The sequence below is a fragment of the Methylobacterium oryzae genome, assembly GCF_021398735.1.
Classification (GTDB): Bacteria; Pseudomonadota; Alphaproteobacteria; order Rhizobiales; family Beijerinckiaceae; genus Methylobacterium.
The window spans coordinates 1,169,962-1,224,242 of the sequence record NZ_CP090349.1; the positions used below are offsets into that span (position 1 = coordinate 1,169,962).

54 protein-coding genes and 1 tRNA gene are annotated in these 54,281 nt (G+C 72.2%); 29 read left to right on the top strand and 26 right to left on the bottom strand.

Annotated elements, in window-relative coordinates:
* Positions 1-73 precede the first annotated feature (73 nt).
* The gene (locus LXM90_RS05600) at positions 74-247 is read left to right on the top strand and encodes a metallothionein (RefSeq protein WP_020090747.1); all 174 of its coding nucleotides are present in this window, start codon (positions 74-76) and stop codon (positions 245-247) included.
* Positions 248-399: 152 nt separating this feature from the next.
* Here the strand turns inward: LXM90_RS05600 and LXM90_RS05605 are convergent, their stop codons facing one another.
* Both LXM90_RS05605 and LXM90_RS05610 read right to left on the bottom strand, forming a co-directional pair.
* Positions 400-687 (bottom strand): MTH1187 family thiamine-binding protein, encoded by a 288-nt coding sequence (locus LXM90_RS05605; RefSeq protein WP_020090746.1) that lies wholly within the window; start codon positions 685-687, stop codon positions 400-402.
* Positions 688-797: 110 nt separating this feature from the next.
* On the bottom strand, positions 798-1,700 hold the full coding sequence (locus tag LXM90_RS05610; RefSeq protein ID WP_020090745.1) for a LysR family transcriptional regulator: 903 nt from the start codon (positions 1,698-1,700) through the stop codon (positions 798-800).
* A 107-nt stretch (positions 1,701-1,807) separates the two neighbouring features.
* Between LXM90_RS05610 and kdgD the strand changes: the two genes are divergently transcribed.
* The 3 genes from kdgD to gudD all read left to right on the top strand — a co-directional run bounded on the left by kdgD (position 1,808) and on the right by gudD (position 5,618).
* On the top strand, positions 1,808-2,722 hold the full coding sequence (kdgD, locus tag LXM90_RS05615; protein ID WP_042673399.1) for a 5-dehydro-4-deoxyglucarate dehydratase: 915 nt from the start codon (positions 1,808-1,810) through the stop codon (positions 2,720-2,722).
* 97 nt (positions 2,723-2,819) lie between these two features.
* The gene (locus LXM90_RS05620; RefSeq protein WP_020090743.1) at positions 2,820-4,175 is read left to right on the top strand and encodes an MFS transporter; all 1,356 of its coding nucleotides are present in this window, start codon (positions 2,820-2,822) and stop codon (positions 4,173-4,175) included.
* 93 nt (positions 4,176-4,268) lie between these two features.
* Entirely contained in the window at positions 4,269-5,618 is a 1,350-nt protein-coding gene (gudD, locus tag LXM90_RS05625; protein WP_234081980.1) for a glucarate dehydratase, read from the top strand.
* A 22-nt stretch (positions 5,619-5,640) separates the two neighbouring features.
* On the opposite strand, the gene LXM90_RS05630 is transcribed toward gudD, so the two are convergent.
* The 7 genes from LXM90_RS05630 to LXM90_RS05660 form a co-directional block, all read right to left on the bottom strand.
* Positions 5,641-7,182: an amidohydrolase family protein gene (locus LXM90_RS05630; RefSeq protein WP_234081981.1), complete on the bottom strand. Its 1,542-nt coding sequence runs from the start codon at positions 7,180-7,182 to the stop codon at positions 5,641-5,643.
* 26 nt (positions 7,183-7,208) lie between these two features.
* Complete coding sequence (locus tag LXM90_RS05635) at positions 7,209-8,015, bottom strand: ABC transporter ATP-binding protein (RefSeq protein ID WP_234081982.1); 807 nt, start codon at positions 8,013-8,015, stop codon at positions 7,209-7,211.
* The gene (locus LXM90_RS05640) at positions 8,005-8,934 is read right to left on the bottom strand and encodes an ABC transporter permease (RefSeq protein WP_234081984.1); all 930 of its coding nucleotides are present in this window, start codon (positions 8,932-8,934) and stop codon (positions 8,005-8,007) included. The genes LXM90_RS05635 and LXM90_RS05640 overlap by 11 nt, the downstream gene beginning before the upstream one ends.
* A 4-nt stretch (positions 8,935-8,938) precedes the next feature.
* Positions 8,939-9,991: an ABC transporter substrate-binding protein gene (locus LXM90_RS05645; RefSeq protein WP_234081987.1), complete on the bottom strand. Its 1,053-nt coding sequence runs from the start codon at positions 9,989-9,991 to the stop codon at positions 8,939-8,941.
* Positions 9,992-10,527: 536 nt separating this feature from the next.
* Positions 10,528-11,421: a hypothetical protein gene (locus tag LXM90_RS05650; RefSeq protein WP_234081989.1), complete on the bottom strand. Its 894-nt coding sequence runs from the start codon at positions 11,419-11,421 to the stop codon at positions 10,528-10,530.
* 11 nt (positions 11,422-11,432) lie between these two features.
* A complete protein-coding gene (locus LXM90_RS05655; RefSeq protein WP_056531582.1) occupies positions 11,433-12,419 on the bottom strand; it encodes an SPFH domain-containing protein in 987 nt (328 codons plus the stop codon).
* A 73-nt stretch (positions 12,420-12,492) separates the two neighbouring features.
* Positions 12,493-13,224 (bottom strand): NUDIX hydrolase, encoded by a 732-nt coding sequence (locus LXM90_RS05660; RefSeq protein ID WP_020090735.1) that lies wholly within the window; start codon positions 13,222-13,224, stop codon positions 12,493-12,495.
* Between the two features lie 250 nt (positions 13,225-13,474).
* Between LXM90_RS05660 and LXM90_RS05665 the strand changes: the two genes are divergently transcribed.
* From LXM90_RS05665 to LXM90_RS05675, 3 genes are all read left to right on the top strand, one after another.
* Positions 13,475-15,664 (top strand): marine proteobacterial sortase target protein, encoded by a 2,190-nt coding sequence (locus LXM90_RS05665; RefSeq protein ID WP_234081992.1) that lies wholly within the window; start codon positions 13,475-13,477, stop codon positions 15,662-15,664.
* Positions 15,661-16,251: a class GN sortase gene (locus LXM90_RS05670; protein ID WP_020090733.1), complete on the top strand. Its 591-nt coding sequence runs from the start codon at positions 15,661-15,663 to the stop codon at positions 16,249-16,251. Before LXM90_RS05665 ends, LXM90_RS05670 begins: the two co-directional genes overlap by 4 nt.
* Before the next feature lie 92 nt (positions 16,252-16,343).
* Complete coding sequence (locus tag LXM90_RS05675; protein WP_020090732.1) at positions 16,344-17,096, top strand: helix-turn-helix domain-containing protein; 753 nt, start codon at positions 16,344-16,346, stop codon at positions 17,094-17,096.
* A gap of 44 nt (positions 17,097-17,140) precedes the next feature.
* On the opposite strand, the gene LXM90_RS05680 is transcribed toward LXM90_RS05675, so the two are convergent.
* From LXM90_RS05680 to LXM90_RS05690, 3 genes are all read right to left on the bottom strand, one after another.
* Positions 17,141-17,214, bottom strand: a tRNA-Gly gene (locus tag LXM90_RS05680).
* A gap of 98 nt (positions 17,215-17,312) precedes the next feature.
* Positions 17,313-17,834: a hypothetical protein gene (locus LXM90_RS05685; protein WP_020090731.1), complete on the bottom strand. Its 522-nt coding sequence runs from the start codon at positions 17,832-17,834 to the stop codon at positions 17,313-17,315.
* A gap of 49 nt (positions 17,835-17,883) precedes the next feature.
* The gene (locus tag LXM90_RS05690; protein ID WP_234081993.1) at positions 17,884-18,726 is read right to left on the bottom strand and encodes a 3-keto-5-aminohexanoate cleavage protein; all 843 of its coding nucleotides are present in this window, start codon (positions 18,724-18,726) and stop codon (positions 17,884-17,886) included.
* A gap of 175 nt (positions 18,727-18,901) precedes the next feature.
* Here LXM90_RS05690 and aroQ point away from each other — a divergent pair, with 175 nt between their 5' ends.
* The 11 genes from aroQ to LXM90_RS05745 all read left to right on the top strand — a co-directional run bounded on the left by aroQ (position 18,902) and on the right by LXM90_RS05745 (position 31,438).
* The gene (aroQ, locus tag LXM90_RS05695; RefSeq protein ID WP_020090729.1) at positions 18,902-19,351 is read left to right on the top strand and encodes a type II 3-dehydroquinate dehydratase; all 450 of its coding nucleotides are present in this window, start codon (positions 18,902-18,904) and stop codon (positions 19,349-19,351) included.
* Positions 19,352-19,494: 143 nt separating this feature from the next.
* The gene (locus tag LXM90_RS05700) at positions 19,495-20,196 is read left to right on the top strand and encodes an orotate phosphoribosyltransferase (RefSeq protein WP_020090728.1); all 702 of its coding nucleotides are present in this window, start codon (positions 19,495-19,497) and stop codon (positions 20,194-20,196) included.
* Between the two features lie 13 nt (positions 20,197-20,209).
* Positions 20,210-21,289: a dihydroorotase gene (gene pyrC / locus LXM90_RS05705; RefSeq protein ID WP_205833819.1), complete on the top strand. Its 1,080-nt coding sequence runs from the start codon at positions 20,210-20,212 to the stop codon at positions 21,287-21,289.
* A gap of 207 nt (positions 21,290-21,496) precedes the next feature.
* On the top strand, positions 21,497-22,942 hold the full coding sequence (locus LXM90_RS05710) for an amidase (protein ID WP_020090726.1): 1,446 nt from the start codon (positions 21,497-21,499) through the stop codon (positions 22,940-22,942).
* Positions 22,943-23,377: 435 nt separating this feature from the next.
* Complete coding sequence (locus LXM90_RS05715) at positions 23,378-25,153, top strand: acetolactate synthase 3 large subunit (protein ID WP_020090725.1); 1,776 nt, start codon at positions 23,378-23,380, stop codon at positions 25,151-25,153.
* A gap of 82 nt (positions 25,154-25,235) precedes the next feature.
* On the top strand, positions 25,236-25,778 hold the full coding sequence (gene ilvN / locus LXM90_RS05720) for an acetolactate synthase small subunit (RefSeq protein WP_020090724.1): 543 nt from the start codon (positions 25,236-25,238) through the stop codon (positions 25,776-25,778).
* 125 nt (positions 25,779-25,903) lie between these two features.
* Positions 25,904-26,548, top strand: a complete 645-nt coding sequence (locus LXM90_RS05725; RefSeq protein ID WP_042673010.1) for a glutathione S-transferase family protein — start codon at positions 25,904-25,906, stop codon at positions 26,546-26,548.
* Between the two features lie 82 nt (positions 26,549-26,630).
* Complete coding sequence (locus LXM90_RS05730) at positions 26,631-27,287, top strand: TetR/AcrR family transcriptional regulator C-terminal domain-containing protein (RefSeq protein WP_085986784.1); 657 nt, start codon at positions 26,631-26,633, stop codon at positions 27,285-27,287.
* Positions 27,288-27,299: 12 nt separating this feature from the next.
* Positions 27,300-28,319, top strand: a complete 1,020-nt coding sequence (gene ilvC, locus LXM90_RS05735) for a ketol-acid reductoisomerase (RefSeq protein WP_012322218.1) — start codon at positions 27,300-27,302, stop codon at positions 28,317-28,319.
* Positions 28,320-28,485: 166 nt separating this feature from the next.
* Positions 28,486-29,139, top strand: a complete 654-nt coding sequence (locus LXM90_RS05740; protein ID WP_020090721.1) for a pyridoxamine 5'-phosphate oxidase family protein — start codon at positions 28,486-28,488, stop codon at positions 29,137-29,139.
* A gap of 223 nt (positions 29,140-29,362) precedes the next feature.
* Positions 29,363-31,438 (top strand): methyl-accepting chemotaxis protein, encoded by a 2,076-nt coding sequence (locus LXM90_RS05745; RefSeq protein ID WP_234081994.1) that lies wholly within the window; start codon positions 29,363-29,365, stop codon positions 31,436-31,438.
* Positions 31,439-31,459: 21 nt separating this feature from the next.
* On the opposite strand, the gene tam is transcribed toward LXM90_RS05745, so the two are convergent.
* From tam to LXM90_RS05770, 5 genes are all read right to left on the bottom strand, one after another.
* The gene (gene tam / locus LXM90_RS05750) at positions 31,460-32,242 is read right to left on the bottom strand and encodes a trans-aconitate 2-methyltransferase (protein WP_234081995.1); all 783 of its coding nucleotides are present in this window, start codon (positions 32,240-32,242) and stop codon (positions 31,460-31,462) included.
* Between the two features lie 22 nt (positions 32,243-32,264).
* The gene (locus tag LXM90_RS05755; RefSeq protein ID WP_234081999.1) at positions 32,265-32,966 is read right to left on the bottom strand and encodes a haloacid dehalogenase type II; all 702 of its coding nucleotides are present in this window, start codon (positions 32,964-32,966) and stop codon (positions 32,265-32,267) included.
* Entirely contained in the window at positions 32,963-34,027 is a 1,065-nt protein-coding gene (gene trpS, locus LXM90_RS05760; RefSeq protein WP_020090717.1) for a tryptophan--tRNA ligase, read from the bottom strand. The genes LXM90_RS05755 and trpS overlap by 4 nt, the downstream gene beginning before the upstream one ends.
* A 93-nt stretch (positions 34,028-34,120) precedes the next feature.
* On the bottom strand, positions 34,121-34,882 hold the full coding sequence (locus tag LXM90_RS05765) for an endonuclease III domain-containing protein (protein WP_234082000.1): 762 nt from the start codon (positions 34,880-34,882) through the stop codon (positions 34,121-34,123).
* 161 nt (positions 34,883-35,043) lie between these two features.
* Positions 35,044-35,811 carry a GyrI-like domain-containing protein gene (locus LXM90_RS05770; RefSeq protein ID WP_234082001.1) on the bottom strand — a complete coding sequence of 256 codons (768 nt, stop codon included), beginning with the start codon at positions 35,809-35,811 and terminating at the stop codon, positions 35,044-35,046.
* A 195-nt stretch (positions 35,812-36,006) separates the two neighbouring features.
* On the opposite strand from LXM90_RS05770, the gene dapF reads away from it, so the two are divergent.
* Together dapF and mtaB are read left to right on the top strand one after the other, a co-directional pair.
* On the top strand, positions 36,007-36,894 hold the full coding sequence (gene dapF, locus LXM90_RS05775) for a diaminopimelate epimerase (RefSeq protein ID WP_234082002.1): 888 nt from the start codon (positions 36,007-36,009) through the stop codon (positions 36,892-36,894).
* The gene (gene mtaB / locus LXM90_RS05780) at positions 36,894-38,120 is read left to right on the top strand and encodes a tRNA (N(6)-L-threonylcarbamoyladenosine(37)-C(2))-methylthiotransferase MtaB (protein WP_234082005.1); all 1,227 of its coding nucleotides are present in this window, start codon (positions 36,894-36,896) and stop codon (positions 38,118-38,120) included. The genes dapF and mtaB overlap by 1 nt, the downstream gene beginning before the upstream one ends.
* 182 nt (positions 38,121-38,302) lie before the next feature.
* Here the strand turns inward: mtaB and LXM90_RS05785 are convergent, their stop codons facing one another.
* Positions 38,303-38,977 (bottom strand): RluA family pseudouridine synthase, encoded by a 675-nt coding sequence (locus LXM90_RS05785; protein ID WP_234082006.1) that lies wholly within the window; start codon positions 38,975-38,977, stop codon positions 38,303-38,305.
* A 57-nt stretch (positions 38,978-39,034) separates the two neighbouring features.
* Between LXM90_RS05785 and ftsY the strand changes: the two genes are divergently transcribed.
* Together ftsY and LXM90_RS05795 are read left to right on the top strand one after the other, a co-directional pair.
* A complete protein-coding gene (gene ftsY / locus LXM90_RS05790; protein ID WP_234082007.1) occupies positions 39,035-40,435 on the top strand; it encodes a signal recognition particle-docking protein FtsY in 1,401 nt (466 codons plus the stop codon).
* Positions 40,436-40,566: 131 nt separating this feature from the next.
* Positions 40,567-41,181 (top strand): septation protein A, encoded by a 615-nt coding sequence (locus LXM90_RS05795; RefSeq protein ID WP_091679240.1) that lies wholly within the window; start codon positions 40,567-40,569, stop codon positions 41,179-41,181.
* A 3-nt stretch (positions 41,182-41,184) separates the two neighbouring features.
* Here the strand turns inward: LXM90_RS05795 and LXM90_RS05800 are convergent, their stop codons facing one another.
* From LXM90_RS05800 to LXM90_RS05810, 3 genes are read right to left on the bottom strand one after another with little or no spacing between them, the layout of a single operon-like run.
* Complete coding sequence (locus LXM90_RS05800; protein WP_020090709.1) at positions 41,185-41,799, bottom strand: DsbE family thiol:disulfide interchange protein; 615 nt, start codon at positions 41,797-41,799, stop codon at positions 41,185-41,187.
* Entirely contained in the window at positions 41,796-41,939 is a 144-nt protein-coding gene (ccmD, locus tag LXM90_RS05805; protein ID WP_020090708.1) for a heme exporter protein CcmD, read from the bottom strand. The genes LXM90_RS05800 and ccmD overlap by 4 nt, the downstream gene beginning before the upstream one ends.
* Before the next feature lie 10 nt (positions 41,940-41,949).
* Complete coding sequence (locus LXM90_RS05810; RefSeq protein ID WP_100250638.1) at positions 41,950-42,747, bottom strand: heme ABC transporter permease; 798 nt, start codon at positions 42,745-42,747, stop codon at positions 41,950-41,952.
* A gap of 405 nt (positions 42,748-43,152) precedes the next feature.
* Here LXM90_RS05810 and LXM90_RS05815 point away from each other — a divergent pair, with 405 nt between their 5' ends.
* Positions 43,153-43,827, top strand: a complete 675-nt coding sequence (locus LXM90_RS05815; RefSeq protein WP_056531636.1) for a hypothetical protein — start codon at positions 43,153-43,155, stop codon at positions 43,825-43,827.
* A gap of 32 nt (positions 43,828-43,859) precedes the next feature.
* The gene (locus LXM90_RS05820; protein ID WP_056531638.1) at positions 43,860-44,171 is read left to right on the top strand and encodes a hypothetical protein; all 312 of its coding nucleotides are present in this window, start codon (positions 43,860-43,862) and stop codon (positions 44,169-44,171) included.
* Between the two features lie 9 nt (positions 44,172-44,180).
* Here LXM90_RS05820 and LXM90_RS05825 read toward each other — a convergent pair whose 3' ends face one another.
* On the bottom strand, positions 44,181-44,939 hold the full coding sequence (locus LXM90_RS05825; RefSeq protein ID WP_091679235.1) for a tRNA1(Val) (adenine(37)-N6)-methyltransferase: 759 nt from the start codon (positions 44,937-44,939) through the stop codon (positions 44,181-44,183).
* A complete protein-coding gene (locus LXM90_RS05830) occupies positions 44,936-45,160 on the bottom strand; it encodes a DUF2007 domain-containing protein (RefSeq protein ID WP_026604550.1) in 225 nt (74 codons plus the stop codon). The genes LXM90_RS05825 and LXM90_RS05830 overlap by 4 nt, the downstream gene beginning before the upstream one ends.
* A 168-nt stretch (positions 45,161-45,328) precedes the next feature.
* Here LXM90_RS05830 and LXM90_RS05835 point away from each other — a divergent pair, with 168 nt between their 5' ends.
* Positions 45,329-46,348, top strand: a complete 1,020-nt coding sequence (locus LXM90_RS05835; protein ID WP_020090702.1) for a polyprenyl synthetase family protein — start codon at positions 45,329-45,331, stop codon at positions 46,346-46,348.
* Positions 46,349-46,416: 68 nt separating this feature from the next.
* On the opposite strand, the gene LXM90_RS05840 is transcribed toward LXM90_RS05835, so the two are convergent.
* Entirely contained in the window at positions 46,417-46,845 is a 429-nt protein-coding gene (locus LXM90_RS05840) for a MarR family winged helix-turn-helix transcriptional regulator (RefSeq protein WP_234082008.1), read from the bottom strand.
* A gap of 136 nt (positions 46,846-46,981) precedes the next feature.
* On the opposite strand from LXM90_RS05840, the gene LXM90_RS05845 reads away from it, so the two are divergent.
* Together LXM90_RS05845 and LXM90_RS05850 are read left to right on the top strand one after the other, a co-directional pair.
* Positions 46,982-48,799 carry a chloride channel protein gene (locus LXM90_RS05845; RefSeq protein WP_234082011.1) on the top strand — a complete coding sequence of 606 codons (1,818 nt, stop codon included), beginning with the start codon at positions 46,982-46,984 and terminating at the stop codon, positions 48,797-48,799.
* Positions 48,796-49,275, top strand: coding sequence for a hypothetical protein (locus LXM90_RS05850; protein ID WP_234082012.1), 480 nt, complete (start codon positions 48,796-48,798; stop codon positions 49,273-49,275). Before LXM90_RS05845 ends, LXM90_RS05850 begins: the two co-directional genes overlap by 4 nt.
* A 19-nt stretch (positions 49,276-49,294) precedes the next feature.
* Here LXM90_RS05850 and LXM90_RS05855 read toward each other — a convergent pair whose 3' ends face one another.
* Entirely contained in the window at positions 49,295-50,167 is an 873-nt protein-coding gene (locus LXM90_RS05855; protein ID WP_020090698.1) for a 4-(cytidine 5'-diphospho)-2-C-methyl-D-erythritol kinase, read from the bottom strand.
* A gap of 344 nt (positions 50,168-50,511) precedes the next feature.
* On the opposite strand from LXM90_RS05855, the gene LXM90_RS05860 reads away from it, so the two are divergent.
* Together LXM90_RS05860 and LXM90_RS05865 are read left to right on the top strand one after the other, a co-directional pair.
* Complete coding sequence (locus LXM90_RS05860; protein ID WP_020090697.1) at positions 50,512-51,654, top strand: aminotransferase class V-fold PLP-dependent enzyme; 1,143 nt, start codon at positions 50,512-50,514, stop codon at positions 51,652-51,654.
* Positions 51,655-51,786: 132 nt separating this feature from the next.
* Positions 51,787-53,124 carry a hypothetical protein gene (locus LXM90_RS05865; protein ID WP_234082013.1) on the top strand — a complete coding sequence of 446 codons (1,338 nt, stop codon included), beginning with the start codon at positions 51,787-51,789 and terminating at the stop codon, positions 53,122-53,124.
* A 12-nt stretch (positions 53,125-53,136) separates the two neighbouring features.
* On the opposite strand, the gene LXM90_RS05870 is transcribed toward LXM90_RS05865, so the two are convergent.
* A complete protein-coding gene (locus LXM90_RS05870) occupies positions 53,137-54,135 on the bottom strand; it encodes a lipid II:glycine glycyltransferase FemX (RefSeq protein ID WP_020090695.1) in 999 nt (332 codons plus the stop codon).
* Positions 54,136-54,281 lie beyond the last annotated feature (146 nt).

Genomic DNA, 54,281 nt, shown 5'->3' on the forward strand with positions numbered 1-54,281 from the left:
CGGAGAAGGGTTTCCTCGCCGCCGCCGCGGCTCTAACGTCGACATGCGGACTGTCCCGCCGGAGGAGGAAATCATGGCCAGCGTCGACGTCGAGATGGTGAAGTGCGCCTGCCAGGACTGCGTCTGCGTGATCCCGGTCGCCAAGGCCGTGTCGCGGGACGGCAAGGCCTATTGCTGCGACGACTGCGCGAACGGCCACAAGGATCACGCCGGCTGCGAGCACGCCGGCTGCGCCTGCCACGGCTAGGGCTTTTCCCGGTCGCGTCGCGACGGTCCGGAGGACGCGTCACCGGTCGAGCCAGCCGCGACGCGCCCCTCTCCCGCACAAGCGGGGACCTGCACCTCATTCGGCGCGGCTTCGGAGAACGACCCCGGGATGACGCGCCGCGGCGGTCGCGGTCAGGAGACCGCGGCGAGCTTGTCGGCCATCGACTGGTCCTTGTCGCGGCGCGTCGAGAAGATCAGCGTGAAGAAGGTCCGCTGGACGCCGAGCTCGGCGAGCCTCGCCTCGCACCGCTCCGCCAGCGCGCAGATCTCCGACAGCTCGCCCTCGATGTTCGTGCCGTTGGGATGCATCGTGGCGGTGAGCCCGCTCGACTCGATGATCCCCTTGAGCTCGCGGACGTAGGGCGAGACCGACGGGCCGACGCCCATCGGCACGATGCAGAGGTCGGCCGAAACTCTCATGGTGCCTGCCTGATCCGGGAGGGGCGGCCCCGGCCGGCTGCGCGACCGGAAGCGGGGCGAGCGCGCAGCCTATCGCCGGCCGCACCGACTTTCCAGGCCGGCGCCGGCGGTCACGCCTCGCCGGTCTCCAGCGCCGCCGCCCGCACCGAGGGCAGGCAGGGATTGGCGTTGTCGCTGCGCCACGCGAGCCACAGCTCCGGCCCGGTCGTGGCCGGCAGGGCGATGGGCCGGAGCCGGATGTCGGCCATGCTGTTGCCCCGGGCGCTGCCCGGCACCAGCGCGACGCCGATGCCGGCGCCGACGAGGGCCAGCATCGCGTGGACCTGGTTCACCCGCTGCACGATCCGCGGCTGCACGCCCCCCGCCTCGAACAGCCGGTCGAGCAGGTCGATGAAGTAGCGCCCGCCCCGGGGTGACCACGTCACGAAGGCCTCGCCGTCGAGGTCCCGCAGGGTCGGGGCGCGCGCCGCCGCGAGGCGGTGCCCGCGCGGGACCGCGAGCAGGAGCCGCTCGCGCGCCAGCGGCGCTGTGGCGATCGCGGATTTCGGATCCTGCAGGACCGGGGCCGGCCGCAGGATCGCGAGATCGGTGCGGTTCTCGCCCAGCGCCAGGATCTGCTCGTCCGAGACCATCTCCTCCAGCACGAGGTCGACCTCGGGCAGCGTCCGGCGGACATGGGCAACGACCTGCGGCAGCGTCCGGTAGGCCGAGGCGGCGGTGAAGCTGAGTCGCAGCACCCCGCTCTCGCCCAGGGCGGCGCGGCGCGTGATGCGCGCGGCGTTCTCGGCCGCCGCCAGCACCCGGTAGGCCTCGGCCAGGAAGGTGCGGCCCGCCGGGGTCAGGCGCACCGCCCGGGTGGTCCGCTCCAGCAGCGTCACGTCCAGCGTCTGCTCCAGCATCTGGATCTGCCGCGACAGGGGCGACTGGGTCAGGTGCAGCCGGGCCGCGGCCCGGCCGAAATGCATCTCCTCGGCGACGGCGACGAAGCTGCGGGCATGGCCGAGATCGAACATTGATGCAGGATCCGGGATAATCCAGCCAAAATCAACGTTGGACGCATTTAACGCCGGCGCCTAACCCCGGACGCGACACCGAACGGTGCGTTCCAGGGAGAGAATCGATGGCGAGCATGACCCCGGCCGAGATGGCGCGCGTGCTGGGCTCCGGCCTGCTGTCCTTCCCGGTCACGCATTTCCGCGACGATCTCAGCTTCGACGAGACCGCCTACCGGGACAATCTCGGGCGGCTGGCCGACTACAGGGTTTCGGGCCTGTTCGCCGCCGGCGGCACCGGCGAGTTCTTCTCGCTGACGCCCGTCGAGATCGACCGCGTCCTGCGCGCCGCCGTCGAGGAGACCCGCGGCCGGACCCCGGTCATCGCCCCCGCCGGCCAGGGTACCGCCCTGGCGGTCGAGATGGCCCGGGCCGCCGAGGCCGCCGGCGCGGACGGGATCCTGCTGCTGCCGCCCTACCTCGTCGGCTCCGAGCAGGCCGGTCTCGCCGCCCATATCGAGGCGGTCTGCCGCGCGACCTCGCTCGGCGTCATCGTCTACAACCGCGCCAACGCCCAGCTCAACGAGCAGACGCTCGCCGGCCTGTGCGAGCGCTGCCCGAACCTCGTCGGCTTCAAGGACGGCGTCGGCGACGTCGAGCTGATGACCCGGGTCTACGCCGCTCTGGGCGACCGCCTGACCTATGTGGGCGGCCTGCCCACCGCCGAGACCTTCGCGCTGCCGTACCTGGAGATGGGCGTCACCACCTACTCCTCGGCGATCTTCAACTTCCTGCCCGAATGGGCGCTGTCTTTCTACGACAGCGTCCGCCGCCGGGACCGCGACGCGGTCTACCGGGAGCTGCGCGACTTCGTCCTCCCCTACATCGCGATCCGCAACCGCAAGCGCGGCTACGCGGTCTCGATCGTCAAGGCGGGCATGAGCGCCGTCGGCCGCCACGCCGGCCCGGTCCGGCCGCCGCTGACCGAACTCGACGCGGCCGAGCGCGCCGAGCTGACGGCCTTGATCGGCGACCGCCGCTGAGCCCCGCCTCGACACCCAAGACAGACCCGCCGAGCCAACGGCGGCCACGACCCGCCTCCCGGATCAACCGGGCGGCGACGAGCCTGGGAGAACGTCCATGAGTGCCAGTTCGACCGGCGCGCCGAGCACCCTGCTCGCCGCCGCCGACGCGGGTCGCCGCACCCGCGTCCGCCTGCTGATCGTCGCGATGCTGTTCGCCGCGACCACCATCAACTACGCCGACCGCGCGACCATCTCGATCGCCGGCCCCGACATGGCCAAGGAACTCGGCCTCTCGCCGGTTCAGATGGGCTACGTCTTCTCGGCCTTCGCGTGGTCCTACGTCCTCGCCCAGATCCCGGGCGGCTGGCTCCTCGACCGCTACAGCGTCAAGTGGGTCTACGCCGCCGCCGTCGCCCTCTGGTCGGCCTTCACGCTGGTCCAGGGCGCCGTCGGCTTCTTCACCGGCCTGACCGCCGTGGTGCTGCTCTTCGCCCTGCGGCTCGCCGTCGGCCTCACCGAGGCGCCGGTCTTCCCCGCCAACGCCCGGATCGTCGCCGCGTGGTTCCCGACCCGCGAGCGCGGCATGGCCTCGGCGTTCTTCAACTCGGCGCAGTACTTCGCCACGGTGCTGTTCACGCCGCTGATGGCGTGGATCGTCCACAACTTCGGCTGGCACCACGTCTTCACCAGCATGGGCCTGCTCGGCATCGCCTTCGCGGTCCTCTGGCTGCGCGTGGTCGACAGCCCGAAGAACCACCCGTCGATGAACCAGGCGGAGCGGGACTACATCGAGGCCGGCGGCGCCCTGCTCGACATGGACGGCCAGAGCCGGAGCAAGCAGGGCGATGCCGGCCGGACGCTGCGCCAGCTGCTCGCCAACCGGATGCTGCTCGGCATCTATATCGGCCAGTACTGCATCACCGTGCTGACCTACTTCTTCCTGACGTGGTTCCCGGTCTACCTCGTCAAGGAGCGCGGCCTGTCGATCCTGCAGGCCGGTTTCGCGGCGGTGCTGCCGGCGCTCTGCGGCTTCATCGGCGGCATCCTCGGGGGCGTGATCTCCGACCTGCTCCTGCGCCGCGGCTTCTCGCTGACGGCGGCCCGCAAGATCCCGATCGTCGGCGGCATGCTGCTGTCGATGAGCATCATCGGCTGCAACTACGTCCAGGCGGACGCCCTGGTGGTCGGCCTGATGGCGCTCGCCTTCTTCGGCAAGGGCATCGGCGCGCTCGGCTGGGCGGTCGTCGCCGATACCTCCCCGCGGGAGAGCGGCGGCCTCTCGGGCGGCCTGTTCAACACCTTCGGCAACACCGCCGGTATCACCACGCCGATCGCGATCGGCTACATCGTCCAGAGCACGGGCTCGTTCAACGGCGCCCTGGTCTTCGTCGGCCTGAACGCCCTCGTCGCCTGCTTCTGCTACCTCGTGGTGGTCGGCGAGATCCGCCGCGTCGAGCTCAAGGCCCACTGACCCGCACGCCGGACCGGCCCCGGCCGGTCCGGCCCCGCATCGATCCCGCCTCGCGCCCGGCGCAGACCGGCCGGGGGCCCCGAGGAGGACGCCATGCTGAACGACAGTCGCCACGCCGCCCGCCACACGCCGACCGTGACCGCCATGAAGGTCGTGCCGGTGGCCGGCCACGACAGCATGCTGCTCAACCTCTCGGGCGCGCACGGCCCGTACTTCACCCGCAACCTCGTGATCCTGACCGACTCCACCGGCGCCACCGGCCTCGGCGAGGTCCCCGGCGGCGAGGGCATCCGCAAGACCCTGGAGGATGCCCGGGACCTCGTCGTCGGGCAGCCGCTCGGCGCCTGGAACGCGGTGCTCAACGCCATGCGGACGCGCTTCGCCGACCGCGACGTCGGCGGGCGCGGCCTGCAGACCTTCGACCTGCGCATCACCATCCACGCGGTCACGGCCGTCGAATCCGCCTTCCTCGACCTGCTCGGCCAGTACCTCGACGTGCCGGTGGCCGCCCTCCTGGGCGAGGGCCAGCAGCGCGACGCCGTCGAGATGCTGGGCTACCTGTTCTACGTCGGCGACCGCACCCGCACGGATCTCGATTACCGTGCGCCGACCGCCCGCGACGGCTGGTTCCGCCTGCGCGACGAGGAGGCGCTGACCCCGGAGGCCGTCGCCCGGCTCGCCGAGGCCGCCTACGACCGGTACGGCTTCAACGACTTCAAGCTGAAGGGCGGCGTGCTGCGCGGCGAGGAGGAGATCGCCGCCGTCACCGCGATCCACGAGCGGTTCCCCAAGGCGCGGGTCACGCTCGACCCGAACGGCGCGTGGTCCCTCGCGGAGGCGATCCGCCTCTGCAAGGGCCAGGGCCACGTCCTGGCCTACGCGGAGGATCCCTGCGGCGCCGAGGGCGGGTTCTCGGGCCGCGAGATCATGGCGGAGTTCCGCCGCGCCACCGGCCTGCCCACCGCCACCAACATGATCGCCACCGACTGGCGCCAGATGAACCACGCGATCCAGCTCGGCGCCGTCGACATCCCGCTGGCCGACCCGCATTTCTGGACGCTCGCCGGCTCGGTCCGGGTGGCCCAGCTGTGCCGCGACCACGGCCTGACCTGGGGCTCGCACTCGAACAACCACTTCGACGTGTCGCTCGCGATGTTCACCCACGTGGCCGCGGCGGCGCCCGGCAACGTCACGGCGATCGACACCCACTGGATCTGGCAGGACGGCGAGCGCCTGACCAAGGAGCCGCTGGCGATCCGCGGCGGCCTCGTGCGGGTGCCGGAGCGGCCGGGCCTCGGCATCGAGCTCGACATGTCGGCGGTTGAGGAGGCCCACGCCCTCTACCGCGACCACGGCCTCGGCGCCCGCGACGACGCGGCCGCCATGCAGTTCCTGATCCCCGGCTGGACCTTCGACAACAAGAAGCCCTGCCTGGTCCGCTGAGGCCCGGCCCGGGCCCGCGCCGTCAGACGCGCGAGCTCGGGCGGTAGAACGGCTCGTGCCGCGACGGGTCGATGTAGTCGGCGTAGAAGCGCCGCGCGTGGGGGAGCAGCGCCTTCGACAGCTGGCGCCGCTCGACCTCGTCGTCCGAGAGCGCCCGCGACAGGTCGTCGTGGAGCGCCTTCAGGGCGGCGTCGCGGTCGACCCGGGTGAAGCGGCCGTCCGCGTAGAGCACCTCACCCTCGCACAGAACCGCAGTGACGCCGCCGGTCTTGGCCCGCTGGATCACCGCGTCGAGGAGCGGCGTCTCCGGGTCGAGATACGGGTAGGCGATCTGGTCCCAGTCGATCAGGACCATGTCGGCGCCCTTGCCGACCTCGATCGTGCCGAGGCTGTCGCCGTAGGGGGTGGTGCGGGCGCCTCCGACGGTCGCCATGCGCAGCACCTGCGCCATGCTCGGCACGTCGGCCTCGTCCATGCCGGGCACCCGGTGGGCGCGCAGCACGAGGCGCATCTCCTGCAGCATGTCGCGGTCGTCGTTGATGCCCGCCTCGTCGAGGCCGATCGCCGTGTTGATCCCCTTCGCCTCGAAGCGGTTGAGCGCCGCCACGCCGGAGCGCAGCCGGAAGTTCGAGGAACAGTTGTGGCAGATGCAGGTGCCGGTCGCCGCCACCCGGTCGATGTCGGACTCGTTGAGCCAGACGCCGTGGCCGAGCGTCAGGAGGGGCCCCAGCATGCCGAACCGGTCGAGGTACTCGACCGCGGTCCCGCCGCCGCGCTTCTCCGCGTAGGCCTTCTGGTAGGCGGTCTCGACGAGGTGCATGTGCATCGGCACGTCGTAGGATTCGGACAGGCCGGCCAAGCCCTCGAGGGCCGCGTCCGAGCACCAGTGCAGGTTGGCGGGGGCGAGCTGGATCTTCGCCCGCGACGCGCCCTCCTGACCGGCATGCAGGCTGCGGAAGAGCGAGAAATTGTCCTCCAGGGACATCTGGAAGCGCTCGAACCAGCGCTTCATCGGGTCCTGCAGCGGCGCCGGCAGGCTCGCCACGAAGTCCCTATCGGCCTGGTAGACGAGGCGGTTCTGGTCGCGGACCGCGAAGCAGTACGAGACCCGCATGCCGATGTCGCGATAGGCGCGCAGCACCTCGTTGGAGCGCGCCTCGACCTCTTCCAGGCTGCCGGGCATCCAGCCGTGGATGTGCTGGACCGTGGTGATCCCGGAGCCGACCATCTCGAAGGCCGAGTACAGGGTGTCGAGGTAGAGGTTCAGGTTGCGTGCCACCATGCGGGTGACGAACCACAGCTCCAGGGGCATGTCGGGGGAGCCGAGCTGCACCGGCGTCAGGCCGACATGGTGGTGGCCGTTGACGAAGCCCGGCAGCAGGATCTCGCGGCCGGACCCGATCACGGGTGCGTCGGGATAGCGGGCGTGCAGGTCCGCGTAGGTGCCGACCGCGGCGATGACCCCGTCCTTCTGAAGAACCGCGCCGTCGGCGATCTCCTCCCAGCGATCGTGGTCGAGGGTGCGGGTGATCATCCGCCGGCTGCGGATCAGCGATGTGGCCATGGTCGTGTCCGTGTTGGGGGAGGGGGTCAGACGAGCGCTTCCTGCTCGGCGAAGGCCCGGTCGACCTCGTCGCGCAGGAGCTCGGTGAGGTGCCGCCGCAAGGCCTCCGCCTCGGGCGAGAACGGGTCGCGCGGGCGGGCGAGGTCGTTGCGGACGATCGTCTTGATCCGCCCGGGGCGGGCGGTGAACACCACCACCCGGTCGGCGAGCGCCACCGCCTCGTCGATGTGGTGGGTCACGAACAGCACCGAGGCGCCGCTGTCGCGCCAGACGTCGAGCAGGAAGTCCTGCATCTTCTGGCGGGTCTGGACGTCGAGCGCCGCGAAGGGCTCGTCCATCAGCAGTACCTTCGGGCGCATGGCCAGCGCCCGCGCCACCGCCACGCGCTGGCGCATGCCGCCGGACAGCTCGTCCGGCCGCTTGTCGAAGGCCTCGGCGAGGCCGACGCGCTGGAGCGCCGCCCGGGCGACGCTCCGGCGCTCGGCCTCCGGCACGCCCTTCAGCGACAGGCCGAAGCTGACGTTCTGCCAGACGCTGAGCCAGGGCAGCAGCGAGGTCTCCTGGAAGATCAGGCTGCGCTCCGGCGACGGACCGGTGACGGCCTCGCCGAAGGCCAGGAGTTCGCCCCCGGAGGTGGGTTCGAGCCCGGCGATCAGGTAGAGCAGCGTGCTCTTCCCGCAGCCCGAGGGGCCGAGGAACACCACGAACTCGCCGGGCCGCACGGTCAGGTCGATGTCGCGCAGGGCCTCGTGGGCGCGGGCGGTGCCGGCCGCCCAGACCTTGGCGACGCCGCGGCACGCGACGGCGTCCTCGGATGCGGGATCAGAGGCCAAGGGAGGACCCCGCGTCGCGCGGCAGCCAGTACAGCAGCCGCCGTTGGACCAGCCGGAACAGCAGGTCGAAGGCGAAGCCGAGCAGGCCGATCAGCGTGATGGTGAAGAACACGAGCGACGGGTTGAAGGTGTTGCGCGCCAGCATGATCACCTGGCCGAGCCCGTAGCCGACGCCGGTCGCCTCGGCGACGAGCACCACCATCCAGGCGCCGAACAGGTTGAGGCGCAGCACCGCGAGCAGTCCCGGCAGGATCGCCGGCACGATCACCCGGGCGTAGATCTGGCGCTTCGACGCCCCCATGGTCCGGGCGACGTTGATGAAGTTGCGGTTGACCCCGTCGATCTGCTGGATGGTCGAGAGCACCATCGTGAAGAACAGGGCGATGAACACCATGAAGATCGCCGGGGCGTTGCCGATCCCGAACATGAAGATCGCCACCGGCAGCCACGCGATCGGCGAGACCGGCGCCAGGAGCGTGATGGTCGGCAGGGTCAGCCGCTCGAACAGCTTGAAGTAGCGGATCGCCACCCCGACCAGGATCGACAGGGAGGCCGCCAGGGCGAGGCCCGCCAGCACCCGGCCGGTCGAGGCGAGCACGGTGATCAGCACCGCCATGGCGGGGCTGGGGCCGGTATTCATCCCGGTGCCGATCTGCCAGCGCTGCGCGGTGTTGAAGAAGCGCGCCTGCTCGGCGAGGTTGCCGAGGAAGATGTGCGGCGGCGGCAGGAGCTTGGCGTCGGCGATGCCGAGCGCCCAGAGCAGCTCCCAGAGGCCGGCGAAGGAACCGACCGAGACCAGCATCCATCCGATCCGGCGGAGCAGGGGGACGAACCCTTCGGGCAGCGCGAGGCGTTGACCGAGCGGGAGGCGCGGCCGGTCCTGCGGGACGGCGGCGGCGCGGGCGAGGAAGGTGGCCATCCGCTCAGGCCGACTTCAGCTTGAGCTTGCCGTAGAGGTCCGGGTTCTCGGCGATGACCTGTTCCAGCAGGGTCCAGTCGATCGCGTCGCGGCCGGGCTTCTTCTTGATGTAGCCCATCTCGGCGACGGAATCGGTCCGGTCGAGGATGAACTGCGTCTGGTTGCGGGCGTCGACCACCGAGGGCTGCCGGCCCATGGCGAGCTGGGCGTTGCTCATCGAGGTCTTGTAGTAGGAGCCGACGAGCTTGTTTAGGGCGGCCTGGGGGTCGCCCTCCGCCAGCGCCTGGGCCTTCATCATGCCCTTGATCAGGGCCTTCACGGCGGCCGGGTTCTTGGCGATCAGCTCGTTGCGGACCGCCAGCACGCAGTCGGTGTAGCCCTTGCCGTAGATGTCGGTCCCGTCGGAGAGCTTCACCGCGCCCTTCACGTCGGTGAGCAGCGCCGTGCCGTAGGGCTCGATGGTCGAGATGATGTCCAGCGCCCCGGCGCGGAACGCCTCCACGGCCTCCGGGGTCGAGCCCATGTAGCGGACGGTGATGTCCTTGAAGGCGACGCCGTTCTTCTTCAGCCAGTCGTAAGGCAGGACCTCGAGCGTATCGAGCTGGAAGGTCCCGAGCGTCTTGCCCTTGAGCTTCTCCGGGCTGTCGAGGCCGGGCTGGGCCACGAGCACGCAGCCCTCGATGCCGCCGCCGGCCACGATCTTCACGGGAGCACCCGCGTCGTAGAGGGCCATGAAGCTCGTGTAGGGCATCACGCCGGCATCGACCTGGCCCATGCCGAGGAAGGTGACCTGATCCGAGAAGGTCGGCGTGTTGACGAAGTCGATGGTCAGCCCGTCATCCTTGGCGAGCTGCATCGCCTCGGCCAGGAAGAAGTTGAGGTTGCAGAACCCGGTGCCGTGGGTCGCGCGGATGCCGGTGGCCGCCGCGGCCGGGCCGGTCAGGCCCGGGCCCACCGCCAGGGTCAGCGCGGCGGCGGTCCCGCCGAGGAAGCGCCTGCGACTGGGCTTGAACCGCGTGAGATCCGGGACGCGATAATCGCCGTGACGGTCGCACATATCGACTCTCCTCAGAGGGCGGATCGCGCGATCCGCCGGACGGCGCGTGCCGGTGCTGAAACGGAGGGATCGGAGCTCGGGACAGGCTCAAGGCAGTCGCGGAGATCCGGTCGCCCGGCACCTCACCACATCGACGGCACGCCAACCTCTAGCCGCCGCCGGGGCGACGCTGCGCTGGTGAATACGAACCAAGAAGCGTGCCAGACGCGGGAACCTGCGGTGTTGGCGGCGCGCCTCACCCGTCGGCGCTGTCGAGGAACGGCACCGCCGTCATTGCGAGCGGAGCGAAGCAATCCAGCCGCGCCACGCCTCCGGACGTCGCGCTGCCCTGGGTCACTTCGCTGCGCTCGTGATGACGGAGGTGTCGCATCGACCTGTTCGACGCCCGCGAAAGCGGCTGTCTGCCGCCGGCGTGTTCAGCCGGGCTCTTCGGCCAATGCCGGTCCCGCGCGGGCGAAGAACGCGCGGAGCGGGCCCTCGGGCAGCATCCCGAGCCTCGCGCACAGGCGGTCGTCGGGCGCCCGGTCGGCGCCGCGTTACGCGGCCACGAGGTTGAAGGTGCGGTCGGCCGGCGCGAGGCTCACCCGCCGCCCCCAGTCGAAGGCGACGAAATCCTGCTCGATCCCGTCCGAGAACACCACGCCGCCCTCGTTCATCCGCGACACCACCGTGAGGGGCGAGCCGGCGAACTTGCCGCCGCGGAGTTCGGTGCCGGTGGCGACGCTCGGGAACGGCTCGCGCACCCAGTAGCCGAAGGCCGCCTCCTCGATGCCCACCTCCACGGTGAGGTGCGTCGCCTCGCTGATCGAGCGCGCCCAGCCGGTCAGGCCGGTGCCCGAGGCCACGATCAGACCGCTCGACGAGTGGTCCTCCGCCCGCGCCCCGTCGTCGATGCGGTAGCGCGCCGATTGGTGGCTGCGGTGGCCGACGAAGATCTCGTTCAGGGCGAGCAGCCGCTCGCCGCCGTCGAAGGTCGCCTGCACCATGGTGCGCCGCTGGAGGGGCGCGGCGCCGGCCGCGCTGGCGGGCAGGAGCGCGCGCAGGGCCTCGACCCGCGCCCGGGCCAGCACGCCGTCGTAGAGGTCGGGCGCCGGGTTGACGCCGACCACCGGCTGCCCGTCGAGGTACTTGGCGACGTTGGCCACGAGCCCGTCCTGCCCCACCGCCACGACCACGTCCTCGGGGGCGAAGAGGAAGCGGTCGAGGTCGGGGCGCCGCACCAGGGCTTGCCGCCAGTCCAGCGGCACGGCGGACCGGGCCTCGGCGAGCACGGCCTGGAACTGCGCGTGGCGCGCCTCGACCTCGGCGAGCGTCTGGCCCCGGCTCTCCAGGAAGAACCGGACCTGGCCGCGGGTCGCGTGCCGGGCGATGAGCAGCTCGTAATCCGTGTCGCGGATCACGAAGACCACGCGGGGTGTGACGGCCGGCATGGCGGGCCTCCTCAGCGCGGCGCGAGCCGCGGGGACAGCGCGCCCCGGAACTCGCCGAGGACGGCCGCCAGCAGGTCCGGCGTGACGTTGACGTGCTCGATCGTCTCCAGCTTGCCGGCGAGTTCCCGGGCCGCCAGCCCGAGCAGGACGGCGGGCGGCATGTCCCGGTAGACGGCGGCGCGGCGCTGCTCCGCGTCGGCCCGGGCTCCCTCGACGAGGCGGATCCGCTCGGCCTCCGCGGCCGCCTCCAGGCCCCGCGCCTCCGCGACGCCGGCGGCGCGGTCGCGGGCGTTCTCGGCCTCCTGCGCGATCAGCACGGTCTCGCGCCGGGCCAGCTCGGTCTTCGTGGCGAGCTCGTTCTCCGCGATGGCGCGCTCCTTCTCGACCGCCAGGGCGCGCCGCGCGAAGGTCGCCTCGTCGGCCTTCTGCTGCAGGGCCTCGAAGGTCGGGGTCTGCAGGGCGCGCTCCAGCTCGCTCGTCGGCGCGAGGTTGGTGAGCCGCACCGACACCGCCGCCACGCCGATCTCGGCCAGCGCCGGGGCGTCGGACAGCACCCGTTCCAGCACGGCGCGCAGCGGCTCCGGACCCGCGTCGAGGAGGGCGCCGATCGGGCTCGCCCCGAGATACTGGAGCGCCGCCTGGCTGGCGATGCCGCCGAGGCGCGCCTCGATCCGCTCGATCGGCTCGCCCTGCAGGCGCCCGGTTCGGAGGTCGATCGAGAAGTCGACGCGGCTCGCCAGCAGCTCCGGATCGACGACGTGCCAGCCGATCGTCCCCTGGACCACGACGGTCTGGAAGTCCCGGCTGCGGCCGCGGACGAAGAGCGTCATCTCGCGGTCGTCCACCGGCACCTCGCTGATGCTGGCGGTCTCGGGCCGGAACCAGAAGACCAGACCCCGCCCGCTCTGCCGGACACGACCGTTGCGGAAGCGGATGATGTGGCTGCTCGCCTCGCTCCGAAGCTGGGCGATGACACCGATGTTGCGGACCGTGGCCATGATGGGCTCCTCGAAGCGCTCTCCGCCGAAGTGGATACCGGTTCGGCTCAAGAGAGCGCGTTGAAACAAAGGCTTAGAACTGGCCTGACCTGTCGAAGCGGAAGAGTTCGGCGGGGCGGAACGCCGTCCCGGCCTCGCGGGCGCCTGTCGGCGCGATCCAGCCCCGGTCGCGCATGCGGCGCCGGAAGGCGGATTTGTTGAGGGGCACGCCGCGGATCGCCGCGTGCACGTCCTGAAGCTGCCGGAGGGTGAAGTGCTCCGGGAGCAGCGCGAAGCCGACATCCGTGTAGTCGAGCTTGCCGCGCAGCCGCTTCACGGCGAGCGCGAGGATGTCGGCGTGGTCGAAGGCGAGGGCGAGGGGCGCGCCGTCCTCCGCCTCGGCCGAGACCGGGCCGCCGGACTCGCCCGCCCAGGGCACGACCAGCACCGCCGCCGCGAGCCCGGCACCGCCCGCCAGGGCCTCGACGAAGGCCGCCTCCGGCAGCAGCGCGAGGTAGGCCACCGAGACGATCCGCATCCGCGGATCCCGATCAACGGCGCCGAAGGTGTAGAGCTGCTCGAGCCGCGCCCGCCCGATGCCGGCCTTGTCGCGCAGGACGCGCTCCGCGGCGGCGTCGAGGGTCTCGGCGATGCCCACGAACCCGCCCGGCAGGGCCCAGAGGCCCGCCTGCGGCTGCTGGCTCCGCCGCAGCAGGAGGGCGGCGAGCCGGCCCGCCCGGATCCCCAGCAGGACGAGATCGACCGCCAGGGCGGGCCGCTCGTAGGCCGCAGGATCGTAGCCTGCCAGGAACTCGGACTCGGTCATCGGTCTTTTCTGCTCAAGTTGAGCATAACTAAGACGCAGATTGCGCATATGTCAAGCCGAGAGCGGATTCGCCGGGAAGCGCCGCGGAACGCACAGCTCCGCACCGGCTCCGCACAGATCCGCCCGGGCACGGCCGGCCGGTGCGGTCTGAGCCTGGAAAAGGGCGAAGCTTCTCGTGGCGACCGAGGGGCTGGCGCGGGAGCTTCAGCGGCGAGCCGGCATCGATCCGCCGGTGCAGGAGGTTTCCCCGATGCCGTTCTTCGCTCCACGATCCGCGGTCGAGCCCCCCCGCAACGCCGCGCTGTCACCGCTCTTCCTCGCGCTGCTGGCGCTGCTCATCATGCTCGCCTCGGCCCACGCGGCGCCGGGCCGAGACCGGGGTGGCCTCACCCTGCGCGGGCCGGCCGGCACCGCGCCGGTCGAGGCCGTCCAACTGGCGACCGACATCAGCGTCGACGTCAGCGGCCCGACCGCCCGGGCCACCGTCACCCAGGCCTTCCGCAACGTCACGGCGGACTGGGTCGAGGGCACCTACCTGTACCCCCTGCCGGAGGACGCGGCCGTCGACGGGATGAAGCTCGTCGTCGGCTCCCGCGTGATCATCGCCGACATCCGCGAGCGGGCGGCGGCCAAGCGCGCCTACGAGGCCGCGAAGGCGGCCGGGCAGTCGGCGGCGCTGACCGCGCAGGAGCGGCCCAACGTCTTCACCAACGCGGTCGCCAATATCGGCCCCGGCGAGACGGTGGTGGTCCAGATCACCTATCAGCAGACGATCCCCGTCTCGGGCGAGACGCGGACGCTGCGCCTGCCCCTGGTGGTCGCGCCCCGCTACAATCCCGCCCCCGCCCCGGTGGACGCGGTCTCCCTCGACGGCGTGGCCGGAGCGGCCCGCGACCCGGTTCCGGATCGCGCCCGGATCAGCCCGCCGGTGCTCGACCCGGCCCTGTCGTCGCCGACCAACCCGGTCGCCGTCACCGTGCGGCTGAAGGCGGGCTTCCCCGTCGGTGACGTCCGCAGCGCGACCCACGCGATCCGCGTGACCGAGACCGGCCCGGAGGCGCGGACCGTCACGCTCGCCGACGGCGTCGTCCCGGCCGACCGCGACCTCGAGCTGACCTGGGCGCCGGTCCCGAGCCGGGTGCCCGGCCTCGGCCTGTTCCGCGAGACCGTGGCGGGCCGGACCTACCTGCTGGCCGCCGTGAGCCCGCCGGCGATCGAGACCGACACGGCCGCCCGGCCGGCGCGCGACGTCACCTTCGTCATCGACAATTCCGGCTCGATGTCGGGCGCCTCGATGCGGCAGGCCAAGGCCGGGCTGCTCGCCGGTCTCGCCCGCCTGACCCCGTCGGACCGCTTCAACGTCATCCGCTTCGACGACACCTGGGACGCGCTTCATCCCGCGCCCGTCCCGGCGACGCCGGAGGCCCTGGCGCAGGCCCAGGCCTTCGTCGCCGCTCTGGAAGCCCGCGGCGGCACCGAGATGCTGGCGCCGCTCAAGGCGGCCCTCGCCGACCCGCACCCCGAGGACGGGCGCGTCCGGCAGGTCGTGTTCCTCACCGACGGCGCCGTCGGCGACGAGGAGCGGATCTTCGCGGCGATCCACGCCAATCTCGGGCGCACGCGCCTGTTCATGGTCGGCATCGGCTCGGCGCCCAACGGCCACCTGATGCGCCACGCCGCCGAGATCGGACGCGGCAGCTTCACCGAGATCCGCGACCTCGCGCAGGTCGGCGAGCGGACCCGCGCGCTCTACGAGAAGCTGGAATCCCCCGCCGTCACCGACCTGACCGCGACCTTCTCGGTCTCGGGCGTCGAGGTCACGCCGGGCGCGCTGCCCGACCTGTATCGCGGCGAGCCGCTGGTCTTCGCCGCGCTTCTGCCGGGAGCGGCCGAGGAAACGGCCCGCGGGACCGTGACCGTCACGGGCCGGGTGGGCGGCCGGACATGGACCCGGACGCTCCCCCTCGCCGAGGCGGGTGCGGGCGCCGGCATCTCCAAGGTCTGGGCGCGCTCCCGGATCGGCGAGACCGAGACGGCGCGCATCACGGGGCGCCTCGGCGCGGACGCGGCCGACGCCGCGATCCTGGCGCTGGCCCTGGAGCACGGCCTGACGACGCGGCTGACCAGCCTCGTGGCCGTCGACGCCACGCCGCGCCGCGCGCCCGGCACGCCCCTCGTCGCCGCCGACCTGCCGCTGAACCTGCCGGCGGGCTGGGACTTCGCCAAGGTGTTCGGCACGGACCGGCCGGGCGCCACGCCCGCCGACGACGGGGCAGCGCGGATCGTGCCGATCCGGGCCGAGGGCGCGGCGGTCGACCTGCCGCGGACCGGGGCCGGCATCGTGGCGCAGCTCGGCCTGGGCCTGCTCCTCGCCCTGCTGGGTCTCCTGCTCGGCACCGGCCTGACGATCGGCGGCCGGCGGACCGGGGACGCGCGATGAGCCGGCGCACGGTGACCGGACTGGGGAGGGCCCTCGCGGCCCTCCTCACCCTCGCGGGGCTCGGGCTCGCGGCGCAGGCCGCCTGGATCCCCGCCAAGGCCGTCCTGGCCCAGCTGCTGCTGGAGCGCGCCTTCGCCCGCACCCTGGCCGAGGGTCGGCCCGCCCGGCCCTGGCCCTGGGCCGACACCGAGCCGGTCGCCCGGCTCACCGTCGCGGGCCGCAGCTTCGTGGTGCTGCGGGGCGGGAGCGGCCAGGCCCTGGCCTTCGGCCCCGGCCACCTGGACGGCACCCCGGAGGCCGGCGCGCCCGGCACCGCGGTCATCGCCGCCCACCGCGACACGCAGTTCGCGGTGCTGGGACAGCTCGGGCCCGGCGATCCCGTCACGGTGACCGGCCGCGACGGCCGGATTCTGCGCTTCCGCGTCACCGGCACGCGGGTGGCCCGCTGGGACGCCTCGGGCATCGACCCGGAGGCCCCGGGGCGGCATCTCGACCTCGTCACCTGCTGGCCCCTGGAGGCGCTGCAGGCCGGTCCGCTCAGGCTTATCGTCGAGACCGAGCTGGCCCCGGAGCCGGAGCGTTCCTGACGGCTCGGCGTGGACGGTCAGCTTGGCCGCGCTTGCGCGAATGTGCGGTTTCGTGCGGATCTGTGCGGGTCAAGCCCGTGCGAGCCGTGCCTGTGAGCGAGATTGAACTGTCCGAGGCGCAGAGCCGCGCCATTGCCCAGACCGTGCGCGAGGCGCTGGCCCGCCGGCGCATCTCGCGGCAGACGCTGGCCGAGGAGGCCCGGATCAGCATCTCGACCCTGGAGAAGGCGCTCGCCGGCCGCAGGCCCTTCACCCTGGCGACGACGATCCGGCTGGAGGAAGCCTTGGGCCAGTCCCTGCGCCAGGAGACGGCGCGCCCGGCCCCGGAGGCGGCCCGTCACGCGCCCGACGAGCTCGGCTCCTACTCGCGGGAGAGCGTCGCCTGGATCGAGGGGCGCTACCTCACCCTGCGGCCCTCGTTCGGGTCGGCGGACGCGATCTTCGCCTACCGCACCGAGATCGCCTGGGACGCGGACGCGGCCCGCCTCGTGTTCCGCGAGGCCGAGCGGCTCGACGCGCCCTTCGCGCAGTCCGGCAGCGTCGCCGTGCCGAGCCAGTCGGGCATGATCTACCTCGTGACCAACTGGCACGGACAGCACCGCCTCGCGGTGCTGTGCCGCCCCAACATCCAGGGCGAGATGTACGGGGTCCTGACGACGCTCCACGCCGGGCGCGGCACGCAGCTGACCCCGGCCGCGGCGCCCCTGGCGCTGTTGCCCGAGCAGGCGGGCGCGCACGGATACGGGCGGATCGGGCCGGAGGAGCCGGGCTACGGTCCGTACCGGGCCTATCTCGCCCGGGTGAACGACGACGGCTACGCCACCTTCTTCACGGGCGTCGCCTGACGGGATCTGACGGATGAGCCCGAAGGCGCGGCGCGCGGCGGGCTTGGAGCGGGTACCGGGAATCGAACCCGGGTATTCAGCTTGGAAGGCTGCTGCTCTACCATTGAGCTACACCCGCGCGGGCGGATCGTTAGCACGCCGGGTCGGCCGTGAGAAGGTGGGTCGGGATCGCCGCCGCGCGGGCGACGTCCCGAAACCGCGACGTCGCTGGCCGGCTCACAGACACGGATTCATGACCGGCTCGCGCGGGGTCGAGAGCAGGTCGTCGACCTGGGCGCGCAGGCCCGCGGCGCCGCCGGTCCGCAGGGCCTCGTACAGGGCCTCCGCGTCGCGGCCGCAGACCGCGCCGGGCCGCTGCTCCGGTTCCGTCGTCCCGTCGCGCGGCGGGCCGGCCCCGTCCGGGGCGTTGTCGGCGATGAAGCGATCGATGCGCGCGAGCGCGGCGCGCAATTCCTGCTGGAAGTCCGGGTCGGCGCCGGCGTGGCACGCCTGTCCGACGGCGCGCATCGCCTGCAGGATGCCGCGCATGCACAGCACCGCACCCTTGCCGGTCCGGTCGACCTTCGTGACGGTGTCGCCGCGCCGAATGGTCTGGATCCCGTTCACGAGCGCCTCCGCCGATCCCGGTCCGGCCTGACCGGGAGCCTCCGAGGACACGACCAGGAACGCGCAGGCCGCGGCGGCGCAGCCGACGATCAGGGATCGCGGTCGGGACGGCGTGCGTGTCGTGAGGCGCATGGATCCGGTGCCGTCTCCACCGCGCGACCGCGGCAACATCTGCGCCCGCTCAACCCAGGCCCAGGGCGGCGCGGGCCTCCGCGGGCGTGGCGACGCGGCGGCCGTGGCAGGCCACAGCCTCGGCGGCGAGGCCGACGAGCTCGGCGTTGCTCGCCGCCAAGCGGTCCTTCGTCACCCGGATGTTGTCCTCCAGGCCGGTGCGGACCGCGTCCGCCCCGCGGGCGAGTGCCCAGTCCATCACGATCGCCTGGTTGCGCCCGATCCCGGCCGCCGTCCAGGTCGCCTCCGGCAGGATCCGCCGGGTCTCGGCGAGCAGGATGTCGAGGAGGTGCTCCTCGGCCGGCATCGCGTTCTGGACGCCCATGACGAACTGCACGTGCGGGCGCGCGTCGATCAGGCCCGCCTCCACCAGCCGCTTGGCGCCGTGCAGGTGCGAGAGGTCGAAGATCTCGATCTCGGGCCGGACGCCGTACTGCTTCATCTGGCCGGCGAGGTCGGTCACGAGGCTCGCGGAATTCTCGTAGACGATCGTCGGGAAGTTCACCGAGCCGGTGGACAGGGAGGCCATGTCGGGCCGGTGCTTGAGCGAGAGGCCGCGGGCGGCCGGGTCGCGCCCGCGCCCGCCCGTCGAGAACTGCACGATCATCCCCGGGCAGTGCCGGCGCAGCCCCTCCTGCACGGCGGCGAACCTGTCCGGATCGGAGGAGGGCGACTCGTCGTCGTTGCGCACGTGGATGTGGCAGAGCGTGGCGCCGGCCTCGAAGGCCTGCTGCGTCGACTCGATCTGCTCGGGCACGGTGGCCGGAACGGCCGGGTTGTCGGTCTTGCGCGGCACCGAGCCGGTGATCGCCACCGCGATCACCACGGGCGCGTCGCTCCGGGATCCTGCCATTCGCCTGTCCTCCCTGCCGCATCGGGCTTCCGCGACCGGGATAGCGCCGCGGGATCCGGATCTGAACCGCCCGGCGCGGGCGGCAGCTCCGTGTGCGGGACATCTCCGGCCGGATGACAGCCCGGACTTGAGTCTTGCGGGCGCTTGCCGCACCTCTCGACCCGCGAGGCACACGATGAACGACACCGTCCTGGTCCTGAACGGGCCGAACCTGAACCTGCTCGGCAAGCGCCAGCCGGAGATCTACGGCCGCGAGACGCTGGCCGACGTCGAGGCCCTGTGCCGCGAGACGGCCGCCGGCCTCGGCCTCGCGGTCGATTTCCGCCAGAGCAACGCCGAACATGTGCTGATCGACGCGATCCACGAGTACCGCGTCGGCTCGACCGGCATCGTCATCAATGCGGGCGCCTACACCCACACCTCGGTCGCCATCCTCGACGCGCTGAACACCTGCGAGGTGCCGGTGATCGAGTGCCACATCTCGAATGTCCACCGCCGCGAGGCGTTCCGCCACCATTCCTACCTCTCGCTCGCGGCCACGGCCGTGCTGGCGGGATTCGGCACGCACGGCTACGCGCTGGCGATCCGGCACCTCGCGCATCTGCGGGCCGGCAGACCTGCGTGAGGCGCGGATAGCGCCGCGATCAGGGTTGACGCTGGCGGAGACAGGGCGGAGGAGGGCGGTCAGGCCCTATTCCCACGCGATCTCTCTGGCCGGACCGGTTCTCAAGGCCCCGGAGAGCGCCCCAAGCGGAGCGCGCACGCCGCATGACCAGCCCCTTCCTGCCCCTCGACCGGAAAGTGATCGCCCGCGAGGCGGCCAAGATGTTCCTCGAGATCGAGGCGGTGCTCTTCTACAAGGACGAGCCGTTCAAGTTCACCTCGGGCTGGGCGAGCCCGGTCTACACCGACAGCCGGAAGATCATCTCGTTCCCGCGCCTGCGCTCGACGCTGATGGATTTCGCCACCGCCACCATCGTGCGCGAGATCGGCTACGAGAAGCTGACCCACATCGCCGGCGGCGAGACCGCCGGCATCCCCTTCGCGGCCTGGATCGCCGACCGGATGATGCTGCCGATGCAGTACATCCGGAAGAAGCCTAAGGGGTTCGGCCGCAACGCCCAGATCGAGGGTGAGATCGTCGAGGGCGCCCGGACGCTGCTCGTCGAGGACCTCGCCACCGACGGGCGCAGCAAGGTCAATTTCTGCAAGGCCCTCCGCGATTCGGGCGCCCAGGTCGAGCACTGCTTCGTGCTGTTCTACTACGACATCTTCCCTGACAGCGCCGCGCTGATGGAGGAGATCGGTATCAAGCTCCACTACCTCACCACGTGGTGGGACGTGCTGGCGGTGGCCAAGGAGATGGGCACCTTCGACCCGAAGACGCTGGCCGAGGTCGAGCGCTTCCTCAACGCGCCGGCGGAGTGGTCGGCGGCCCACGGCGGCATCTCCGCCTTCGGCCAGGCCTGAGGGGCATCCCGCGATGAGCGTCGCCGACCTGTTCCCCGCTGAGCGCCAGGACGCGAAGACCGTCGACCGGATCACGATCCGGCGGCCTGACGACTGGCACATCCACCTGCGCGACGGCGCGATGCTGAAGGCGGTGCTGCCCTACACGGCGGCGCAGTTCGCCCGGGGCATCATCATGCCGAACCTCGTGCCGCCGGTGACCACGGTGGCGGCCGCCAGCGCCTATCGCGAGCGTATCCTTGCCGCGCTGCCGGAAGGCCAGGACTTCACGCCGCTGATGACCTGCTACCTGCGGGACGACACCGACCCGGACGAGATCGAGCGCGGATTTCGGGAGAAGGTCTGGGTCGCTGCGAAGCTCTACCCGGCCGGCGCGACCACGAATTCGCACGCGGGCGTCACGGACCTCGTCGGCATTACCCCCGTCCTGGAGCGCATGGAGCGGATCGGCATGCCGCTCCTGATCCACGGCGAGGCGACCGACCCGGAGATCGACATCTTCGACCGGGAGGCCGCCTTCATGGAGGGCAGCCTGATCCCGCTGCTCGGCCGCCATCAAGGGCTGAAGGTCACCGTGGAGCACGCCACCACGGCGGAGATCCTCGACGTGGTCCGGGAACACCGGAGCCGGTGCGCGGCGACGATCACGCCGCACCACCTCGTGATCAACCGGACGCACATCTTCCAGGGGGGGCTGCGCCCGCACCTGTACTGCCTGCCGGTGGCCAAGCGCGAGCGGCACCGTTTGGCCCTGCGCGAGGCCGCGACCTCCGGCGAGGCCTGCTTCTATCTCGGCACCGACACCGCGCCGCATGTCCGCGGGGCCAAGGAGGCGTCCTGCGGCTGCGCCGGCGTGTTCTGCGGGCCTTCCGCGCTCCAGACCTACGTGCAGGTCTTCGACGAGGAGGGGGCGCTCGACAAGTTCGAGGCCTTCGCGTCGCTCAACGGAGCCCGCTTCCACGGGCTGGAGCCGAATGCCGGGACCGTGACCCTGGAGCGGCGGGAGAGCCGCATCGCCGAGGCCGTCGCGGTCGACGACACGGCAGTCGTCGTGTTCCGCGGCGAGGAGACGCTGCCCTGGTCGGTGGTATAGCGAATCAGGGCGATGGGTGCGCTCCGTCATCGCGAGCGCAGCGAAGCGACCCAGGGATGCGCGACATCGGTGATCGTCGCGCGACACTGGATTGCTTCGCTGCGCTCGCAACGACGATGATCGGCACTCCATCCAATCAGCCAGAGCCATCTTTGCCTGGATCCAACCTCCGGTTACCGATCTTCCGTCGATCCGGGGGAGGGCAAGATGCAGGACGCGCGACAGGATGGCATCACGGCGCTCGGCGCCGTGGACCTCGCCGCCGCCATCCATGGCCGAGTGATCTCCTGCGTGGAGGTGATGCGCGCCTATCTGGAGCGGATCCATCGGATCAACCCGCAGGTGAACGCCCTCGTGGGCCTCGCCGACGATGCCGCGCTCCTGCGGGAGGCCGAGGCCGCCGACGCCGCGCTGGCGCGGGGGGACGCCGTCGGGCCGCTGCACGGCTTCCCGCTGGCCGTGAAGGATCTCGACCCAGTCCGCGGCCTGCGGTTCACGCAGGGCTCCCCGATCTTCGCCGACCGGGTCGCCGACACCGACTCGATCATGGTGACGCGCCTGCGCGCCGCCGGGGCGATCTTCATCGGCAAGACCAACATCCCCGAGTTCGGCCTGGGCTCGCACAGCTTCAACCCGGTCTACGGCGCCACCGGCAACGCCTACGATCCGGCCAAGACCGGGGGCGGCTCGAGCGGCGGCGCCGCGGTCGCAGTCGCCTTGCGGATGCAGCCGGTCGCCGACGGCAGCGACCATGCCGGCTCCCTGCGCAACCCGCCGGCCTTCAACAACTGCTACGGCCTGCGCCCGAGCTGGGGCCGGATCCCCGCCGAGGCCAAGGACGTGTTCAGCCCGAACCTCGGCGTGCTCGGGGCGATCGGGCGCACGCCCGGCGATATCGGCCTGATGCTCTCGGTGCTGGCGGGCTACGACCCGCGCTGCCCGAACGCCATTCGGCAGGACCCGTCCGCCTTCGCGAGCCCGCTCGCCCGCGATTTCCGCGGGACCCGGATCGCGTGGCTCGGGGATTGCGGCGGCCAGATCCCGTTCGATCCCGGCGTGCTCGACGTCGGGCGTTCGGCGCTCGCCACCTTCGCGGAGATCGGCTGCACCGTCGAGGAGGCGATGCCGCGCTACGACATGGAGACCCTCTGGCAGGACTGGCTGGTGCTGCGGGCCTTCACCGTCGCGGCGAACCTCCGCCCGTTCTACGACGAGCTCCGCCACCGGGTCCTGCTGAAGCCGGAGGCGGCCTGGGAGGTCGAGCGGGGGCTGGCGCTCGGCGCCGACCGGATCATCGCGGCGCTGGAGGGCCGCACCCGCTGGTACGAGACCCTGCGCCGCTTCATGAAGACCTACGACTACGTGGTCATGCCCAGCGCCCAGGTCTTCCCGTTCGACAAGGGCCTGCGCTGGCCCGAGACGGTGGGCGGACGGGCGATGGACACCTACCACCGCTGGATGCAGATCACGATCCCCGCGACGATGTCGGGCCTCCCGTCGCTCGCCGTGCCGGCGGGCTTCGGCGAGGCCGGTCTGCCCACTGGCATCCAGATCGTCGGTCCGAACCACGGCGAGCTCGCCTGCCTGCAGCTCGGCGCCGCCTACGACGCGGCGAGCGGCTGGGTGCGCCGCTACCCGCCGCCGCTGCAGTGAGCCGCGGCTCCGGCACTCAACCGGCGCGGAACCAACGCGATTGCACGCACGGACGCGTTGACCGGCTCCGCGCTCTCCGCTAAGAGGCCCGACACTTCGCGCGCCGACTATGAGCCAGTTCCGGATCATGGGGCCGCCGCGGGGCAGTTTCGGGTTTCCGATGACGACGGTCCTTATTGTAGCGGTAGCGTCACCGACGGGGCGGCCCTGAACGAGGGTCGCGATCCGAGCGGTGGCGCATGCAGGGTCCCTCGGGGCCCTTTTTTGTTGCCCGCTCCAGGGCGGCATGGGATCGGCGCAGACGGGTGACCGAGGCGAGAGGCACCTTCGGGCGAGGCGGAGACCGCCCCGCGTGACGGGGGTGCCGGGAGAGAGGACGGGGCAGGGCGGCGATCATGGGATCGCGGTGGCCTCGGAGAGCGCGAGGAGACGAGCATGGGCGGCGAGGTCATGACCGGGGCCGAGATGGTCATCCGGGCCTTCCAGGATCAGGGTGTCGACACGCTGTTCGGGTACCCGGGCGGCGCCGTACTTCCGATCTACGACGCGCTCTTCCACCAGAACGCCGTCAAGCACATCCTCGTCCGCCACGAGCAGGGCGCCGTCCACGCCGCGGAGGGCTACGCCCGCTCGTCCGGCAAGGTCGGCTGCGTCCTCGTCACCTCGGGCCCCGGCGCGACCAACATCGTCACCGGGCTCACCGACGCGATGCTGGATTCGATCCCGCTGGTCTGCATCACCGGCCAGGTTCCGACGCACCTGATCGGCACCGACGCGTTCCAGGAATGCGACACGGTCGGCATCACGCGCCACTGCACGAAGCACAATTACCTGGTCAAATCGATCGACGACCTGCCGCGCATCCTGCACGAGGCGTTCTACGTCGCGGCGAACGGCCGGCCGGGCCCGGTCGTCGTCGATCTGCCCAAGGACATCCAGTTCGCCTCCGGCCTCTACGAGCGTCCGGAGATCGCGAGCCACAAGACCTACCGCCCGGCCGTGAAGGGCGACGCCGACCGGATCCGCGCGGCCGTCGAGCTGATGGCGACCGCACGGCGGCCGGTCTTCTACACCGGCGGCGGCGTGATCAACTCGGGCCCGGAGGCCTCGCGGCTGCTGCGCGAGCTCGTCCGCGAGACCGGTTTCCCGATCACCTCGACGCTGATGGGGCTCGGCGCCTATCCGGGCACGGACGAGAAGTTCCTGGGCATGCTCGGCATGCACGGGACCTACGAGGCCAACCTCGCGATGCACGAGTGCGACGTGATGATCTGCGTCGGCGCGCGGTTCGACGACCGGATCACCGGCCGGCTCGACGCGTTCTCGCCCTTCTCCAAGAAGATCCACATCGACGTCGACGCCTCCTCGATCAACAAGGTCGTGAAGGTCGATGTCGGGATCGTCGGCGACTGCGCCTCGGTGCTCGCCGACATGCTGGAGGCGTGGCGCGCCCTGCCGTCGCGGCCCGACAAGTCGAACCTCGATCCGTGGTTCCAGAAGATCAGCGCCTGGAAGGCGCGGGACTGCCTCGCCTACTGGCCGTCGGGCACGATCATCAAGCCGCAATACGCCGTGCAGCGCCTCTACGAGGCCTGCAAGGACCGCGAGACCTACATCACCACCGAGGTCGGTCAGCACCAGATGTGGGCCGCCCAGTACTTCAAGTACGACGAGCCGAACCGCTGGATGACGTCGGGCGGCCTCGGCACGATGGGCTACGGCCTGCCGGCGGCGATCGGCACCCAGCTCGCGCACCCGAACGGGCTCGTGATCGACATCGCGGGCGAGGCCTCGATCCTGATGAACATGCAGGAGATGTCGACGGCGGTGCAGTACCGCCTTCCGATCAAGGTGTTCATCCTGAACAACGAGTACATGGGCATGGTCCGCCAGTGGCAGGAGCTGCTGCACGGCTCGCGCTACTCGCAGAGCTACTCGGAGAGCCTGCCGGACTTCGTGAAGCTCGCGGAGGCCTACGGTGCCAAGGGCATGCGCTGCGAGAAGCCTGGCGACCTCGACGGCGCCATCGCGGAGATGCTCGCCCATGACGGCCCGGTGATCTTCGACTGCATCGTCGACAAGACCGAGAACTGCTTCCCGATGATCCCGTCGGGCAAGGCGCACAACGAGATGCTCCTGTCCGATTACCTCGGCGAGACCGGCGTCGAGCTCGGCGACGTGATCTCCGAGGAAGGCAAGATGCTGGTGTGAGGGCGGGCGGCCCGGCGTCACCGCCGGGCCGCGATCCGCCGCTGCGGCGGCGATGGGTCGAACGACGAGGACGAGGCCGGCGATGAACGCGATGAACACCCACTACCCCGATGCCGTCCGCGTCGAGCCGGTGAACCGGCACACGCTGGCGGTGATCGTCGACAACGAGCCCGGCGTGCTCGCCCGCATCTCGGGCCTGTTCTCCGGCCGCGGCTACAATATCGAGAGTCTGACCGTCTCCGAGACCGAGGAGGCGCGCCACATCTCGCGCATCACCATCGTGACCACCGGGACGAACGCCGTGATCGAGCAGATCAAGGCGCAGCTTGACCGGCTGGTGCCGGTGCATCGGGTCGTGGACCTCACGCTCCAGGGCAACGCCATCGAGCGCGAGATCTGCCTCGTGAAGGTGAAGGGCGAGGGCGAGCACCGCAGCGAGGCCCTGCGGCTGGCCGCCGCCTTCGGCGCCAAGACGCTGGACGCCACGCTCAACTCCTTCGTGTTCGAGCTGACCGGCGCTACCGAGGATGTCGACCGGTTCGTGCGCCTGATGAGCGTGATCGGGCTGGTGGAGATCTGCCGGACGGGCATCTCCGCCATGGGGCGCGGGGCGGAGCCGCTCTGAGCTTCTGGCGCGCGGCCAGTCGGTGCTCGGGGGAGCCGGAAGACGTTACCGGCTCTGAAGGCGACAGCCGGCTGGCCGTTGTCGCTGAAAACGCCGCGCCCGTATTCGTCGATCAAGGACCCCCCATGACCGCCCGCAACCTCTACTACGCCCCCGGCGCCTGCTCGCTCGCCGCCCACATCATCCTGGAGGAATCCGGGCTGCCCTACGAGGGCCTCAAGCTCGATCTCGCCGCGGGCGACCAGCGCCGGCCGGAATACCTCGCGATCAACGATCGCGGCCGTGTCCCGGCGCTGACCGAGGACGGCTGGGTGCTCACCGAGTGCGCGGCCATCATGCGCCATGTCGCCCGTCAGGTGCCGGAGAAGGGGCTCTGGCCCACGGATCTCCGCGAGCAGGCCGCCGCCGACGAGTGGCTCGGCTGGCTCGCCTGCAACCACCACGTGACCTACGCCCATGTCCGCCGGCCCGAGCGCTACACCGAGGACGAGAGCGCCCTCGAGGGCATCAAGGCGAAGGCGGCCAACACCTACGCGGACCTCGCCACCATGACCGAGGTGCGCCTGTCGCACGGCGGGTGGGCGGTGGGCGACCGGTTCAGCGTCGTCGACGCCTACCTGACGGTCTTCTGGTTCTGGGCCAACGGCCCGGTGCTCCGGTTCGACATGGCCGGTCGCTTCCCGGCCTGGACCGCCCATGCGCGCCGGGTCGCCGAGCGCCCGGCTGTCCAGGCCGTCTTCGCCCGCGAAGGACTGCCGCTCCCCCGCTAGCGAGGTGCGAGCGCGACCCCCCTTGCCGCGCCCCACGAATCGGCCTACAGCGCGTACCGTACGGTACGGTACGCCATTCGAGATGATGCAGGCCAGCGCGACAGCAGAGCGGGAAGAGCCGTCGGCACGCCAGCAGGCAGTGCTGGACGCCGTGCTCGGCCTCATGGTCGAGGACGGCGAGCAGCTCACCATGGACGCCGTCGCGCGCCGGGCGAGCTGCTCGAAGGAGACGCTCTACAAGTGGTTCGGCGACCGGGACGGGTTGCTGACCGCGACGGTGCGCTGGCAGGCCTCCCGGGTCCATGCCGGGAACGACAGCGCTCAGGTGCTCGACGGCGCGACCCTGCGGGAGCGCCTGCAGGACTTCGCCGTGACGTGGCTGGAGGTCATCACCGGCCCGACCTCGGTGGCGCTGAACCGCATCGCCATCGCGCATGCGGGCTCGCGCAAGAGCAATCTCGGCGGCATCGTCCTGGCGAACGGGCGCTTCGCGATCGGCGAGCGGGTGAAGCCCGTGCTGGAGGCGGGGCGCGCCGCCGGCCTGCTGAGCTTCGCCGACAGCGAGGCTGCCTTCCGCACCTTCTTCGGCCTCGTCGGCCGGGATATCCAGATCCGCCTTCTGCTCGGCGAGACCCTCGACCTCGACGGGGCCGGGATCCGGCGCGACGCGGGCCGCGCCGTCGAGCAGTTCCTGGCCCTGTACGGCCGGGCCAAACCCGACCCGAAACACCAAGTCTAAGAGGAGACAGACATGCGGGTGTATTACGATCGCGACGCCGACCTGAACCTGATCAAGGGCAAGAAGGTCGCCATCGTCGGCTACGGCAGCCAGGGCCACGCCCACGCGCTCAACCTGCGCGATTCCGGCGTGAAGGACATCGTCATCGCGCTGCGCGAGGGCTCCGCCACCGCCAAGAAGGCCGAGCACGAGGGCTTCAAGGTCCTGTCGGTCGCCGAGGCCGCCAAGTGGGCCGACGTGGTGATGATGCTGACCCCCGACGAGCTGCAGGGCGACATCTACCGCGAGTCCCTCGAGGGCAACATGAAGCAGGGCGCCGCGCTCCTGTTCGCCCACGGCCTCAACGTCCACTTCAACCTGATCGAGCCGCGCAAGGACCTCGACGTCCTGATGGTCGCCCCGAAGGGCCCCGGCCACACCGTGCGCTCCGAGTACCTCCGCGGCGGCGGCGTGCCGACCCTGATCGCCATCGCGCAGGACGCCTCCGGCAACGCCCACGACCTCGGGCTGTCGTACGCCTCGGCCAACGGCGGCGGCCGCGCTGGCATCATCGAGACGACCTTCAAGGAGGAGTGCGAGACCGACCTGTTCGGCGAGCAGGCCGTGCTCTGCGGCGGCCTCGTCGAGCTGATCAAGGCCGGCTTCGAGACCCTGGTCGAGGCGGGCTACGCCCCCGAGATGGCCTATTTCGAGTGCCTCCACGAGGTGAAGCTGATCGTCGACCTCATCTACGAGGGCGGCATCGCCAACATGAACTACTCGATCTCCAACACGGCCGAGTACGGCGAGTACGTCACCGGCCCGCGCATCGTGACGCCCGAGACCAAGGCCGAGATGAAGCGCGTGCTCAACGACATCCAGTCGGGCACCTTCACCCGCAACTGGATGCTGGAGAACAAGGTCAACCAGACCTCGTTCAAGGCGACCCGCGCCAAGCTCGCCGCCCACCCGATCGAGGAGGTCGGCGCCAAGCTCCGCGGCATGATGCCGTGGATCTCCGAGAAGGCGCTGGTCGACAAGACCCGCAACTGATCCGCATCCGCGCGGTCGGGCCCGGCCCGGCCGCGCACGCGCGGGGCCGGTCACGCGGAGGCGTGGCCGGCCCTTCGCGTTCCGGGTTGCCCGACACAGGGTGTCCCGGCCATAAGCCCGCCAGCGGTCCCGCGCGTACGAGGACCGGCAAGCGGAGAGGACACGCATGGCATCGCTCTATTCCGACGCGCACCGGGCGCTGCAGGAGGAGTTCGGCACCACCAAGCTCGCCGTGCGTCTCGACGAGGACTGGGTCCACGAGACCGTCCAGCCGGACGAGGCCGCCTTCATCGGCTCCCGCGACATGTTCTTCCTCTCGACCGTCGACCCGGACGGGATGCCGACGGTCTCCTACAAGGGCGGTCCCACGGGCTTCGTGAAGGTGCTCGACGACAAGACGCTTGTCTTCCCGGGCTTCGACGGCAACGGCATGTTCTACTCGATGGGCAACATCGAGGGGCAGGCCAAGGTCGGCCTGCTGTTCATCGACTTCGAGACGCCCCACCGGATCCGCGTCCAGGGCCACGCGACGCTGCTGCGCGACGACGCCCTCTTGGCCGCGTACACCGAGGCCAAGTACCTGGTGAAGGTCGCGGTGACGAAGATCTGGATCAACTGCCCGCGCTACATCCACAAGTACCAGAAGCTCGAGCAGAACAAGTACGTGCCGCGGCCCGGCCGCGAAACGCCGCTCGCCGCCTGGAAGCGCCTCGACCTCGCGGGCGACGTGATCAGCGATGCCGACAAGGCCCGCGTCGCTCAGGAGGGCCGGCTGGAGGTCGCGGAGTACGAGGCGCTGATGGCCCGCGGCGAGGCCTGATCGTCCATTGCGGCCGCCCCGCAGTCCCGGGCGGCCGGTGCGGAACTCAAATTACGTCAAATCAGATTTTTCCGAGTATAAATCTGCCGTACAAAATACTAATAAAGCATAACTTCTGTGTTCTATAGTTTAATGGTCTAAAAAATTCTTGACGATGTGAGTGCCGAGCCATAAATTTCGTGCAGATTTTGCCGATCGCATCTTTGCTCGGACCGTTAAGACCATGGTTTCGCTCCCGCTGCGCGTCGCATTGATCTGCAGCATCCTGATCGCTGCGGTGTTCGCGGGGGGGACGACTTTTCTCGCCCGCCGAATCGACGCGTCCTTCGATGAGCAGGCCGCAGAGATACAGTCGGAGACGCTGTCGAACGAGGCGCGCGAGGTCCGCTTCCGCCTCGCGGTAGCGGCCAAGACTGCCGAGAGCATCGCGGCCTCCGCGTCGGCCCTGCGCGCCGGCCGCATCCAGGACCGGGACATCTACGACGCGCTGCTGCGCGAGCTTCTGCGCGCCAACCCCGAGCTGATCGCGACCTGGACGGGCTGGGAGCCGGACGCCCTGGACGGGCGCGACCGCGCGTTCGCCGGCACGGCCTCCTCGGACGCGAGCGGCCGCTTCATGCCTTACTGGAACCGCGGGAGCGGCACGATCAAGCGCGAGGTCCTCACGGGCTACGAGGCCGAGCCGGACGGCGACTATTACCTCCGGCCGAAGCGGCTGAACCGCCTGGTCGCCATCGAACCCTACATCTACCCGGTGGCCGGGAAGGACGTCGTCATGATGTCGTTCGGCGCACCGATCACCGTGGACGGCACGTATCGCGGCACCGCCGGCGTCGACATCGATCTCGGGTCCCTGAATGCCGCCCTCGGGGCGGTGAGGCCGTTCGGGACCGGCTACCTCGCCGTGGTCTCGGCGAACGGAACGACCGTCGCGCATCCGACCGGCGCGGCGGCCGGGAAGCCGATGCACGGCTTCGACGCGTCGGCGGCCGACGCGGCCCGGCAGGCGATCGCGGCGGGAGCCGTGGTGGTGACCGACGCGCCGGGCCCGGATGGGGCGCCGTGGCGCTACATGGCGCAGCATATCCAGGCGGGCGAGACGCCCGACCGCTGGGCGATCGTCGTCGCAGTTCCGGTGGCGACGCTCACGGCCGCCGCCGTTCGGGCGCGCGCGACGCTGATCGGCATCTCGGTCCTCTGCGTGCTGATCGGGTGCGCGGCCGTCTTCGGCGCGCTGCACCGTCTCGTGGGGGCGCCGATCCGCGGCCTCGGCCGCACCATCGGCGACATGGCCGCGGGCGATTACGGGGCGGATGTACGCGAGGCGCGGCGCCGCGACGAGGTCGGACTGGTCGGGCGTGCCGTGCTGAAGCTGCGTGACGGCCTGCGGGCGCAGGCGGAGGCCGACGCGCGGACGCGGGCGGAGGCTCAGGCGGCGGCCGACCGGGACCGCAAGCGGGTGACCGCGGACTTGGCGAACAGCTTCGAGCAGGCCATCGGCGGCATCGTCGCGACGGTCACGGACGCGGCCACCGCGCTGCAGGCCACGGCCGGGGCGCTGGCCGCCACGGCGTCGGAGACCGCCGGCCAGTCGACCACCGTCGCGGCCGGGGCCGAGGAGGCCGCCGCCAACGTCCGGGCCGCGGCCTCGGCGGCCGAGGAGCTTGGCAGCTCGGTGCAGGAGATCGGGCGTCAGGTTCAGGGATCCGCGCAACTCGCGCGGGCCGCGGCCGACGAGGCCGGGCGCACGGTGCGGCTGGTGGAGGATCTGAGCGCGGCGGTGATGAAGATCGGGGATGTTGTGGCGCTGATCAGCGGCATCGCCGGCCAGACCAACCTGCTGGCGCTCAACGCCACGATCGAGGCGGCCCGCGCCGGCGAGGCCGGCCGGGGCTTCGCGGTCGTGGCCGCCGAGGTGAAGGCGCTGGCCGAGCAGACCGCACGGGCCACCGAGGAGATCGCGGGCCAGATCGCCCGCGTCCAGGCCTCGACCGAGCAGGCGGCCTCGGCGATCGGCAGCATCACGACGCGCGTCGACGAGATCAGCGGGGCGGCCACGACGATCGCGGCCGCGGTCGAGCAGCAGGGCACGGCAACCCAGGAGATCGTCCGCAACGTGACCCAGGCCGCCGCCGGCACGGGCGAGGTGACGACGAACATCGCCCGCGTGGCCGAAGCCGCCGACATGACCGGCTCTGCCGCCGGTCAGGTGCTGGAATCGTCCGCGGACCTGTCGCGGCAATCCGCGCATCTCCGGGCGGAGGTCGGCCGCTTCCTCGGAACGGTGCGCGCGGCCTGATGGTCGCCGTGCCGGCCCGCGCTACGGCGCCTTGCGGGCGACGATGAACACGCGCGGGAAGGCGAGCAGGCGCCGCCCGTCGCTGCGCGGCGGGTAGGCGGCGTCGATCGCGCGGGTGTAGGCCGCCAGGAAGCCGGCCCGCTCCTCCGGATCCAGCGGGTCGAGGAACGGCCGAAGCCCGGTCGCGCTGACCCAGTCCACGATGGCGGTCGCGTCCGCCATGCGGTGGTGGTAGGCGGTGCGCCAGACATCGACCTCGGCGGCGCGCGGTGCCAGCAGGTCGTAGTAGGCGGCGGGTTCCAGCATCCGTCCCAGGCGGCCGACCACGGCCGGATCGCCGATCGCGGCCGCCCAGGGACCGTCCGCCGCGACCGCGCGCATCAGGCGATGGGTCGGCTCGGCGAGGTTGTCGGGCATCTGCACGGCGAGCACGCCGCCCGGGTCGAGGAGACCGAACAGCCGCGGCAGCAGGGTCGCGTGGTCCGGCAGCCATTGCAGCACGGCGTTGGCGTAGATCAGGTCCGGGGCCCGCTCGGGTACCCAGGTGGCGGCGTCGGCCAGCGCGAAGGACAGGCCCGGCAGGCGGGCGCGGGCGCTCTCCAGCATCGCCGGGGAGGTGTCGAGGCCGATCACCTCCGCGTCGGGGAAGCGCGCCGCGATCAGCGCGGTCGAGTTGCCCGGCCCGCAGCCGAGATCGACGGCGAGCCGCGGTGCGTCGAGGGGCACGCGGGCGAGGAGCTCGGCGGCGGGGCGGGTCCGCTCGTCCTCGAAGCGGGTGTAGAGGGCGGGGTTCCAGTCGGCCATGGCACCCTTCCGTGAAAAGTCCTCAGCAGCCGAGCCGGTCGGCGAGGTCTGCCAGATCCCGCGCCGCGTGGGTGACCGGCACCGTCGGCGCGGTCTCGCCGCCGGCCGGGCCGTGCTCGTGCGGGCGAGCGATGTGGGCGGTGGCGAGCCCGTGGCTGGCGGCCGCCGCGAGGTCGTTCGAGTGGGCGGCGACCATCATGGTCTCTCCCGCCGCGAAGCCGAAGGCCGCGACCGCGTCGCGGTAGAGCGCCGGCTTCGGCTTGTAGTCGCGGGAATAGCCGGCGCCGAGCACCGCGTCGAAGATCAGGCCGTTGCGGCGGGCCAGGTCGGCCATCAGCCGGACATGCCCGTTGGAGTTCGGTGCCAGGAGGTGCTTCTCGCGCAGGCGTCGCAGCGCGTCCGGCACCTCGGGCCATGCGTCGAGCCGGTGCCATGCCTGGACAAGCTCGCCCCGCACGGCCTCGGAGACGCCCGCGAGGCCGAACTGCGCCAGCACGCCGGGCAGCGACTCGGCCTGGAGCGTGTCGAGGTCGACGTAGGGTCGGGCGCCGGAGCGCACCGTCTCCATCGACGGGTTGTAGCGGGCCCGCCACGCGTCCGCGAAGGCGCCGGCATCGAGGTCCGGCGCGACGGGCGCGAGCAGCCGCGACGCCTCGCGGGCGACGCCGGAGCGCCAGTCGACCAGCGTCCCGAAGACGTCGAAGACCAGCGCCCGGACGGTCACCGCACCGCCTGCAGGCTGGGACCGCGCCGGACGAAGCCGACGATGTCCTTGACCGCGTCGAGGGTCTGCGCCGCGATGGTCTCGGCCCGGGCGCCGCCGTCGGCCAGCACGGCGTCGATATGGCCCGGATCGGCGGTGAGGCGGCGCATCTCCTCGGCGATCGGCGCGAGGCTCGTCACCGCGAGGTCGGCCAGAGCGGGCTTGAAGGTCGAGAACTGCGCCCCGCCGAAATCGCGCAGAACGTCCTCGCGGGTGATCCCGGCGAGCGCCGCGTAGATCCCCACGAGGTTGTCGGCCTCGGGCCGCTCCTTCAGGCCCGCCACCTCGGAGGGCAGGGGCTCGGGGTCGGTCTTCGCTCTCCGGATCTTCTGCGCGATGGCGTCCGCGTCGTCCGTGAGGTTGATGCGGGCGTTGTCCGACGGATCCGACTTCGACATCTTCTTGGTGCCGTCGCGCAGCGACATGACCCGGGCGGCCGGGCCGCCGATCAGCGGCTCCGTGATCGGGAAGAACGCGTCGCCGTGGCCGTGCGCCGTGATCGACCCCGAGAAATCGGTGTTGAACTTCTGTGCGATGTCCCGAGTCAGCTCCAGGTGCTGCTTCTGGTCCTCGCCGACCGGCACATGGGTCGCCCGGTAGGCCAGGATGTCGGCCGCCATCAGCACCGGGTAGTCGTAGAGGCCGATCGAGGCGTTCTCCCGGTCCTTGCCGGCCTTCTCCTTGAACTGGGTCATGCGGTTCAGCCAGCCGAGACGGGCGACGCAGTTGAACACCCAGGCGAGCTCGGCGTGCTGCGGCACCTGGCTCTGGTTGAACACGATCGAGCGCTTCGGATCGATGCCGGCGGCGAGGAAGGCGGCCGTGACCTCGCGGATCTGGCCGCGCAGGGCCTCGGGATCCTGCCAGACGGTGATCGCGTGCAGGTCGACCACGCAGTACAGGCACTGCGCGTCGCGCTCCTGCATCTCCACGAAGCGCTTCACCGCCCCGAGATAGTTGCCGAGGTGCAGGTTGCCGGTGGGCTGGACGCCCGAGAAGACCAATTCGGTGAACGCGGCCATCGGCGCCGATCCTGAGCGAGGGAAGACCGGGGCTCCGCGCCGTCCGGGCGCGCGGTTACTCGCACCCGTAGGCCGGAATGGTCAAGGACGCGCTCACGGCTCCCGCGTGGGCAGCTTCGCGCTGGGGCAGAGGTCGACCAGGACGCAGCGCCCGCAGGCCGGGCGATGATGATGGCAGACCTTCTGCCCGTGCAGCATCAGGATCTCGTGATTGTCGTAGAGATCCTGCGCGCTCCAGTCCGCGGGGAGCTGCGCCCGCAGGATCGGGTGCGACGGGCCGACATCGACCCGCCTGCCGATCAGCCCGAGGCGCTGGGCGACCCGATGATGGTGGCTGTCGACCGGCAGCGCCGGCATCCGCAGAGTGGAGAAGGACAGGACCGCCGCGCTGGTCTTCGGCCCGACGCCCGGGATCGCCTGCAGCCATTCCCGCGCCGCCTCGACCTCCATATCGGCCAGGAAGGCGAGGTCGAGGCTGCCGTGCCGGTCGCGCAGGGCGCGGAGCACGTCGCGGATACGCGGCGCCTTCAGCTCCGGCCAAGTCACGCCCGCGATGGCGGCCTCGATCGCCGGCACGTCCGCGTCGAGCATCGCGTCCCAGTCGGGGAAGCGCGCCCGCAGCGCCTTGAAGGCCCGGCCGGATTCGGCATTGCGGGTCCGGTGCGACAGGAGCGACGAGACGAGCTCGCTGACCGGATCGAGGCTGTGGAAGTACGGGATCGGGCAGCCGTAGACCGGGCAGAGCCGCGCGTGGACGGCGAGCGCCTTCTCGGCCAGGGCTGGATCCGCGACGGCGGGGACCGCCTTGCGGCGTGAACGCGGGACGGTCGCGGATCTGAGGTCGGCGGCGGGCATGTCGGGCGAATCCGCCAGCCGCCGCCCCTGTTCCTGGCGGTACGAGGCAGCGGCGATCTGTCCGCATCGTCGGGTCCGCGCGCTTCCAGCGGAGAGCAGGGCGCGCTCGATTCCGAGGCGGTCGTCGCGACCGAAGGGCGCCGCCGCCGGCCCGCGCTCGCCTATTTCACCAGCGCGTAGATGTTCACGTCGAGACTGTCGTCGGTGCTGTCCTTGAGGTCGGTGGCGTACTCCTCCACGAACCGGTCCTGCACGACAATGTCCTTGGCATCGAGGTAGGCGGTCAGCGTCTCGTAGGTGCTGTCGATCGACTCGTAGGAGCCCTTATGGGCGAAGCGCAGCGCCTTGCCGGAGGGCGTCGTGCCGAAGCGCAGGCCGTCGGTCTCGGCTGGTGCCGGGCTCGGCGCGGCCGCCACCGGGACCATCGCCTCGAACTCGAAGCCGTCGTCGTCCGTGCGGGTGAAGACCGCGAGCGGCCGGCCGGCCGGCGCGACGCCGAGCTTGGCGAGGTCGGCCTCGATCCGCGCGAAGGCCTGCTTCAGGTTCGGCACGGCCTCCTCCCACTTGGTCTTGCCGGACAGGATCGCGGCTGGCTTGGCCGGGAGGGTTACCTCGTCGACGTCGCCGGGCTCGCCGGCCTTCTCGATGAGCGTGGGCCGGCCGGGGGTCCCCGTGCTCGTGGCCGGGGGCGTTGCCGCCGCAGACTGGCCCGCGGGCGGGGGCGCCACCGATTGCTGCGGGGCCGGGGCTGCGCTCTTGTCCGGGTCGGCGACCGGGTTCGGCGCGGTCGTGGTCGGCAGCGGGTTCGTCTGGGCCGGCGCGGGCGCCGTGGAGGGCGGCGGCGCGGGCTGCTGCTGGGCGGCGATCGGGCCGGCCGACGCGAGCACGAGGGCGGCCGAGAGGGCGACGAGCGGACGAAGGCGGATCACGTAGGGCGCTCCGGTCGAGGCCCACGGATGATCGCGCGGGCTCCCGCGGCGTAACCTAGTGGCGAACGGGACGGCCCGCGAGGGCGCCGCGGACGAGAGCCGCGGGTGCGGCGCATCTGCCACGCCGTGGCACCCCTCGCGCCGGGCAACGGCTTTTGCGATATAGCCCGCGCCTTCCTCCAACCGCGGGACCGCATGAGCGCACTCGCCCACAGACGCTTCCTGAAGATGCACGGCGCCGGCAACGCGATCGTGGTGCTGGACCTGCGCGGCTCCGCGGCGAAAGTCCGGCCCGAGGAGGCGCGGGCGATCGCCCAGGATCCCGGCTCGACCTTCGATCAGCTGATGGTCCTGCACGATCCCGTGAGCCCGGGCACCGACGCGTTCATGCGCATCTACAACACCGACGGTTCGGAATCGGGCGCCTGCGGCAACGGCACGCGCTGCGTCGCCTACGCGATGCTCGACGACCCGGCCATGGCGCGGCCGGCCGAGGGCGGCCGGCTCACCCTGGAGACCAGGGCCGGCCTGCTCGGAGTGCGCCGCGTCTCGGAGCGCGCCTTCACGGTCGATATGGGCCGGCCGCGGCTCGCCTGGGACGAGATCCCCCTGTCCGAGCCGTTCCCCGACACCCGCCGGATCGAGCTGCAGATCGGCCCGATCGACGACCCGATCCTGCACTCGCCGGGCGCCGTGAACATGGGCAACCCGCACGCGGTGTTCTTCGTGGAGCAGGATCCGGACAGCTTCGACCTCGCCCGGATCGGCCCGATGCTGGAGAACCACCCGCTGTTCCCGGAGCGCGCCAACATCTCGGTGGCGCAGGTGACGGGCCGCGAGGCGATCAAGCTCCGCGTCTGGGAGCGGGGGGCCGGGCTGACGCTCGCCTGCGGCACCGCCGCCTGCGCCACCGTGGTGGCCGCCTCGCGCCTGCGGATGATCGGCCGGCAGGCCAGCGTCGCGCTGCCGGGCGGCGAGCTGTTCGTCGAGTGGCGCGCCGACGACCATGTCCTGATGACCGGTCCGGTCGCGCTCGTCGCCGAGGGGACCCTGGCGCCGGAGCTGTTCGACAGCGCGGCCTGATGGCGGTCGAGACCCTCACCTTCGGCTGCCGCCTCAACACCGTCGAGTCCGAGGCCCTGCGGGCCCACGCGGCTGCGGACGGGCGCGACCGGGTGGTGGTGAACACCTGCGCGGTGACCGCCGAGGCCGGGCGGCAGGCCCGCAAGGCGATCCGGCGCATCGCCCGGGAGCGGCCCGGCGCCGAGATCGTCGTCACCGGCTGCGGCGCCGAGGTCGAGACGGAGGCCTACGCGGCCATGCCGGAGGTGGCGCGCCTCGTCGGCAACGCCGAGAAGCTGCGGCCGGAGGGCTGGTCTGCGGCCGCGACCGGTCCGGGCGCCGTCATGGCGGCGCGGGTGGCCGAGCCGACGCGGGTCGAGGCGGTCGCCGGGCACACCCGCGCCTTCGTGCCCGTGCAGAACGGCTGCGACCATCGCTGCACCTTCTGCGTGATCCCGTTCGGGCGGGGCGTCTCCCGCTCGGTGCCGGAGGCGGACGTGATCGCGCAGGTCGAGACCCTCGTGGCCCGTGGCGGGCGCGAGGTGGTGCTGACCGGCGTCGACCTCACCGCCTACGGCCGCGACCTCGCCGGCCCGGCCCCGACCCTCGGCGGTCTCGTGCGGGCGATCCTCCGGGCGGTGCCCGACCTCGCGCGCCTGCGCCTCTCCTCGATCGATTCTGTCGAGGCCGACGACGCCCTGATGGCGGCGATCGCCGAGGAGGAGCGGCTCATGCCGCACCTGCACCTGTCGCTGCAGGCCGGCGACGACCTGATCCTCAAGCGCATGAAGCGCCGGCACCTGCGCGCCGACGCGATCCGCTTCTGCGAGACGGTGCGGCGGCTGCGACCCGACATCGTGCTCGGCGCCGACCTGATCGCGGGCTTCCCGACCGAGACGGAGGCGCAGTTCGCCCGCTCCCTCGACCTCGTGGCGGAATGCGGCCTGACGCACCTGCACGTCTTCCCCTATTCCCCGCGTCCCGGCACGCCGGCCGCGCGCATGCCGCCGGTTGCGCCAGACGTGGTCCGTGCGCGGGCGGCGCGGCTGCGCGAGGCGGGTGCGGGTGCCCTGCGGCGGCACCTCGACGCGCAGGTCGGGCGCCGCCTGACGGTCCTGGCCGAGCGAGGCGGCGTCGGGCGGAGTGTGGATTTCACGGCCGTGCGACTGGCGGCCGATGAGGCGCCCGGGACGTTCCACAGCATCGCCATCGCGGGGCACGACGGGGCGCGGCTGATCGGCGCCTAGCGCCCGGTCTTCCTGGCCTGTCACGCTCCGTGCCGGCCCCGAAAGGACGGATGCGGTCCAGGCGCATGTTCAATCGTGCCCGCCGCCGTCTTTGCGAGCGGAGCGAAGCAATCCAGTGGCGCCAGGTCTCCCGATGTCGCGCTGCCCTGGGTCGCTTCGCTGCGCTCGCGATGATGCGAGGCTCACGCGCCCATCGTCGCCACGGCTTCGGCGACGTGCGGTGGGGGCGGCGCCGTCACCGTGATGGCCTCCCGTTTAGGATAAAGCGGGATCGACAGCGCCCGCGCGTGGAGGTGCAGCGCGCTCCCGCGGGGCGCGCCGCCGTAGACCGCGTCGCCCAGGATCGGCCAGCCGGAGGCGGCGCAGTGGACCCGGAGCTGGTGGGTCCGCCCGGTGACCGGCTTCAGCTCCAGCCACGTCCGCCCCCCGGCGCGGCCGAGCACCCGCCAGTGCGTCAATGACGGGTCGCCCGCGGGGTCGGCCTTCATCCACCACGAGCGCGGATCGTCCGAGCGGCGGGCCAGCGCCAGGTCGATGCTGCCTTCCTCCTCGGCGGGACCGCCGGCCACGATCGCCCAGTAGGTCTTGTCGACGGCGCTGCCGGAGAAGAGCTTTCCGAGCCGCGCCAGAGCCTTGGCGTGGCGGCCCAGCGCGAGGCAGCCGGAGGTGTCGCGGTCGAGCCGGTGCGCGGCCTCCGGCCGGCGGGGCAGGCCGAACCGGAGCGCGTCGAGGTGGTCGGTGAGCGTCTCGCCGCCGCGGGGGCCCGGATGGACCGGCAAACCCGCCGGCTTGTCGATGACGAGCAGCAGGGCATCGCGGTAGAGGAGGCGCGCGCCTATGTCGAAGGCGTTGGACATCCGGATCGGCTAGAGGGTCGGTGTCGGCGGGGCAAGGTGGGGCGAGGACGCGATTTCATGGCGAGCGAGGAGAAGCCCGGCTGGTTCGGACGCCTGTTCGGGCGCAAAGGCCAGCCCGCGCCCGAGGACAGAGCCGAGGATCAGGCCGAGGACAAGCCCGAGGCCGAGCTTCCGGCCGGGGCGGCCTCGCCCTCCGAGGGGGAGCCGGACTTCACCACCGCCGCGGAAGATGTCACCCACGTCCCGCTGCCGCCCGAGGAGACCGGGGAGCCGGTCCCGGACGCGGTCGAGGGTGCGGACCTGCTGCCCGTGGAGGGCGAGCCGGAGCGCCCGCCGGCCGGCACCGCCGGTGACGATCCCGCGCACGGCGCCGACCCGGTCGATACGGGTGATATGAACCGCGAGCCGGTGGTGGAGCCGGCTGCCGACGTGCAGCCCGAGATTCAATCCGATTCCCAGCCCGACATCCAGCCGGTCGACAGCGCCGCGGCCCTCGCGCACGACGCCGGCGCCGGGCCGGACCGCGAGCCGGAGGCCAAGGGCTGGTGGAGCCGCCTCACCTCCGGGATGAAGCGGACCTCGTCGGCGCTGTCCGACCGGGTCACGGGCCTGTTCACCAAGCGCAAGCTCGACGCCACGACCCTGGAGGACCTGGAGGACGCCCTGATACAGGCCGATTTCGGCCTGGAGACCGCGATGCGGGTCTCGGAGGCCGTCGGCAAGGGCCGCTACGAGAAGGGCATCTCGCCCGACGAGGTCCGGGCGATCCTGGCCGCGGAGGTGGAGCGGGCGCTGGAGCCCGTGGCGGTGCCGCTGACGATCGACGACGCCCGGAAGCCCTTCGTGATCCTGACGGTCGGCGTGAACGGCGCCGGCAAGACCACGACGCTCGGAAAGCTCGCCTCGAAGCTGCGGGCGGAGGGGCGCACCGTGATGCTCGCGGCCGGCGACACCTTCCGCGCGGCGGCGATCGACCAGCTCAAGGTCTGGGGTGCGCGCACCGGCACGCCGGTGGTGAGCGGCGCGCAGGGGGCGGACGCGGCGGGCCTCGCCTTCGACGCCCTGAAGCAGGCGGGCACCGCCGGCACCGACGTGCTGCTGATCGACACGGCCGGCCGGCTCCAGAACAAGGCCGGCCTGATGGCCGAGCTGGAGAAGATCGTCCGCGTCCTGCGCAAGCAGGACCCGGAGGCGCCGCACGCCACGCTCCTCGTCCTCGACGCCACGGTCGGCCAGAACGCGCTCAGCCAGGTGGAGCTGTTCTCGCAGGCCGCGCCGGTCTCGGGCCTGGTGATGACCAAGCTCGACGGCACCGCCCGGGGCGGCATCCTGGTGGCGCTGGCGGCGAAGTTCGACCTGCCGGTGCACTTCATCGGTGTCGGCGAGGGCGTGGAGGATCTGGAGCCCTTCGCGGCCCGCGACTTCGCCCGGGCGATCGCCGGGCTGGAGAAGGATTAGGCGGCGGCCGCTCGAAGGTCTCAGGTGCGCGATGTCATGGACATCGCGCGCTCCGCGTTCCACACACCCCGGCGAATCCCGTCCGACGCTCTCAGCCGACCGTGAGCGCCGCAGCCGAGCCAACCGAGCGTATGCAGATCGAATCCGTCCCCCCGCACCGCCACCTGCCGCCGCTCGTGAAGCTGGCGCTGGAACTCGGGCCGCTGGTGCTGTTCTTCCTCGGCAACGCCTATTCCGAGAAGTTCGGCGTCGCCCCGGACCAGAAGCTGTTCGTGGCCACGGGCGTGTTCATCGCGGCGACCGTGGTGGCTCTGGCGATCCACTACGTGATGGTGCGCCGCCTGCCGATCATGCCGCTCGTGTCCGGCGTGGTGGTGGTGGTGTTCGGCGGCCTGACCCTGGCGCTGCAGGACAAGACCTTCATCATGGTCAAGCCGACCATCGTGAACGCCCTGTTCGGCACCGTGCTGCTCGGCGGCCTCGTGTTCGGGCGCTCGCTGCTGTCGGTGGTGCTCGACTCGATGTTCAGCCTCACCGACGAGGGCTGGCGGAAGCTCACCTTCCGCTGGGGCGTGTTCTTCTTCGTGCTGGCGGCTCTCAACGAGCTGGTCTGGCGGACCCAGACGGAGGATTTCTGGGTCAACTTCAAGGTGTTCGGCATCATGCCGATCACCGTGCTGTTCGCCCTCGCGCAGACGCCGCTGCTCACCCGCTACGAGCGCAAGAAGGCGCAGCCGGAGGCGTGACGCCTACTGCGCCGCCGCGACCTTGCCGGCCGCGCGGATGCGGGCGAGCACGCTGGAAAAATTCTCCGGCGTGAGGATGCCGACCAGCTTGTCGCGGATCACGCCGTCGGGCCCGATGATGAAGGTCTCGGGCACGCCGTAGACGCCGAAATCGATCGCCGCGCGGCCGCCGGCATCGGCCCCCACCGCGCTGAACGGCACGCCGTGCCGGGTCAGGAAGCGCTGGCCGGCCTCGGGGTTCGGCTCCTTGTAGTCGATCCCCACGAGCCGGATGCCGGGCTCCTTCGCCAGCCGCATCAGCATCGGGTGCTCCACTTGGCAGGGCGCGCACCACGAGGCGAAGACGTTGAGCACGGTGATCTGGCCCTTGAGGTCCGCGCTCGACAGGCCGGGCACGGGCGCGCCGTTGGCGGTCAGCCCCGGCACCGCGGGCAGGTCGAAGCGCGGGACCGGCTTGCCGATCATCGCGGAGGGGAGGGCGGCCGGGTCGGCGCCGGAGCGCAGGCGCAGGAACAGCACGGCGGCGAGCGCCGCGAAGACGAGCGCCGGCAGGATCAGCAGCAGCGAGCGGCGGACCGGCGGTGTCCGGCCGGCGGTGTCGTCGAGGGGCGCGCTCATCGCCGGTCCTCGCCGAAGCCCCTGAGGGCGCGCCGCTGCGCCCGGCGGTCGCGCAGGGCGTTGCCCACGAGGGCGACCATCACCACCGCCGTGAACGCGTAGGCGGCCAGGATGAAGCCGCCGTGAGACCCGAGATCCATCGCGGTCCTCCTAGACCGGCTGCCCGACCGGCATCGCGGCCGGTGTCGGGGTGAGGCGCGGCTGGGCGCGGTCGAGGCGCTCGGCCTCGCGGATCGTCAGCGTCCGCACCCGGCGGCGCATGATCTCGGTGCGCATCGCGTAGAGGTGCAGGGTCATCCCGCCGAGGGTCGCGGCGGCGATCATGACCAGCAGCGGGTGGAGCATCGAGGGATCGATGGTGGAGCCGCCCATGCGCAGGATCGAGGCCGGCTGATGAAGCGTCGACCACCAGTTCACCGAGAACTTGATGATCGGCAGGTTCACGGCGCCGACCAGCGTCAGGATCGCCACCGCGCGCGCGGCGCGGTTCGGATCCTCCAGGGTCCGCCACAGGGCGATGATGCCGCAGTAGATCAGCAGCAGGATCAGCATGGAGGTCAGGCGCGCGTCCCAGACCCAGTAGGTGCCCCACATGGGCTTGCCCCACAGCGAGCCGGTCACGAGGCAGATCAGCGTGAAGGCGGCCCCGATCGGCGCGGCCGCCCGCTGGGCGACGTCGGCCAGCGGGTGGCGCCAGACCAGGGTTCCGATCGCCGACACGCTCATCGCGCCGTAGAAGAACACGCCGAGCCACGCCGCCGGGACGTGGATGTACATGATCCGCACCGTCTCGCCCTGCTGGTAGTCGGGCGGCACCACGAAGAAGGTCTGGTACAGGCCCAGGGCCAGCACGCCGAGGGACAGGGCCGTCAGCCAAGGCACGAGCGCCCCCGACCACCGCATGAAGTGGCTGGGGTTCGACAGGCGGGTCCAGAGGGAAGGCGTCATCGCGGCAGCTGTCTCGGACATCGTGGAAGCGGTCTAGCCTAGGGTGCGGTGCAGCAACAATGCGGGTCGGCGGCGCAGGCGGCGGGGGGGCCGCAATGGCATCGTGCGCCGGGCCGGACCCCGTCAGGCCTTCGGATCCGAGAAGCTGCTGTACGACTGCGCCGACAACGAGCCGACTTCCTGAGACGTCCGCGACGCACGCGCTCTCCCGCACGGGAGCGGGGACCCGCGCCACGCCCGCACGTGTCCGACGATGACGCACGTCCGCGGCCGCAGCTTTTCGCGTCCGAGCCTTGCGCATCGCGGGCGGATTGCGCATATAGATGTGAACAAAAAGAGAACGGAAGAGCGTCCCCGATAAAAGCTGTGGACGACGCGACCTCACCCTGACGGACCGAGCGCCCCATGCGAACCGCCGACAAGCAGATCGCCGACATCCTCGTCCGCTACGGCGAGCCCTTCGGGGGCAACGTCTGGCGCGTCCAGGGGACCGCCGTCATCTATCACAAGACCCTGGAGCGCATCGCCGCCCAGGCCGGCATCGTGTTCGAGCCGCCGACCGTCATCCGGGCCGAGCGCGACGAGGCCGTGATCCTGGTCACCGGCCGGCTGCCCGGCGCGAAGCCCGGGACCGAGCGGGTCGAGTGGTCCATGGGCGAGGCGCTGGTCAACGTGAACTACCGCGTCTCGGGCAAGCAGGCGGCCTACGTCTACGCCATGGCCGAGAAGCGCGGGAAGGACCGCGTCATCCTCAAGCTCATCGAGCTGCACGGCCTCGTCTACTCCGAGGAGGAGGCCGACGAGTTCCGGGCCCATCAGGTCCCGGTCCGGGCCGTCGACGAGGATTTCGAGGAGGCGCCCGCCTTCGACGAGGTGACCGAGGCCGAGGGCGACCTCAAGCGCCGCATCGACGAGGCCGAGACCATCAACGCGGTCACCGACCTGATGCTGGACGGCGCCACCCAGGCCGTTCTGGCGACGATGCCGCCCGGCACCCGCGACGAGGTGCGCGACTACGCCAAGGCCCGCCTCGTGGCGCTGGGCTGGCCGAAGCGCGCCGGACGCCGCAGCGCCGCCTGATCCCGCTTCCACCCCCACCGAAGGAGACCGCCATGCATCGCGCGACGAGCCGCCGCACCATGAAGGCCCGCCGGGATTCCCACCGCGGCTGGAGCATCGAGACCCTGTCGTACAGCCCGACGCGGATCGTCCGCCTCGGCGCCGAGAAGGTCGCGATCCTGTTCCCTCCGGTCGAGCCCGGCGCGGCCTGGCAGCTCTACCCGCATCCCGACACGTTCCCGGGGCTCAACTTCGAGGGGCTGCCCGAGCCGCTGCGCCCCGAATTCCTCGCCTTCCCGGACCTTCCGGAGGTCGAGCGGTTCCTCGGCATCCGCGACGCCGAGCCCGCCGCCCTCGCGGCGTGACGCGGGCGATCAGAGCGCCGGCCACGGCGCGCCGCGATGGAGCACCTCGGCCTCGTCGGTGAAGGTGCCGTCGGGGCTGTGCAGGACGAGGGGCGGCAGCAGGCTCGGCAAGGCGCGGCTGCCGCGGGTCGCCGCGATCAGCACGCGGATCGCGGGCACGTCGCCGCGGGGATGGACCGGGCGGATCGCCAGCCCGCCGTAGCGGCCCCGGAGGGCGTCGAGGCAGGCCGGGAGGGCGTCCGCCCGGTGGATGAGGCCGAGGCGCCCGCCGGGCCGCAGGATCGCCGTGCAGGCGCGGATCCAGGCGTCGAGATCGCCGCCCGCGAAGGTGTGGGCGGCGGCGCGGCCCGGATGCGGCGAGGCGCGGTGATCGCCGGCCGCGAAGAACGGCGGGTTGGTGAGCACGACGTCGAAACTGTCCGGCAGCAGACCGGCGGCGCGGCGTTCCGCCGCGGGTGCCAGCACGTCGGCGACCACGATCCGCGCGTCGATGCCGTTGAGGGCCGCGTTGGCGCGGGCCAGATCGGCGAGTGCCGGGTCGCGCTCGACCAGGGTCGGCCGGAGCCCCGGCGCCAGGGCCGCGCAGGCGAGGCCGACGGCGCCGGTCCCGGCGCCGACGTCGCAGAGCCGGTCCCCGGCGCGCGGCGCGAGCAGCCGGGCGAGCAGCACCGCGTCGGTCCCGGCGCGGTGCGCCCCCCGCGGCGGCTGGTGCAGGCGCAGGCGGCCGCCGAGGAAGGGATCGGCGCCGCTGTCGGCCTCGGCGGTCACGGCTGGCGCAGCTCGTGGGCGATGCCGGCATCGGTCAGCAGGCGGCGGGCCTGGGCCTCGTGGTCGCGCGGCACGAGGAGGCGCTGACCGAAGACGCCGATCGACCCCTCCATCAGGCTCATGTGACTGTCGGCCACGAGGACCGGGATCTCGGCCGCCTCGAGGACCGAGCGGGCGAACCCGATCAGCACGACGTCGTTGGCCCGGATCAGCTCGATCATCGCGGCGCGGCTCCGGAACAGGCGGGGATCGGCGGTTTCGTCGCGTGAGATCCGCGCTGGCGACACCCCATATCCGGCCGGCGACGATGTTGCGGCGCCGCGGGGCGCGTGCGAAGGGATCGCCCGCCCCCTGCGGGGCGACCGGTCTGGAGGTCACGGATCTTGGGTATGGCCCTCTCCATCGAGAATCCGAAGCCCGAGGCGGAGGCGGGGCTCAACGACCTCGTCGCGCTGGTGGCCGACGGCATGGCGCGGGTCAACACCACGATCCTGTCGCGGACGGGATCGGACGTGGCGATGATCCCCGAGGTCGCCAACCACCTGATCGCCTCCGGCGGCAAGCGCCTGCGCCCGATCCTGACGCTGGCCTGCGCCCGGCTCTGCGGCTACGCGGGCGCCACCGACGGCGACGTGAAGCTCGCCGCCAGCGTCGAGTTCATGCACACTGCCACGCTCCTCCACGACGACGTGGTCGACGAGAGCGACATGCGCCGCGGCCGCGTCGCGGCCCGGATCAAGTGGGGCAACGAGGCCTCCGTGCTGGTCGGCGACTTCCTGCTCGGCCAGGCCTTCCGGATGATGGTGGAGGTCGGCTCGCTCAAGGCGCTCGACATCCTCTCGGCCGCCGCCACGGTGATCGCCGAGGGCGAGGTGATGCAGCTCACCAACGCCAAGAACCTGGAGACCGACGAGGCCGCCTACCTCGCGGTGATCCGCGGCAAGACCGCCGAGCTGTTCGCCGCCGCCTGCGAGGTCGGGCCGGTGCTCGCCGGCCGGTCCGAGGCCGAGCAGGCGGCCGCCCGGTCCTACGGGATGAATCTCGGCATCGCCTTTCAGTTGATCGACGACGTGCTCGACTACGGCGGCACCTCCGCGGAGCTCGGCAAGAACGTCGGCGACGATTTCCGCGAGGGCAAGATCACCCTGCCGATCGTGCTGGCCTATCGCCGGGCCAGCGAGGGCGAGCGCGGCTTCTGGCGGCGCACCCTGCAGCAGGGCGAGATCGGCGAGACCGACCTGGAGACCGCCCTCGACCTCCTGCAGCGCCACGGCGCCCTGGAGGAGACCGTGGCCCGCGCCCACCATTACGGCGCCGAGGCCCGGGCCGCCCTCGACATCTTCCCGGACGGGCCCGTCAAGGCGGCGCTCCTCGGGGCCGTCGAGTTCTGCGTGGCGCGGGCGCGCTGAGGGCGGGCGCTCTCGGCTCCCGCGTCGACGGCGACCGACCTCCGCCAGCTTGACGGCGCGCGTCGGCCTCACCGCGTCACGGGCCCGAGGGCCTCGGTGAGGGCGGGGGCGAGGTCGCGCAGCTCCGCGAGATGCGCGTCCGTGAGGGTCCGCAGCAGGGCCTCGGCGCGCGGCGTCAGCGACAGCTCGCTGCGCCGCCTGTCCTCGACGGCGCGGGTCTTGGTCAGCAGGCCGGCCTCCACCATGCGGGAGACCAGCTCGGCCGCGCTGTGGGGGGCGATGAGCAGCTGCTCGGCCAGCAGGCCGACCGTGGCGGGCGCGCGCCCGACGTGGCCCGCGAGCGTCAGCAGCGCCTGATGCTGCTGCGGCGGCAGCCCCGTCCGGGCCGCCGCGGCCTCGCTGAACGCCAGGAAGCGGCGGAGACGGAAGCGGAAATCCGCCAGCGCCGCGTACTGCTCCCGCGACAGTGCCGCCGTTCCGGGGGCATCGGCCTCCATGATCGCCTCCGTGGTGAATCGTCCGAGCCGCCGATGCTGCGTCGTATCGGCAGTCCTGTCCCGGCTGCAACGGTCGAGCCATTGTCGAATATATCGGATCACGACATAAGTGCCGCCGCGACGAAAGGAGGCCCTGATGATCGGCGGGACTGGGAGCGGGAGCGGGGACGGCAGGCCGTCGCGGCGGGCGCTGGGAGATTTCAGCGCGGACCGGCGGGTCCTGACGCTGGCCGGCATGGCGGTCGTCACCGGGACCGCCGCCAGCGGCACCGCCTGGATCCTGCTCACGCTGATCGGCGTCGTGACCAACCTCGCTTGGTACGGCCGGCTCGACGCCGACCTGACCTCCCTGGCCGGCGCGGCGCCGGGGCCCTGGATGGTGGCGATCCCGGTGATCGGGGCGCTGATCGTCGGCGCCATGGCGCGCTACGGCTCGGAGAAGATCCGCGGCCACGGGATCCCGGAGGCGATGGAGGCGATCCTGATCGGCGGCAGCCGGATGTCGCCCAAGGTCGCCGTGCTCAAGCCGCTCTCCTCGGCGGTGGCGATCGGCACCGGCGGCCCGTTCGGCGCCGAGGGGCCGATCATCGTGACGGGCGGCGCGGTCGGCTCGCTCTTCGCCCAGTTCTTCCATCTCAGCGCCGCCGAGCGGAAGACCCTGCTGGTGGCGGGCGCGGCGGCCGGAATGACCGCCATCTTCGGGACGCCCGTGGCGGCCGTGCTGCTCGCCGTGGAGGTCCTGCTGTTCGAGTGGCGGCCGCGCAGCCTCGTCCCGGTGACCGTCGGGGCGGTCACGGCGGCCTGCTGGCGGCCGGCCCTGTTCGGCGCCGGCCCGCTCTTCCCCTTCGCCGACAATCCGGCCCTGCCCTGGTGGGGGCTGCCCGCCTGCGCGCTGCTCGGGGTCGCATGCGGCCTGATCTCGGGGGCGCTGACCCGGGCGCTCTACGCGCTGGAGGACGGTTTCGGGCGGCTTCCCCTCCACTGGATGTGGTGGCCCGCCCTCGGCGCCGTCGTGGTCGGGCTGGGCGGCCTCGTGGAGCCCCGGGCGCTCGGCGTCGGCTACGACGTCATCCACGACCTGCTCTCCGGCCACATGCTGGCGAACGCCGTCGTGCTGATCCTCGTGGTGAAGGCGGTGATCTGGCTCGCCGCCCTGTCGTCGGGCACGTCCGGAGGCGTGCTCGCGCCGCTGCTGATCCTCGGCGGCGCCGTCGGCTGGCTGATCGGCCTCCTCTTGCCGGGCGCCCACGGCTTCTGGGCGCTCATCGGCATGGCGGCGATGCTCGGCGGCACCCTGCCGGCGCCGCTGACCGGCGTCGTCTTCGCCGTCGAGGTGACCGGCGACGTCGCCGCCCTGGCGCCGCTGCTCGCCGCCACCATGGCGGCCTACGCGGTGACCGTCCTCCTCCTCAAGCGCTCGATCCTGACCGAGAAGATCGCCCGGCGCGGGCAGCACGTGACCCGGGAATACGGGATCGATCCCTACGAACTCGCCCGGGTCGAGGCGGTGATGACCCGCACGGTCGAGACCCTCGACGCGAACCTGCCCCTGGCCGACGCCCTCGCGGCGATCGAGACCGGTGCCCACCACGCCTATCCGGTGGTCGACGGCGCGGGCCGGCCCGTGGGTCTCGTCTCGCGCAGCGACGCCCTGCGCTGGACCCTGGAGGAGCGCGACGGCGAGGCCGAGGCGGGCACCCTCGGCGAGCGCGTCTCTGACGCCGATCTCGCCGTCGTCCATCCGGGCGACGTGGTCTCGCACGCCCTCGACGTGATGCTGTCGGCCGGGCAGGGGCGCCTGCCGGTCACCGATCCGCGCACCGGCGGCCTCGTCGGGCTCCTGACCCGCAAGGACCTGCTCCAGGTGCGCGCCACCGTGGTTCGGGCCGAAGCCGAGCGTCGCGCGTTCTACCGGAAGGGGCGGGGTGAGCGGCGCGCGCGGATCGAAGCATGACCCTGAACCTGCACCGTCCCGGCCGGACCACCCGCCTCGATCGGCTCGCGCCGGGCAGCGTCTACCTGATCGCCGGCCGGGACGGGCCGGATCTCGCCCTCGTCGTGCAGCGTGAGGGACGTCGGGAGGCCCTGCTGCTGAACCGCCGTCACGCGGTCGATGGCCACCTGCGGGTCGCGTCCGAGATCGCTCCCGAGGCCGACGTGCTGGCGCTGCCGGGGGCCGTCCTGGCGCCGAGCGGCGCCCTCGCGGACGTCGCCCTCGGCGTCACCGCCGCTCCGGCCGCGCTCCACCTCGGCGACGGCCGGGCGTATCTGCGCGGACGCATCTCGGACGGCCGGCTCGCGACCTTCGATGTCGGGACCGGTCGGGCCAGCGCGATCGATCCCGGCGACCTGCCGCGGGCGCGCGGCTGGCGCGTGATGGTGCCCGAGGGTCGCGGCGTCGTGACGGTGTACGAGGCGGAGCCCGGCTGAACGCCGCCCGCGGGCCGGGTCAGCGCAGGAATGTCGGCGCCACCCACCATCCCGGATGGGCGGCGCGCAGGGCGGCGGCGGCCCGGACGGCCGCGCGCCGGTCGGCGAACAGCGCGAAAACGGTCGCGCCGGAGCCCGACATCCGCGCGAGGCGGCAGCCCTGGGCGCGGAGGGCCGCCAGCGCGTCGCCGATCACCGGCGCCACGGTCAGGGCCGGCGCCTCCAGATCGTTGCGGGCCCCGGCCAGGGCCCGGAGCAGCGGGTCGCTCGCCATGGCCCGCGGGATCGTCGGGTGCGGCGCGCCCGCGAGATCCTGGCCGACGCTCAGGCCCAGCGCCTTGAAGACCGGGGCGGTGGGCACCGGAACGCCGGGATTGATCAGCACCGCGGGCAGCGGTGCGAGGCCGAGGACCGGCCCGATCGCCTCGCCCGCACCGCGCATCATCCGGGCCCGCGGGTCGAGGCAGACCGGCACGTCGGCGCCGGTCTCCCGCGCCACCGCGCCGACGGCCTCGTGGTCGAGGGGCAGCCCGTTGAGGCGCGCCAGCAGGCGCAGGGCCGCGGCGGCGTCGGAGGAGCCGCCGCCGATCCCCGCCGCGACCGGCAGGCGCTTCACCAAGTGGAAGGCGCCCACGCGCAGGCTCGGCACTCGCGCGGCGAGCCCCCGGGCGGCCCGCAGGACGAGGTTGTCGTCCGTCGGGCCGGCGGGGCCGGCGGTGGGGCCGCTGACGGTCAGGCTGAGCGGTGCCGCGGGATCCAGCGTCAGGCGGTCGGCCGTGCCCGCGAAGGCGACGAGGCTCTCGAGCACGTGGTAGCCGTCACCGACGCGGCGGCCGAGGACGTGGAGTGTCAGGTTGACCTTGGCGGGGGCGCGATCGGCGAGCAGGGTCACGGGGTCTCGGTCGGGTCGTGGCGATGTGTCCCGAGGCTCTACAGGCTCGCGGCCCGGAACAACAGCTCAGCTGCCGCCCCCGCCGAACACCCGGCGCGGCCGGTCGGGCCGGGCGTCGTTCGGGCGGATCACGGTCAGATCCTCGGCGAGTCCACCAGCCCGTCGCGTCCCGCGAGGCTCGACAGGGCGCCGGAGCGTCGGAGCCTCAGGATGCGGTGGTCCGCCAGGGGGCACGCCGCCGCCGATCCGCGCGGACCGGGCGCCCCGGCCTGCGGCCTGGGCGCCGCGCGATGGAGTCCGGGCCGTGGTGCCGGCGGATCCGATCCTCTAGGCTGTCGCGCATCATGGCGTTCACCGAATCCGTCGCCGCGGCGCTCCCGTGCCAGCGCCATCTCTTCGAGATGCCCGCCGACGTCAGCTACCTCGACGCCGCCGCCTGGTCGCCGCTGCCGCGGGCCGTTCGCGCGGCGGGCGAGGCGGGGATCCTGGTCAAGAGCCGTCCCTGGGACCATCCCCGCACGGCGGTCCCGCCCTGGGCCGAGCGGGCGCGCGCTGCGGCCGCCCGGCTGATCGGCGCCGGCTCGGACGAGATCGCGATCGTCGGCGCGGTCAGCCACGCCATGGCGGTGGCCGCCCGCAACCTGACCCTGAGGCCGGGCGGGCGCCTGCTCCGCGTGGCCGACGAGTTTCCGTCCCTGCGCTTCGCCTTCGATCGGCTGGCCGACCGGCAGGGTCTGGTGGTGGAGGAGGTGCCGCGCCCCCCGGACGGCGACTGGACCGCGGCGGTCGCGGCCGCGATCGACCGGCCGGGCGCCCCGCCGCTCGCCCTCGCCACCCTGACCCCGCTGCACTGGACCGACGGCAGCCTGATCGACCTCGATCGGCTCGCTCCCGCGGTCCACGCCGCCGGTGCGGCCCTGGTGATCGACGCCACGCAGGCCGTGGGCGCCGTGCCGGTCGACGTCGCCCGGTGGCGTCCGGACTTCCTGGCCTTCCCGACCTACAAGTGGGCTCTCGGACCGTACGGTCTCGCCTTCCTGTACGCAGCGCCGCACCGGCAGGACGGGGCGGCCATCGAGGAGCATATCGGGAACCGCCCGCCGGCCGCCGGTGCCCGCCGCTACGACCGGGGCGAGCTCAACGATCCGGTCGCGCTGTTCATGGCCGTGACCGGGCTGGAGCAGATAGCCGAATGGGGCGTGCCGGCCGTCGCCGCCCGGCTGCGCGGGCTGACGGACCGCTTGGCGGACGGGGCCGCCGGCCTCGGCCTGGCGCCGTTGCCGGCTTCCCTGCGGGCGCCGCACATCCTCGGTCTGCGGCCGCCCGTGGGTCTGCCGACGGGCCTCGTCGATCGCCTGCAGCGGGACCGGGTCTACGTGAGCGAGCGCTCCGGCGCGCTGCGCATCAGCCCGCACGTCTGGGCGGACGAGGACGACCTCGCGCGCTGCCTTGCCGCACTGTCCGGTGCCTTCCGGGGGATCACCTGAGACGGTCCGGAAACGGACGCTCCGGCATGAGCGCCGGGCCGGGAGAGAGTCGCGAGACGATGCCGCGCCGCCGAATGCTTCCCGGCGCCGGCGCCCGGCCCGCGCGCCCACACGGAGACCGTCCACCCCCACATGACCGATTCGATGCCGCGTCCCGGTGATCGGCTCCGGCTCCCGGGCGCCGGCCGCCTCCGCCTGCCCGGACCGATGCGTGCCGTCCTCTCGGGGCGGTTCGCCGTGATCCTGTCGGGCGAGCTGACCCAGAGCCTGTTCCACTTCCTCCTCAACATCCTGCTGGTGCGCGCGCTCGGCGCGCACGATTACGGCCTGTTCGCCATCGTCTTCGCGGTCGGGGCGGTCGGCATCACCTACATCCGGGCCCTGGTGGCGGTCCCGGCGACGATCCACGTCGCCCGGAGCCTGGGGCGTCCGGCGGCGCTCGGCTACGACGTGATGTTCGGCTCGGGCGCGGTGCTGGTCTCCGGCCTCATGGCGGTCGCCGTCGGCCTTCTGCTGATCCCGGTGATCGGCCTCGGCGCCCTCGCGGCCGGGGCTTTCGTGGGCCTCTACGCCTTCCGCAGCTACCTGCGGATCGTGCTCCTCGCCCGCGGCCGGCCCCGGATCGCCGGCCTGAGCGACCTGGTCTACGCGGTCTGCGGCGGTCTCCTCGTCGCGCGCTGGCTGAACGGGGAGGGCACGGCCCTTCTCGATCGGGCCTTCGCGGCGATCGCGCTCGCGCACGCGGTCGCGATCGCGGTGGCCTACGCGGCGCTGCGCGAGCGGATCCGCTTCTCGCTGCACGCGCGGGCGCGCGCCCGCTACCGGGCCATCTGGCGGACCCTGGCGTGGTCGCTCGCCGGCGTCACCAGCCTGACGGTCCAGGGTCAGGGGCTGACCCTGCTGCTGGCGCTCCTGGCCGGGCCCGCCGCCTACGCGCCGATCGCCGCCACGATCGTGCTCTACGCGCCGCTGCGCATCCCCGCGAGCGCGCTGCTGAACATGATCCTGCCCGAGATCAGCCGGTTGCTCGCGGCCGGGCAGGTCGATGCCGCCCGCCGGCTCGTCGTCCGCAACGGAATCCTGCTCGGCAGCACCTGTCTCGCCTACGGGGCGGTGATGGCGGCCGCCTTGCCGCTGGTCGAGGACATCCTGTTCAAGGGCCGGTTCGCCGCGCAGCCGATGGGCTGGATCGGGCTCGGTGTCTGGGCGGTGGTGACCGTGTCGCTGCTCTACGCGATCCCGCGGGCCTATCTCGAGGCCTCGGCGGCGTTCCGGACCATCACGGCGGGCGCGGTGGCGAGCGCCGCCCTCGGGATGGCCGTGATGGTGCCGGCGCTGCTGCTGCTGCCGCCCGCCACCGCGCTCGCCGGCCTGCTGGCCTCCGAGGTTGCGACGCTGGTCTGGTCGGTCTCGGCCTTCCGGACCCTGGCGCGGCGCCCGGGGCCGGCGCGGCCCCTCGGTGCCCCGTGACGGGCCCGCCGCTCAGCGCAGCGCGAGCAGGGCCGGCGCCAGTCTCCGCAGCGCCGGCGTCCGGCTGTAGACCCAGAGCGGATTGTGCTGGACCACGTCGGTGCACAGGCCGCGCTTGAACTCGAAGACGGGCCGGTTCGCCGCCGGATCGATGCCGCCGAAATCGAAGACCCGGCAGCCCTCTTCCTTCGCTCGCTCCACGAAGCGCCAGACCGCGAGGGTCGCGGCGCCCGTCGCGCGGGCCCGCTCGTTCGAGGCCGTGTAGAAATCCGTGCAGCGGCTGTCCGACAGGTGCGCGATCCGCACGAGGACGCGCCGTCCGTTCTCGCGGACGTCGAGGAACAGCAGGTGCTCGTCCTCGGCCGCGATGTCGCGGTAGGCCTGCGGCTGCAGCGTCGTGGCGAAGCCCTTGCGCTCGCGCAGGGCCGCGAACATCGCGGTGAAGTCGTCGAAGGCTTCGAGGCGCTCGGCCCTGTCCTCGAGGAAATGCGTCGTCACCTCGGCGTTCCGCTCGGCCTTGCGCAGGGCCTTGCGCCAGCGCGGCTCCATGCCGGCCTGGATGGCGTCGAGATCCTGGGTCAGGTCGAGCTCGAGGGTGTGGTCGGGCGCGCCGATCACCGGGGCGAAGCCGTGCATCAGCAGCGCCAGCGTCGCGTCGCGGGTCTCGAACTGCTCGTAGTCGACGGCGAGGACGTCGAGCCGGCCGAGCGCGAGGTGGTCGATGAACGCGGCGAACACCGCCTCCGCGCGGTGCGCGCCCGCGGCGGTCAGCAGCGGGCCGCCCTGGACGTGGATGAACCGCGCCGGCCCCTTCCGGCGCGTCTGCCACTGGACGAAGGCGAGGTCCGCGCCGTCGCCGGACACGACCGCCCGCCGCACCTCCAGGCCGCGCCGCGCCTTGTAGGTGCCCCAGGGGCTGCCGCAATAGATGTTGGCGCCCGGGCAGGCCCAGACCCGCCGGTCCCAGTCCAGGGCATCCGCGGTCTCCTGAACCGCGAGCTTGGCCGCCATGTCGCTCCTCGTCCTCGCGCCCCGTCCCGGCCGGGCAGGGTTTCCCGCGCCGCACGCCTCATCGGTCAGGCGCCACCGCAATGCATCCTCGCGCGGCCGATCGTCCACAGGGTGACGGTGGCCGCGCGGGTCGGTTTCCGCTGCGT

What these genes read in the sequence shown, in the direction of transcription:
- LXM90_RS05600 (WP_020090747.1), top strand. Translation starts at nt 74, where the DNA reads ATGGCCAGCGTCGACGTCGAGATGGTGAAGTGCGCCTGCCAGGACTGC.
- LXM90_RS05605 (WP_020090746.1), bottom strand. Translation starts at nt 687, where the DNA reads ATGAGAGTTTCGGCCGACCTCTGCATCGTGCCGATGGGCGTCGGCCCG.
- LXM90_RS05610 (WP_020090745.1), bottom strand. Translation starts at nt 1,700, where the DNA reads ATGTTCGATCTCGGCCATGCCCGCAGCTTCGTCGCCGTCGCCGAGGAG.
- kdgD (WP_042673399.1), top strand. Translation starts at nt 1,808, where the DNA reads ATGGCGAGCATGACCCCGGCCGAGATGGCGCGCGTGCTGGGCTCCGGC.
- LXM90_RS05620 (WP_020090743.1), top strand. Translation starts at nt 2,820, where the DNA reads ATGAGTGCCAGTTCGACCGGCGCGCCGAGCACCCTGCTCGCCGCCGCC.
- gudD (WP_234081980.1), top strand. Translation starts at nt 4,269, where the DNA reads ATGCTGAACGACAGTCGCCACGCCGCCCGCCACACGCCGACCGTGACC.
- LXM90_RS05630 (WP_234081981.1), bottom strand. Translation starts at nt 7,182, where the DNA reads ATGGCCACATCGCTGATCCGCAGCCGGCGGATGATCACCCGCACCCTC.
- LXM90_RS05640 (WP_234081984.1), bottom strand. Translation starts at nt 8,934, where the DNA reads ATGGCCACCTTCCTCGCCCGCGCCGCCGCCGTCCCGCAGGACCGGCCG.
- LXM90_RS05645 (WP_234081987.1), bottom strand. Translation starts at nt 9,991, where the DNA reads ATGTGCGACCGTCACGGCGATTATCGCGTCCCGGATCTCACGCGGTTC.
- LXM90_RS05650 (WP_234081989.1), bottom strand. Translation starts at nt 11,421, where the DNA reads ATGCCGGCCGTCACACCCCGCGTGGTCTTCGTGATCCGCGACACGGAT.
- LXM90_RS05655 (WP_056531582.1), bottom strand. Translation starts at nt 12,419, where the DNA reads ATGGCCACGGTCCGCAACATCGGTGTCATCGCCCAGCTTCGGAGCGAG.
- LXM90_RS05660 (WP_020090735.1), bottom strand. Translation starts at nt 13,224, where the DNA reads ATGACCGAGTCCGAGTTCCTGGCAGGCTACGATCCTGCGGCCTACGAG.
- LXM90_RS05665 (WP_234081992.1), top strand. Translation starts at nt 13,475, where the DNA reads ATGCCGTTCTTCGCTCCACGATCCGCGGTCGAGCCCCCCCGCAACGCC.
- LXM90_RS05670 (WP_020090733.1), top strand. Translation starts at nt 15,661, where the DNA reads ATGAGCCGGCGCACGGTGACCGGACTGGGGAGGGCCCTCGCGGCCCTC.
- LXM90_RS05685 (WP_020090731.1), bottom strand. Translation starts at nt 17,834, where the DNA reads ATGCGCCTCACGACACGCACGCCGTCCCGACCGCGATCCCTGATCGTC.
- LXM90_RS05690 (WP_234081993.1), bottom strand. Translation starts at nt 18,726, where the DNA reads ATGGCAGGATCCCGGAGCGACGCGCCCGTGGTGATCGCGGTGGCGATC.
- aroQ (WP_020090729.1), top strand. Translation starts at nt 18,902, where the DNA reads ATGAACGACACCGTCCTGGTCCTGAACGGGCCGAACCTGAACCTGCTC.
- LXM90_RS05700 (WP_020090728.1), top strand. Translation starts at nt 19,495, where the DNA reads ATGACCAGCCCCTTCCTGCCCCTCGACCGGAAAGTGATCGCCCGCGAG.
- pyrC (WP_205833819.1), top strand. Translation starts at nt 20,210, where the DNA reads ATGAGCGTCGCCGACCTGTTCCCCGCTGAGCGCCAGGACGCGAAGACC.
- LXM90_RS05710 (WP_020090726.1), top strand. Translation starts at nt 21,497, where the DNA reads ATGCAGGACGCGCGACAGGATGGCATCACGGCGCTCGGCGCCGTGGAC.
- LXM90_RS05715 (WP_020090725.1), top strand. Translation starts at nt 23,378, where the DNA reads ATGGGCGGCGAGGTCATGACCGGGGCCGAGATGGTCATCCGGGCCTTC.
- ilvN (WP_020090724.1), top strand. Translation starts at nt 25,236, where the DNA reads ATGAACGCGATGAACACCCACTACCCCGATGCCGTCCGCGTCGAGCCG.
- LXM90_RS05725 (WP_042673010.1), top strand. Translation starts at nt 25,904, where the DNA reads ATGACCGCCCGCAACCTCTACTACGCCCCCGGCGCCTGCTCGCTCGCC.
- LXM90_RS05730 (WP_085986784.1), top strand. Translation starts at nt 26,631, where the DNA reads ATGATGCAGGCCAGCGCGACAGCAGAGCGGGAAGAGCCGTCGGCACGC.
- ilvC (WP_012322218.1), top strand. Translation starts at nt 27,300, where the DNA reads ATGCGGGTGTATTACGATCGCGACGCCGACCTGAACCTGATCAAGGGC.
- LXM90_RS05740 (WP_020090721.1), top strand. Translation starts at nt 28,486, where the DNA reads ATGGCATCGCTCTATTCCGACGCGCACCGGGCGCTGCAGGAGGAGTTC.
- LXM90_RS05745 (WP_234081994.1), top strand. Translation starts at nt 29,363, where the DNA reads ATGGTTTCGCTCCCGCTGCGCGTCGCATTGATCTGCAGCATCCTGATC.
- tam (WP_234081995.1), bottom strand. Translation starts at nt 32,242, where the DNA reads ATGGCCGACTGGAACCCCGCCCTCTACACCCGCTTCGAGGACGAGCGG.
- trpS (WP_020090717.1), bottom strand. Translation starts at nt 34,027, where the DNA reads ATGGCCGCGTTCACCGAATTGGTCTTCTCGGGCGTCCAGCCCACCGGC.
- LXM90_RS05765 (WP_234082000.1), bottom strand. Translation starts at nt 34,882, where the DNA reads ATGCCCGCCGCCGACCTCAGATCCGCGACCGTCCCGCGTTCACGCCGC.
- dapF (WP_234082002.1), top strand. Translation starts at nt 36,007, where the DNA reads ATGAGCGCACTCGCCCACAGACGCTTCCTGAAGATGCACGGCGCCGGC.
- mtaB (WP_234082005.1), top strand. Translation starts at nt 36,894, where the DNA reads ATGGCGGTCGAGACCCTCACCTTCGGCTGCCGCCTCAACACCGTCGAG.
- LXM90_RS05785 (WP_234082006.1), bottom strand. Translation starts at nt 38,977, where the DNA reads ATGTCCAACGCCTTCGACATAGGCGCGCGCCTCCTCTACCGCGATGCC.
- ftsY (WP_234082007.1), top strand. Translation starts at nt 39,035, where the DNA reads ATGGCGAGCGAGGAGAAGCCCGGCTGGTTCGGACGCCTGTTCGGGCGC.
- LXM90_RS05795 (WP_091679240.1), top strand. Translation starts at nt 40,567, where the DNA reads ATGCAGATCGAATCCGTCCCCCCGCACCGCCACCTGCCGCCGCTCGTG.
- LXM90_RS05800 (WP_020090709.1), bottom strand. Translation starts at nt 41,799, where the DNA reads ATGAGCGCGCCCCTCGACGACACCGCCGGCCGGACACCGCCGGTCCGC.
- ccmD (WP_020090708.1), bottom strand. Translation starts at nt 41,939, where the DNA reads ATGGATCTCGGGTCTCACGGCGGCTTCATCCTGGCCGCCTACGCGTTC.
- LXM90_RS05810 (WP_100250638.1), bottom strand. Translation starts at nt 42,747, where the DNA reads ATGACGCCTTCCCTCTGGACCCGCCTGTCGAACCCCAGCCACTTCATG.
- LXM90_RS05815 (WP_056531636.1), top strand. Translation starts at nt 43,153, where the DNA reads ATGCGAACCGCCGACAAGCAGATCGCCGACATCCTCGTCCGCTACGGC.
- LXM90_RS05820 (WP_056531638.1), top strand. Translation starts at nt 43,860, where the DNA reads ATGCATCGCGCGACGAGCCGCCGCACCATGAAGGCCCGCCGGGATTCC.
- LXM90_RS05830 (WP_026604550.1), bottom strand. Translation starts at nt 45,160, where the DNA reads ATGATCGAGCTGATCCGGGCCAACGACGTCGTGCTGATCGGGTTCGCC.
- LXM90_RS05835 (WP_020090702.1), top strand. Translation starts at nt 45,329, where the DNA reads ATGGCCCTCTCCATCGAGAATCCGAAGCCCGAGGCGGAGGCGGGGCTC.
- LXM90_RS05840 (WP_234082008.1), bottom strand. Translation starts at nt 46,845, where the DNA reads ATGGAGGCCGATGCCCCCGGAACGGCGGCACTGTCGCGGGAGCAGTAC.
- LXM90_RS05845 (WP_234082011.1), top strand. Translation starts at nt 46,982, where the DNA reads ATGATCGGCGGGACTGGGAGCGGGAGCGGGGACGGCAGGCCGTCGCGG.
- LXM90_RS05850 (WP_234082012.1), top strand. Translation starts at nt 48,796, where the DNA reads ATGACCCTGAACCTGCACCGTCCCGGCCGGACCACCCGCCTCGATCGG.
- LXM90_RS05860 (WP_020090697.1), top strand. Translation starts at nt 50,512, where the DNA reads ATGGCGTTCACCGAATCCGTCGCCGCGGCGCTCCCGTGCCAGCGCCAT.
- LXM90_RS05865 (WP_234082013.1), top strand. Translation starts at nt 51,787, where the DNA reads ATGACCGATTCGATGCCGCGTCCCGGTGATCGGCTCCGGCTCCCGGGC.
- LXM90_RS05870 (WP_020090695.1), bottom strand. Translation starts at nt 54,135, where the DNA reads ATGGCGGCCAAGCTCGCGGTTCAGGAGACCGCGGATGCCCTGGACTGG.